Annotated in this window: 51 protein-coding genes (1 of these 51 cut by a window edge); 26 read left to right on the forward strand and 25 right to left on the reverse strand. The window is 63.9% G+C overall.

Annotated elements, in window-relative coordinates:
- From NAV27_RS04760 to NAV27_RS04780, 5 genes are all read right to left on the reverse strand, one after another.
- Positions 1-25, reverse strand: partial view of a CoA transferase subunit A gene (locus NAV27_RS04760; protein ID WP_102827476.1) — the 5' end (the start) only. 827 nt of this gene lie to the left of the window's left edge; 25 of the gene's 852 nt are visible here — the first part of the coding sequence; the start codon lies at positions 23-25; its stop codon lies beyond the left edge, outside the window.
- A gap of 176 nt (positions 26-201) precedes the next feature.
- Entirely contained in the window at positions 202-1,044 is an 843-nt protein-coding gene (gene pcaR, locus NAV27_RS04765; protein ID WP_008566748.1) for a pca regulon transcriptional regulator PcaR, read from the reverse strand.
- A 124-nt stretch (positions 1,045-1,168) separates the two neighbouring features.
- Positions 1,169-1,603, reverse strand: coding sequence for a hypothetical protein (locus NAV27_RS04770; protein WP_102827477.1), 435 nt, complete (start codon positions 1,601-1,603; stop codon positions 1,169-1,171).
- Positions 1,604-1,682: 79 nt separating this feature from the next.
- A complete protein-coding gene (locus NAV27_RS04775) occupies positions 1,683-1,835 on the reverse strand; it encodes a hypothetical protein (RefSeq protein ID WP_008566750.1) in 153 nt (50 codons plus the stop codon).
- Complete coding sequence (locus NAV27_RS04780) at positions 1,836-2,018, reverse strand: hypothetical protein (protein ID WP_008566751.1); 183 nt, start codon at positions 2,016-2,018, stop codon at positions 1,836-1,838.
- A 224-nt stretch (positions 2,019-2,242) separates the two neighbouring features.
- Between NAV27_RS04780 and NAV27_RS04785 the strand changes: the two genes are divergently transcribed.
- Entirely contained in the window at positions 2,243-3,046 is an 804-nt protein-coding gene (locus tag NAV27_RS04785) for a DUF1206 domain-containing protein (RefSeq protein ID WP_102827478.1), read from the forward strand.
- 15 nt (positions 3,047-3,061) lie between these two features.
- On the opposite strand, the gene NAV27_RS04790 is transcribed toward NAV27_RS04785, so the two are convergent.
- Positions 3,062-3,808 (reverse strand): GntR family transcriptional regulator, encoded by a 747-nt coding sequence (locus tag NAV27_RS04790; RefSeq protein WP_102827479.1) that lies wholly within the window; start codon positions 3,806-3,808, stop codon positions 3,062-3,064.
- Positions 3,809-4,245: 437 nt separating this feature from the next.
- On the opposite strand from NAV27_RS04790, the gene NAV27_RS04795 reads away from it, so the two are divergent.
- Both NAV27_RS04795 and NAV27_RS04800 read left to right on the forward strand, forming a co-directional pair.
- Positions 4,246-5,592 carry an NCS2 family permease gene (locus tag NAV27_RS04795; RefSeq protein WP_102827738.1) on the forward strand — a complete coding sequence of 449 codons (1,347 nt, stop codon included), beginning with the start codon at positions 4,246-4,248 and terminating at the stop codon, positions 5,590-5,592.
- Positions 5,593-5,656: 64 nt separating this feature from the next.
- Positions 5,657-6,283 (forward strand): LysE family translocator, encoded by a 627-nt coding sequence (locus NAV27_RS04800; RefSeq protein WP_102827480.1) that lies wholly within the window; start codon positions 5,657-5,659, stop codon positions 6,281-6,283.
- Positions 6,284-7,181: 898 nt separating this feature from the next.
- Here NAV27_RS04800 and uraH read toward each other — a convergent pair.
- A complete protein-coding gene (gene uraH, locus NAV27_RS04805; protein WP_043295961.1) occupies positions 7,182-7,535 on the reverse strand; it encodes a hydroxyisourate hydrolase in 354 nt (117 codons plus the stop codon).
- Positions 7,536-7,824: 289 nt separating this feature from the next.
- Here uraH and puuE point away from each other — a divergent pair, with 289 nt between their 5' ends.
- The 8 genes from puuE (at position 7,825) to NAV27_RS04845 (ending at position 16,563) form a co-directional block, all read left to right on the forward strand.
- On the forward strand, positions 7,825-8,757 hold the full coding sequence (gene puuE, locus NAV27_RS04810; RefSeq protein ID WP_008566758.1) for an allantoinase PuuE: 933 nt from the start codon (positions 7,825-7,827) through the stop codon (positions 8,755-8,757).
- Positions 8,754-9,269, forward strand: a complete 516-nt coding sequence (gene uraD / locus NAV27_RS04815) for a 2-oxo-4-hydroxy-4-carboxy-5-ureidoimidazoline decarboxylase (RefSeq protein WP_102827481.1) — start codon at positions 8,754-8,756, stop codon at positions 9,267-9,269. Before puuE ends, uraD begins: the two co-directional genes overlap by 4 nt.
- 64 nt (positions 9,270-9,333) lie before the next feature.
- The gene (gene alc, locus NAV27_RS04820) at positions 9,334-10,329 is read left to right on the forward strand and encodes an allantoicase (RefSeq protein WP_102827482.1); all 996 of its coding nucleotides are present in this window, start codon (positions 9,334-9,336) and stop codon (positions 10,327-10,329) included.
- Positions 10,330-10,388: 59 nt separating this feature from the next.
- The gene (locus NAV27_RS04825) at positions 10,389-10,892 is read left to right on the forward strand and encodes an ureidoglycolate lyase (protein WP_003287029.1); all 504 of its coding nucleotides are present in this window, start codon (positions 10,389-10,391) and stop codon (positions 10,890-10,892) included.
- A 48-nt stretch (positions 10,893-10,940) separates the two neighbouring features.
- Entirely contained in the window at positions 10,941-12,170 is a 1,230-nt protein-coding gene (locus NAV27_RS04830) for a urate hydroxylase PuuD (protein ID WP_102827483.1), read from the forward strand.
- Between the two features lie 134 nt (positions 12,171-12,304).
- Positions 12,305-13,636: a nucleobase:cation symporter-2 family protein gene (locus NAV27_RS04835; protein WP_102827484.1), complete on the forward strand. Its 1,332-nt coding sequence runs from the start codon at positions 12,305-12,307 to the stop codon at positions 13,634-13,636.
- 140 nt (positions 13,637-13,776) lie between these two features.
- Complete coding sequence (locus NAV27_RS04840) at positions 13,777-15,357, forward strand: cation:proton antiporter domain-containing protein (protein ID WP_102827485.1); 1,581 nt, start codon at positions 13,777-13,779, stop codon at positions 15,355-15,357.
- Between the two features lie 381 nt (positions 15,358-15,738).
- Positions 15,739-16,563 (forward strand): outer membrane protein OmpK, encoded by an 825-nt coding sequence (locus NAV27_RS04845; RefSeq protein WP_102827486.1) that lies wholly within the window; start codon positions 15,739-15,741, stop codon positions 16,561-16,563.
- 173 nt (positions 16,564-16,736) lie between these two features.
- Here NAV27_RS04845 and NAV27_RS04850 read toward each other — a convergent pair whose 3' ends face one another.
- Positions 16,737-18,668: a methyl-accepting chemotaxis protein gene (locus NAV27_RS04850; RefSeq protein WP_102827487.1), complete on the reverse strand. Its 1,932-nt coding sequence runs from the start codon at positions 18,666-18,668 to the stop codon at positions 16,737-16,739.
- Between the two features lie 297 nt (positions 18,669-18,965).
- Between NAV27_RS04850 and NAV27_RS04855 the strand changes: the two genes are divergently transcribed.
- Both NAV27_RS04855 and NAV27_RS04860 read left to right on the forward strand, forming a co-directional pair.
- Complete coding sequence (locus NAV27_RS04855; RefSeq protein WP_102827488.1) at positions 18,966-19,415, forward strand: DMT family transporter; 450 nt, start codon at positions 18,966-18,968, stop codon at positions 19,413-19,415.
- Between the two features lie 276 nt (positions 19,416-19,691).
- On the forward strand, positions 19,692-20,318 hold the full coding sequence (locus NAV27_RS04860; protein ID WP_008566769.1) for a TetR/AcrR family transcriptional regulator: 627 nt from the start codon (positions 19,692-19,694) through the stop codon (positions 20,316-20,318).
- 9 nt (positions 20,319-20,327) lie between these two features.
- Here NAV27_RS04860 and NAV27_RS04865 read toward each other — a convergent pair whose 3' ends face one another.
- Positions 20,328-22,328 carry a TonB-dependent receptor gene (locus tag NAV27_RS04865; protein WP_102827489.1) on the reverse strand — a complete coding sequence of 667 codons (2,001 nt, stop codon included), beginning with the start codon at positions 22,326-22,328 and terminating at the stop codon, positions 20,328-20,330.
- Between the two features lie 226 nt (positions 22,329-22,554).
- Between NAV27_RS04865 and NAV27_RS04870 the strand changes: the two genes are divergently transcribed.
- The 5 genes from NAV27_RS04870 (at position 22,555) to cmoB (ending at position 25,698) form a co-directional block, all read left to right on the forward strand.
- On the forward strand, positions 22,555-22,779 hold the full coding sequence (locus NAV27_RS04870) for a DUF3203 family protein (protein ID WP_008566771.1): 225 nt from the start codon (positions 22,555-22,557) through the stop codon (positions 22,777-22,779).
- 73 nt (positions 22,780-22,852) lie between these two features.
- Positions 22,853-23,257: a protease inhibitor I42 family protein gene (locus tag NAV27_RS04875; RefSeq protein ID WP_102827490.1), complete on the forward strand. Its 405-nt coding sequence runs from the start codon at positions 22,853-22,855 to the stop codon at positions 23,255-23,257.
- Between the two features lie 106 nt (positions 23,258-23,363).
- A complete protein-coding gene (locus NAV27_RS04880; RefSeq protein WP_008566773.1) occupies positions 23,364-23,933 on the forward strand; it encodes a hypothetical protein in 570 nt (189 codons plus the stop codon).
- A gap of 62 nt (positions 23,934-23,995) precedes the next feature.
- Complete coding sequence (gene cmoA / locus NAV27_RS04885; protein ID WP_102827491.1) at positions 23,996-24,739, forward strand: carboxy-S-adenosyl-L-methionine synthase CmoA; 744 nt, start codon at positions 23,996-23,998, stop codon at positions 24,737-24,739.
- Positions 24,736-25,698 (forward strand): tRNA 5-methoxyuridine(34)/uridine 5-oxyacetic acid(34) synthase CmoB, encoded by a 963-nt coding sequence (gene cmoB, locus NAV27_RS04890; protein WP_102827492.1) that lies wholly within the window; start codon positions 24,736-24,738, stop codon positions 25,696-25,698. Before cmoA ends, cmoB begins: the two co-directional genes overlap by 4 nt.
- Before the next feature lie 43 nt (positions 25,699-25,741).
- Here cmoB and pdxJ read toward each other — a convergent pair whose 3' ends face one another.
- From pdxJ to rpoE, 12 genes are all read right to left on the reverse strand, one after another.
- Positions 25,742-26,488: a pyridoxine 5'-phosphate synthase gene (gene pdxJ, locus NAV27_RS04895; protein ID WP_102827493.1), complete on the reverse strand. Its 747-nt coding sequence runs from the start codon at positions 26,486-26,488 to the stop codon at positions 25,742-25,744.
- Entirely contained in the window at positions 26,481-27,182 is a 702-nt protein-coding gene (recO, locus tag NAV27_RS04900) for a DNA repair protein RecO (protein WP_102827494.1), read from the reverse strand. Before recO ends, pdxJ begins: the two co-directional genes overlap by 8 nt.
- 70 nt (positions 27,183-27,252) lie before the next feature.
- Positions 27,253-28,164 carry a GTPase Era gene (era, locus tag NAV27_RS04905; protein ID WP_043295943.1) on the reverse strand — a complete coding sequence of 304 codons (912 nt, stop codon included), beginning with the start codon at positions 28,162-28,164 and terminating at the stop codon, positions 27,253-27,255.
- On the reverse strand, positions 28,157-28,846 hold the full coding sequence (gene rnc, locus NAV27_RS04910) for a ribonuclease III (protein ID WP_043295942.1): 690 nt from the start codon (positions 28,844-28,846) through the stop codon (positions 28,157-28,159). Before rnc ends, era begins: the two co-directional genes overlap by 8 nt.
- Positions 28,843-29,220: a DUF4845 domain-containing protein gene (locus tag NAV27_RS04915; RefSeq protein ID WP_054093690.1), complete on the reverse strand. Its 378-nt coding sequence runs from the start codon at positions 29,218-29,220 to the stop codon at positions 28,843-28,845. The genes rnc and NAV27_RS04915 overlap by 4 nt, the downstream gene beginning before the upstream one ends.
- 90 nt (positions 29,221-29,310) lie before the next feature.
- The gene (gene lepB / locus NAV27_RS04920) at positions 29,311-30,165 is read right to left on the reverse strand and encodes a signal peptidase I (protein ID WP_102827495.1); all 855 of its coding nucleotides are present in this window, start codon (positions 30,163-30,165) and stop codon (positions 29,311-29,313) included.
- Position 30,166: 1 nt separating this feature from the next.
- Positions 30,167-31,966, reverse strand: coding sequence for a translation elongation factor 4 (gene lepA / locus NAV27_RS04925; protein ID WP_043295939.1), 1,800 nt, complete (start codon positions 31,964-31,966; stop codon positions 30,167-30,169).
- 175 nt (positions 31,967-32,141) lie between these two features.
- Positions 32,142-33,551, reverse strand: coding sequence for a DegQ family serine endoprotease (locus NAV27_RS04930; protein ID WP_008566785.1), 1,410 nt, complete (start codon positions 33,549-33,551; stop codon positions 32,142-32,144).
- Between the two features lie 34 nt (positions 33,552-33,585).
- A complete protein-coding gene (locus tag NAV27_RS04935) occupies positions 33,586-34,041 on the reverse strand; it encodes a SoxR reducing system RseC family protein (RefSeq protein WP_037019222.1) in 456 nt (151 codons plus the stop codon).
- On the reverse strand, positions 34,038-34,970 hold the full coding sequence (locus NAV27_RS04940) for a MucB/RseB C-terminal domain-containing protein (RefSeq protein ID WP_008566787.1): 933 nt from the start codon (positions 34,968-34,970) through the stop codon (positions 34,038-34,040). The genes NAV27_RS04935 and NAV27_RS04940 overlap by 4 nt, the downstream gene beginning before the upstream one ends.
- 8 nt (positions 34,971-34,978) lie before the next feature.
- Positions 34,979-35,572 (reverse strand): RseA family anti-sigma factor, encoded by a 594-nt coding sequence (locus tag NAV27_RS04945; protein WP_008566788.1) that lies wholly within the window; start codon positions 35,570-35,572, stop codon positions 34,979-34,981.
- A gap of 31 nt (positions 35,573-35,603) precedes the next feature.
- Positions 35,604-36,185, reverse strand: a complete 582-nt coding sequence (gene rpoE / locus NAV27_RS04950) for an RNA polymerase sigma factor RpoE/AlgU (protein ID WP_008566789.1) — start codon at positions 36,183-36,185, stop codon at positions 35,604-35,606.
- 350 nt (positions 36,186-36,535) lie between these two features.
- Here rpoE and nadB point away from each other — a divergent pair, with 350 nt between their 5' ends.
- Positions 36,536-38,152, forward strand: a complete 1,617-nt coding sequence (gene nadB / locus NAV27_RS04955) for an L-aspartate oxidase (protein WP_102827496.1) — start codon at positions 36,536-36,538, stop codon at positions 38,150-38,152.
- Here nadB and NAV27_RS04960 read toward each other — a convergent pair.
- Positions 38,121-38,576: a protein YgfX gene (locus NAV27_RS04960; RefSeq protein ID WP_102827497.1), complete on the reverse strand. Its 456-nt coding sequence runs from the start codon at positions 38,574-38,576 to the stop codon at positions 38,121-38,123. The two genes, nadB and NAV27_RS04960, sit on opposite strands and share 32 nt — an antisense overlap.
- Positions 38,560-38,814: an FAD assembly factor SdhE gene (locus tag NAV27_RS04965; RefSeq protein WP_003287075.1), complete on the reverse strand. Its 255-nt coding sequence runs from the start codon at positions 38,812-38,814 to the stop codon at positions 38,560-38,562. Before NAV27_RS04965 ends, NAV27_RS04960 begins: the two co-directional genes overlap by 17 nt.
- 158 nt (positions 38,815-38,972) lie before the next feature.
- On the opposite strand from NAV27_RS04965, the gene ygfZ reads away from it, so the two are divergent.
- Positions 38,973-39,920 carry a CAF17-like 4Fe-4S cluster assembly/insertion protein YgfZ gene (ygfZ, locus tag NAV27_RS04970; RefSeq protein ID WP_102827498.1) on the forward strand — a complete coding sequence of 316 codons (948 nt, stop codon included), beginning with the start codon at positions 38,973-38,975 and terminating at the stop codon, positions 39,918-39,920.
- A gap of 79 nt (positions 39,921-39,999) precedes the next feature.
- Positions 40,000-40,836, forward strand: a complete 837-nt coding sequence (locus NAV27_RS04975) for an HDOD domain-containing protein (RefSeq protein ID WP_102827499.1) — start codon at positions 40,000-40,002, stop codon at positions 40,834-40,836.
- Between the two features lie 20 nt (positions 40,837-40,856).
- On the opposite strand, the gene ung is transcribed toward NAV27_RS04975, so the two are convergent.
- The gene (gene ung / locus NAV27_RS04980) at positions 40,857-41,552 is read right to left on the reverse strand and encodes a uracil-DNA glycosylase (RefSeq protein ID WP_102827500.1); all 696 of its coding nucleotides are present in this window, start codon (positions 41,550-41,552) and stop codon (positions 40,857-40,859) included.
- Positions 41,553-41,806: 254 nt separating this feature from the next.
- Between ung and NAV27_RS04985 the strand changes: the two genes are divergently transcribed.
- Both NAV27_RS04985 and NAV27_RS04990 read left to right on the forward strand, forming a co-directional pair.
- Positions 41,807-43,051, forward strand: coding sequence for an ABC transporter substrate-binding protein (locus tag NAV27_RS04985; RefSeq protein WP_008566796.1), 1,245 nt, complete (start codon positions 41,807-41,809; stop codon positions 43,049-43,051).
- A 137-nt stretch (positions 43,052-43,188) separates the two neighbouring features.
- Positions 43,189-44,007: an enoyl-CoA hydratase gene (locus NAV27_RS04990; protein WP_102827740.1), complete on the forward strand. Its 819-nt coding sequence runs from the start codon at positions 43,189-43,191 to the stop codon at positions 44,005-44,007.
- A gap of 15 nt (positions 44,008-44,022) precedes the next feature.
- Here the strand turns inward: NAV27_RS04990 and NAV27_RS04995 are convergent, their stop codons facing one another.
- Entirely contained in the window at positions 44,023-44,385 is a 363-nt protein-coding gene (locus NAV27_RS04995) for a hypothetical protein (protein WP_054093682.1), read from the reverse strand.
- Positions 44,386-44,581: 196 nt separating this feature from the next.
- Here NAV27_RS04995 and rsxA point away from each other — a divergent pair, with 196 nt between their 5' ends.
- From rsxA to rsxC, 3 genes are all read left to right on the forward strand, one after another.
- Positions 44,582-45,166, forward strand: a complete 585-nt coding sequence (rsxA, locus tag NAV27_RS05000) for an electron transport complex subunit RsxA (RefSeq protein WP_003287086.1) — start codon at positions 44,582-44,584, stop codon at positions 45,164-45,166.
- The gene (rsxB, locus tag NAV27_RS05005) at positions 45,163-45,738 is read left to right on the forward strand and encodes an electron transport complex subunit RsxB (RefSeq protein ID WP_008566801.1); all 576 of its coding nucleotides are present in this window, start codon (positions 45,163-45,165) and stop codon (positions 45,736-45,738) included. The genes rsxA and rsxB overlap by 4 nt, the downstream gene beginning before the upstream one ends.
- Positions 45,739-45,743: 5 nt before the next feature.
- On the forward strand, positions 45,744-47,564 hold a 1,821-nt coding region (gene rsxC, locus NAV27_RS05010), incomplete at its 3' end, for an electron transport complex subunit RsxC (protein ID WP_256055290.1).

Consider the following 47,564-nt stretch of genomic DNA (forward strand, 5'->3'; position numbering starts at 1 on the left):
CGCGGAGCGAGAGGAGTTCAGCCATGAGTCGGATCTCGTGTGGTTTTCATTACGCCGGATGCGTTGGAGAAAACGGTAACGGTCCAACTCACGCCTAACAATCCGATAATCGACATACTGTTCGATTATCGAACCGATTAGCACCTTCACACCAAAGCACACGACGCCGCGCACCGGCCGCGGGGCCTGATCGGTGCTGCATCAATGAAACAGCCGCGTGCTCAGTTCACGACTGGCTTCGAGCAACACCGGCAGGAAACGCGTCTCCAGTTCCTGACGCGAGACACGTCCGGCATGGGTGCCGACGTTCAGCGCGGCAAGCACCTGGCCGGCGGAATCCTTGAGCGGAACCGCCAGCGAGCGCAGGCCCACTTCTAGCTCCTGGTCAACGATGACCCAGCCCTGATGGCGGATTTCCGCGATGTTCGCCCGCAGTGCCTCGGGCGTGTGCAGGGTGCGGCTGGTCTTGACCTGCAGGTCGGCGCGTTCGAGATACTCGTCGAGCGCCGTGTCGTCCAGCGCCGCCAGCAGGATGCGGCCCATCGAAGTGCAGTACGCCGGCAGTCGGCTGCCCACCGACAGGTCTACCGAAATCAGCCGCTGTGGCGTGGCCGAGCGCGCGACGTAGAGCACCTCGTCACCTTCCAGCGTGGCCATTGAGCAGGCTTCGTGCAGCTGCTCGCTGAGCCGGTCGAGGATCGGTTGCGCGCTCAGCGCCAGCGGCGTGGAAGACAGGTAGGCATGCCCCAACGTCAGTACCTTGGGTAGCAGCGAATAGGTGCGCCCGTCGGTGGTGACGTAGCCGAGCTTCATCAGCGTGTGCAGACAGCGACGCACGGCGGCACGGGGGATTTCGGTGCGGTGGCTGATCTGCGCGATGGTCAGGTGGCGCTTGCGTTCCTGAAAGGCGTGAATCACCGCCAGACCACGGGCCAGCGACGTCATGAAGTTGGGGTCGCCGGTCAGCGCTTCGATACGCTTGGCCGGCGAGGCGACGATGGGTGGCGCCATCGCGGCGGGATGGAAGCGCGTGTCGTCGGTCATGGCGAGGCTCCGGGAGGCGGCTGGCAGTCGGGCGATTATCGACAGCTTGCTCGATAATCGCCACTCCACTCGCCCTGAGTCGCGCGAAGTTCAGACCCGCAACGCGGTCCGCTCCAGCATGGCTTCAGTGTTCGCGTCGGCCGTCGCGCTGATGTTCACGCCAGCGGCCCTGCGGCTGCGCTTTGTACAAGCCCGCACGATGCGTCGGTTTACCCTGCGGCCGGGGCTCCGGCGCGCGGCTGTAGGATCTGGTCGGGTGCCGTCTGTCGCCGTCGAAACGCCGGTCGTGCCGGTCGTAGCGATAGTCACCGCGGTCATGGCGGCCGTCGTAACGACGGTCGTAGTCGCGCGCGTGACGGTCGTAGTAGCGAACCGACGGTGCGTAGCGGCGAGAGTCGTGGCGGTCGTAGTAGTAGTAACGCGTCGGATAGCTCGAGTGACGATGTTCCTGGTAACCGCCGTAGTAATACGGCCGGTGATAGTCATGATCGCCGTGACCGTAAACCGTACAGCCACCGAGCAGGCTCAACACGAGAAGCAACAGGGGGAGTCGGGGCATGATTGCCTCCTGAGAAACAAGGCCGGCGTAGCGACCCTGTCAGAGCGGAACGTGGCGGGCGATGCGCCCGCCATCCAGATCAGCAGTTGCCCTTCTTCGCCTGCCCTGGCGGACAATGCGGCGGGCCGCCATGCCCCACATCGCCGATATCGATACCGATACCCGGTAGACGCAGGCTGCAGCCGGACATCAACAGGGCCGCCAGTGCAACAGCAAGCACGCGCGCGATCATTTAGCAGCTCCCCTTCATGCGATGGCCTGGCGGGCAGAAGCCACCACCGCCGTGACCATGACCACCGATATCCAGATGCACCGCGTCGGCATCGCCGATACGCGCATGCACACCCGGCGCGCTGAAACTGCAACCCGTCAGCCCCAGCGCTGCACTGAGCAATACCACTGTCCAGATTCTCATCGAGATACTCCTTGGATTCTCCGCAGGCCTATCGCCTCCTGTGCCCAAGCGTCCGAAGACGCAACTGGACGATGAATAGGACCATGCGCTTTTCGTCCCGTTCCGCTCGGGTATTAATTCTTTTTCCGATGGCCGATTTCGCGGGCGGCACGAACCGAACCGGCAGAGCCGCGTCCCACTTAGAGAAGCCGCGCGTCATCCGCGGCCCCGACGGAGCCAAAGACATGACCGTGAATCGAGGAGTGATCTGGCTTGCCCGCAGCGGCTACGCTGCGCGGGGAGCCGTCTATGCCATCGTCGCCCTCTTTGCCGTGCTCGCCGCGCTGGGCGCCGGGCAGACCGTGGATACGAAGGGCGCGATTCAGCGACTGCTCGCCCAGCCGTTCGGCGCCGCGCTGCTCTGGCTGGTGGTCATCGGGCTTATGGCCCACGTTGCCTGGCGGCTCACCCAGGCTATCGGCGATACCGATCGCCACGGCAGCGATGCCAAGGGCTTGCTGATCCGCGCCGGTCTGCTCGGCAGCGCGACGGTCAATCTGCTGCTGGCCCTATTCACTCTCAGCCTGGTCAGCGGCCTGGATTCGGTCGGCGCGAGCGGAGGCAGCGGCAGCAGCGATTCGCTGCAGCGATTGCTCGGCCTGCAGCACTCGAATCTGCTGATCTGGATCGTGGCGCTGGTGCCTTTGGGGGTTGGCGTCGCGCATCTGGTCAAAGCCTGGCGCGCGCATTTCGAGCGCTACTTCCAGTGCGATGCGCAGACCATGCGCATGGTGCGCCCGGTTTCGCGCACCGGCCTGGCGGCGCGCGGCTGCGCCTTTCTGATCATTGCCGGCCTGCTTTTCATGGGCGGCGGCCGCTACGAACCCACTGATCCGCCCGGACTCAAGGAGGCGCTGGAAGCCCTGCAGTCATTGCCGGCGGGCGGCTGGCTGTTGCTGGCGATCGGCGTGGGGCTGTTCGCCTTCGCGCTGTACAGCTTCGCCGAAGCGTTATGGCGTCGCATCGATCTCAGCGAGGTGGTCGACTGACGCGGCTGGCCGGCCTCAGCGCCTGGGCTTCTTGCGCGCCACGATGTGCGAAAACACCGCGTGCAGATCGCCCGAGGCGCTGTCTTCTTCGAGGTTGAGCTTGCTGTCGATGTGATCCATGTGATGCAGCATCAGGCGCACCGCCAGATCGGTATCGCGGGCGGCGATGGCATCGATCAGCTCGTTGTGCTCGTCGTAGGAGCAGTGCGAGCGGCTTCCGCTTTCGTACTGCGCGATGATCAGCGAAGTCTGCGAGATCAGGCTGCGCTGGAAGCTGATCAGCGGGGCGTTCTTCGCCGCCTCGGCCAGCTTGAGGTGAAACTCACCGGACAGCCGGATGCCGGCGCCGCGGTCGCCGCGGGCAAAGCAGTCGCGTTCGTCGCTCACCATCTGTCGCAACTCGGCCAGCTGGGCGTCGCTGGCGTGCTGTACCGCGAGCTCGGTGATCGCACGCTCGACCAGCCGGCGGGCGAAGAAGATCTGCCGCGCCTCGTCGACACTCGGGCTGGCCACCACCGCGCCGCGATTGGGTCGCAGCAGCACCACACCCTCATGGGCCAGGCGCGACAGTGCACGGCGAATGATGGTACGGCTGACGCCGAAGATTTCCCCCAGCGCTTCTTCGCTGAGCTTGGTACCGGGGGCCAGCCGCTGTTCGAGGATGGCGTCGAATATGTGCGCGTAGACGATATCGTCCTGGGTTCCGGTCCGGCCCTTGCCCGCGCGGGTTGGTTTCTTCAGCGGCTGCAGTTGTTCGTTCATCGAGAGTTCGCATCCTGGTGTCGGCAGCGCAACTTTACTGTGTTCCGCGAGCCGCTGGCAGTTCGCCGAAGCAGATTGGCGAAAATGACGCACCCCACGATTGTGCACAATCCATCGCGTGAAATGCTCTAGAACGTGCATCGCGGTTCTTTGGCCACTCGCTTGGCGAGGGGTCGAAACCGCCGCACGGTCCGGGTATCAGTATCGTACCGTCGCGCTTCGCCCGAATATTCCACCTTTGGTTAGATGCGATCAACGACATCCGGCGCGGATTTTATAACCAATCCGCGTTTGCTTTTTTTGTATACAACATCATAATCGCGACACGCCTTTCTGACCTCTCAGTCAACTTGAGACAGATCGAGCGCACCCATCACCCGCCCTCGGGAGCACTCAGGCTCTGGGTGATCGACAACAAGAACGATGAGGAACACCCAGTGGAAAACATCACGCAGGAACAGCGGGCCACCCCGGCGCAGCACCGGGCCCCCGGCCGACTCGATCGCTTCTTCAGGCTCAGCGAACACCGCACCAGCGTGCGTACCGAGCTGCTCGCAGGCCTGACCACGTTCGTCACCATGGCCTACATCATCTTCGTCAACCCGAACATCATGGCCGAAGCCGGCGTGGACCACGGCGCCGCCTTCGTCGCCACCTGCATCGGTGCGGCGCTGGGCTGCTTCCTCATGGGGCTGTATGCCAACTGGCCGGTCGGACTGGCGCCGGGCATGGGCCTCAACGCGTTCTTCACCTACACAGTGGTCGGCGAGATGGGCTACAGCTGGCAGATCGCGCTGGGTGCAGTGTTCATCTCCGGCGTGCTGTTCGTCTTCATGAGCCTGTCGAAGATCCGCGAATGGCTACTCAACAGCATCCCGATGAGCCTGCGCTTCGCCATGGGCGCCGGCGTCGGCCTGTTCCTCGGGTTGATCGGTCTGAAGACTGCCGGCATCGTGGTGGACAGCCCCGCCACGCTGCTGACACTGGGTTCGTTCGGCGAGCCTTCGGCGCTGCTGGCGGGCATCTGCTTCCTGCTGATCGCCGTACTCAGCCATCGCAACGTGTTCGGCGCGATCCTGATCGCCATGCTGGCCGTCACCGCCATCGGTTGGGGCCTCGGTCTGGTGGAATATCGCGGCCTGGTGTCGATGCCGCCGAGCCTGGCGCCGACCTGGCTGGCGATGGATATCCTCGGTGCGCTGGACGTGGCGATGATCAGCGTGATTCTCGCCTTCCTCTTCGTGAACATGTTCGACACCGCCGGCACGCTCATGGGCGTCGCGCATCGCGCCAACCTGGTGGATGACGAGGGCCGCATCAAGGACCTGTCGCGCGCGCTGAAGGCCGACAGCACCTCCAGCGTGGTCGGCGCGTTCGTCGGCTGCCCGCCAGTGACCAGCTACGTGGAAAGTGCCTCGGGCGTCGCCGCCGGCGGCCGCACCGGACTTACCGCGATCACGGTCGGGGTACTGTTTCTCGCCGCCATGTTCCTCGCCCCGCTGGCCGGCATGATTCCGGCCTACGCCACCGCCGGTGCACTGATCTATGTGGCCATGCTGATGATGAGTGGCATGGCGCACATCGACTGGAAAGATCACACCGACACCATCCCGGCCATCGTGACCGTGGTGATGATGCCGCTGACCTTTTCCATCGCCAACGGCATCGCGCTGGGTTTTCTCACCTACGCCACGCTGAAGCTGTTGACCGGCCAGCGCGATAAGGTGTCGATCAGCCTGTACGTGCTGTGCGTGATCTTCATCGCCAAATTCGCGTTCCTCTGAGCGGGGTACGCACCATCGCCCCGTCGCATCGCGGCGGGGCTTTTGCATTTGTCAGGAGGAAGTGATGAGTCTGGAAACCTGGTTGTTGTATGCGAGTACGGCGCTGGTGGTGATTCTGATCCCCGGTCCGCTGTCGCTGCTGATGATCAGCAACAGCCTGAACTATGGCGTGCGCCGTTCGTGGCCGGCGTTTCTCGGCGGGGTCACGGCCTCGATCCTCCTGCTCAGCGCCTCGGCACTGGGGCTCGGCGCGATCCTGCTGGCGTCGGAGCGACTGTTCAGCACGCTGAAGCTGATCGGTGCGCTGTACCTGTTCTATCTCGCCTGGCAGAGCTGGCAGGAGGCACGCCAGGCCCCCGCCGCGCGATCAATCGAAACCCCGGCACTGGCACCACGCTTCGGCCGGCTGTTCGGGCGGGCGTTCATGCTGGGCGGCAGCAACCCCAAGGACATACTGTTCTTCGCCGCCTTCCTGCCGCAGTTCCTCAGCGCCGGACAGCCGCTGCTGCCGCAGTTGCTGGTGATGATCGCGACCTGGGCGGTGCTCGATCTGTGCTGCAAGCTGGCCTATGGGCTGGGCGCGCAAGGCGCGGCGCGGTACCTGCGCACCGGACGCGGGCATGTGTGGTTCAACCGCACCAGCGCGGCGCTGTTTGGGGGGGCGGGGGCGGCGTCTCTGATGAGTCGGTGACCTGGCTGGCCGCGTAGCGGCGGCTCAGGCCGCGACGCATAGCAACGCCTCAAGTTCTCTCGGCTGGCCAGAGGGGTCGCAGGGTGGAAAACCATGCAGCGTTTTCCACCTTGGTGGGTTTCGGCGCGTGTCTCGGTGTGTATGACGTCGCGCTTTCCTCGGCTCGGGCTACAGGTTGCGCCTCGCACGGCGCCTCACTTTTCTTTGCACGCGCAAAGAAAAGTAAGCAAAAGAAAGCGCGCCCCTTCATCCGGGTCCGGGAGCTGTGCTCCCAGACTTCCCTCCTTCCGCCAGCACTCCGGGGACCGGCGTACAAGGGCCATCCCTGGCCCTTTACGCCTCTCGCGGCATCCATGCCGCTCGCTCCCCGTGCTGGCTCCACTCGGCCTGCTGCAAGGGGAAAGAGGTGTCGCCTGCCGGGCTGTGCAGGGAAAAGCGAAGCCGGCTTTCGATCCTTCAGGCGACCCGGACTCCCTTCCCCTTCAGGAGGCCGAACGCAGGCGTTACGCAGGGGGACGCGAGGCATGGACGCCGAGCGAGGAACGAAGGACGGGGCCGCCCAGGCGGGATGCCCCTTCGTGACGTGCCCCTGGAGCAATGCCGGAGTGAGGGAAGTCTGGTCGCGCAGCGGCCAGACCCGGATGTAGGAGTCGCGTTCTCTTTGGTTACTTTCTCTTGGCGAGACAAGAGAAAGTGACGCGCCGTGCAAGGCGCAACCTGTAGTCCGAGCCGAGGAAAGCGCCACGCCAGACACAAGCGTGCGTGCCGCCCCTGGAGCCAAACGCTGCGCGGCTTTCCACCCTATGGTTTTTCTCGGCGACATAACTCCCCCATAAAAAACCCGCCACAAGGGCGGGTAAAAAGGGACTCAGGGAGAGTCATTGCACGGCAAACGGAATCAGCTACCCCGATAGGTGGAATAGCTATACGGCGAAATCAGCAGCGGCACGTGATAGTGATCCTGCCCGGCATCGATGCCGAACCGGAGCACCACTTCATCGAGAAACGCCGGCGCGCCCAGCGTCACACCGCGGCGCCGGTAGTAATCGCCCGCCTGGAAATGCAGCTGGTAGACGCCCGAGCGATAGTCGTCCCCTTCCAGCAAGGGGCTGTCGCAGCGGCCGTCAGCATTGGTTTCGCGGGTGGCGACCAGCTCCAGGCCCTGCCCCTCGACGCGAAACAGCGTCACCTTGATGCCGCTGCCCGGACAACCGTGCGCCGCATCCAGTACGTGTGTGGTCAAACGTCCCACGAGCACCTCCGCTTGTTTGAAAGTGGGTTGAGGATAGCCAAGTCGGCGTAAAATATTCAAGACAATATTCGTATACTTTGTATACATAAAAGACACGCCACGCTTTCCACCCTCCGCCCTATCACCCATCGCATCGGCAGCGCTTAAGCCAGCGGCATATAGCAGACTGCCATAAGGCGGCAGGCGGCACGCTCGGTGATTTTTTATGGTTTACATTGGGTAATCGGTTTTGTATACAATCAGACCATCCGGTCGCACTGCTGCGACCCGCCATACAGGACCCATCGCCGTGAGCGCCGACTACCCCCGCGACCTAATCGGTTACGCCAGCAACCCGCCCCACCCCCAATGGCCAGGCGAGGCCCGCATCGCCCTGTCCTTCGTACTCAATTACGAGGAAGGCGGCGAACGCTGCGTGCTGCATGGCGACAAGGAATCCGAGGCCTTTCTCTCCGAGATGGTCGCCGCGCAGCCGTTGCAGGGCGTGCGCCACATGAGCATGGAATCGCTCTATGAATACGGCAGCCGCGCCGGCGTCTGGCGTTTGCTCCGGCTGTTCAAGCGCCACGACATTCCGCTGACCATCTTCGCCGTCGCGATGGCCGCCCAGCGTCATCCAGAGGTGATCAAGGCGATGGTCGCCGACGGTCACGAGATCTGCAGCCACGGCTACCGCTGGATCGACTACCAGTACATGGACGAGGCCGAGGAGCGCGAGCACATGCTCGAGGCGATCCGCATCCTCACCGAACTGACCGGAGAACGCCCGCTGGGCTGGTACACCGGCCGCACCAGCCCCAACACCCGGCGCCTGGTACGCGAGGAAGGCGGCTTCCTCTATGACTCCGACACCTACGACGACGACCTGCCCTACTGGGACCCCGATTCGGCGCCGGTCAAACCGCATCTGGTGATTCCCTACACGCTGGACACCAACGACATGCGCTTCACCCAGGTGCAGGGCTTCAACAGCGGCGACGACTTCTTCAATTACCTAAAGGATGCCTTCGACGTGCTCTATGCCGAAGGCTGCGAAGGCGCGCCGAAGATGCTGACCATCGGCATGCACTGCCGCCTGCTCGGGCGCCCGGCGCGCATGGCCGCGCTGGCCCGCTTCATCGACTACGTGAAGGGCCATGAGAAGGTCTGGTTCGCCCGCCGCGTCGATATCGCCCGCCACTGGCACGCCACTCACCCCATGACTGCGGAGCGCAACGCATGAGCGCGTTCAAGACCATCAAGCCTTCGACTCTCGACCGCGACGCCTTCGTCGCCACCTTTGCCGATGTCTACGAGCACTCACCGTGGGTCGCCGAAACCGTCTTCGACGCCGGCGTCGACGCCACGCTGGACGACGTCGAGGTCATGCACCGCCGCCTGTCGCAGGTGATGCTCGCCGCCGACCACGCCACCCAACTGGCGCTGGTCAACGCTCACCCGGACCTCGCCGGCAAGGCCGCGATTCGCGGCGAGCTGACCGCCGCCAGCACCAGCGAGCAGGCCGGCGCCGGCATCCACGAATGCACCGCCGAGGAGTTCGCCCGCTTCACCGAACTCAACGATGCCTACAAGGCCCGCTTCGGCTTCCCGTTCATCATGGCGGTCAAGGGCAGCGACCGGCACCAGATCCTCGCTGCGTTCGAGGAGCGTATCCACAACAGCCCCGAGCAGGAATTCGCCCGGGCGCTGGCGGAAATCAACAAGATCGCCCGGTTCCGGCTGGAGGCGATGTAACAGGCAACACCGCAACACAGGCAACAAAGGCAGAAACCGCTCAATTCCAATCAGGGCAGATGACATGAAAGCTTACGCCGCACCCTTCGAAAAATACGTCAACCTGGCCGACGCCCGTCTGGGCACCCGTGCCATTTCCGTCACCGATGACTGGTTCGCCGATGTCAACCGGATGTTCCAGTCCGGTCCGGCCGTATGGAAGGAGGGCGTGTTCGATGACAACGGCAAGTGGATGGACGGCTGGGAGTCGCGCCGCAAGCGCTTCGAGGGCTATGACCACGCGGTGATCCGCCTTGGTGTGCCGGGCTGGATCAAGGGTGTGGACATCGACACCAGCTTCTTCCGCGGCAACGTGCCGCCGTCGGCCTCGCTGGAAGCCTGCTTCGTCGCCGAGGGTGACCCGCGCGAAGACACGGTCTGGACGGAGATCCTTCCGGCGGTGGACCTCAAGGGCGACAGCCACCACTACCACGAGATCGCCTGCGAGCAGCCGGTCAGCCACCTGCGTTTCAATATCTACCCGGACGGCGGTGTGGCGCGTCTGCGCGTGCACGGCATCCCCTATCGCGACTGGAGCAGCATCGGCGACAACGAGCAGGTCGACCTGGCTGCCGCGCTCAACGGCGGCCGCGCGCTGGCCTGCTCCGACGAGCACTTCGGCCGCATGAGCAACATCCTCAACCCGAACCGCGGCGAGAACATGGGTGACGGCTGGGAAACCGCCCGCCGCCGCACGCCGGGCAATGACTGGGTGATCGTCGCCCTCGGCCATCCGGGCGAGATCGAGCGCATCGTCGTCGACACCCTGCACTTCAAGGGCAACTACCCGGACAGCTGCACCATCCAGGCGGCCTACGTGAAGGGCGGCACCGACAGCCAGATCGAGACCCAGAGCCTGTTCTGGCGCGAACTGCTGCCGAGCCAGAAGCTCTCCATGCACGCCGAGCACGAGTTCGTCGAGCAGATCGCCAAGCTCGGCCCGGTGACCCACGTGCGCCTGAACATCTTCCCGGACGGCGGCGTCAGCCGGCTGCGCCTGTTCGGCAAGGTGGCGCGCTGAGTCACGGGCAGGGCGGCGCACGTCGCCCTGCCTCCCACCCCATTAATAACGAGATTGCCATGCGTACGCTGACCATCGAACCGCTGACCAAGGAAGCCTTCGCCCCCTTCGGCGACGTCATCGAGACCGAGGGCAGCGACTATTTCATGATCAACAACGGCTCCACCCGCCGCTATCACAAGCTGGCAACGGTGGAGACCGCACAGCCGGACGACCGCGCCATCATCAGCATCTTCGCCGCCGAAGCGCTCGAGATGCCGCTGGTCATCCGCATGCTGGAACGTCATCCGCTGGGCAGTCAGGCCTTCGTGCCACTGCACGGCAACCCCTTTCTGGTCGTGGTCGCGCCACTTGGCGATGCACCTGTACCGGGCCACGTCCGCGCATTCGCCAGCAATGGCAGGCAGGGCGTCAATTACCACCGCGGCGTCTGGCACCACCCGGTGCTGACGATCGAAAAGCGGGATGAATTCCTGGTGGTCGATCGCAGCGGTTCTGGCAACAACTGCGACGAGTACTTCTTCACGGAGGACCAGCAACTCCTCCTCGACCCCCAACCCTAATAAGAAAGCCCGGCCCTCTCTGCGAAGGTCGGGAAGAGGTACGTAAAAATGGATGCTCATCTGACCGAATGGCTAAACTTGGGAATCCGCTGGATTCACATGATCGTCGGCATCGCCTGGATCGGTGCTTCGTTCTATTTCGTCTGGCTGGAGAACAACCTCAACCGCAGCAACCCGCGCGAAGGGCTATCGGGTGACCTCTGGGCCATCCACGGCGGCGGTATCTACCATCTGGAGAAATACAAGCTGGCTCCCCCGCAGATGCCGGAGAACCTGCACTGGTTCAAGTGGGAGGCCTACACCACCTGGCTGTCGGGCGTCGCCCTGCTGCTGGTGGTCTACTACCTCAACCCGAGCCTGTACCTGATCGCACCGGGCGTCGAGCTGTCCCCCGCCGCTGCGGTGGCCATCGGCTTCGGTTCGCTGATCGTCGGCTGGTTCATCTATGACCTGCTCTGCGATTCGCCGTTGGGCAAGACCCCGGCACTGCTCGGCCTGGTGCTGTTCGTGCTGGTGATCACCGCCTGCTGGGGCTACACGCAGATCTTCAGCGGCCGCGCGGCCTACATCCACACCGGCGCGCTGCTCGGCACCATCATGGTCGGCAACGTGTTCCGCATCATCATGCCGGCGCAGCGCGCATTGGTCGCCGCCATCGAGCAGAACCGCACGCCCGACCCGGTGCTGCCGGCCAAGGGCCTGCTGCGCTCGCGGCACAACAACTACTTCACCCTGCCGGTGCTGTTCATCATGATCAGCAACCACTTCCCGAGCACCTACGGCAGTCAGTACAACTGGCTGATCCTCGCCGGTCTGGCAGCACTCTCGGTCCTGGTGCGGCACTTCTTCAACACCCGCCACGACAGCAACCGTTTCGCCTGGGCACTGCCGGCAGCAGCCGTCGGCATGGTCTGCCTGGCCTTCGTCACCACGCCGAATCGCCAGCCGACCGCGCCGAACCTCGCTGCCACCCCGGCCGAACGCGCCAGCGCAGCGGCCGCCGCCCATGCGCAGGGCTCGATGTTCGAGGAGGTCAACGAGGTGATCCACGAGCGCTGCACCGTCTGCCATTCGGCCAATCCGAGCAGTCCGATGTTCAGTGCGGCGCCGGCTGGCGTGATGTTCGATACCCCTGAGCAGATCCGTCAGCAGGCCGCGCGCATCCATGCGCAGAGCGTCGCCAGCCAGATCATGCCGCTGGGCAACATCACTCAGATGACCCAGGACGAGCGAGACCTGCTTGCCAGCTGGATCGCCCAGGGCGCCAGCATCGAGTGACACCCCCGGGCCGTACCTCTTCGGGTACGGCCCGATCATTCCTATAAAAGCCAACGCTGCACGACGAAATACCCGGCCCCTTCTCGAGGGCGCTATCGCGAAAGCCAACAACAAGAATCGCCCGAGGTGTTTTGATGAACGACCAGAATCCGCCCGCCGAGCGGCGGTTGCCGCCCCTGCAACTGCTGCTGGTGAGCCTGCAGCACGTGCTGCTGATGTACGGCGGCGCCGTTGCCGTGCCGCTGATCATCGGCCAGGCGGCCGGCCTGTCGCGCGAGGAGATCGCCCTGCTGATCAATGCCGATCTGCTGGTGGCGGGCATCGCCACGCTGGTGCAGTCGCTGGGGATCGGCCCGGCCGGCATCCGCATGCCGGTGATGATGGGCGCCAGCTTCGCCGCGGTGAGCAGCATGGTGGTGATGGCCGGCATGCCCGGCGTCGGTCTCACCGGCATCTTCGGCGCGACCATCGCGGCCGGCCTGTTCGGCCTGCTGATCGCCCCCTTCGTCTGCAAGATCGTGCGCTTCTTCCCGCCGCTGGTAACCGGCACGGTGATCACCTCGATCGGCCTCTCGCTGTTCCCGGTGGCGGTCAACTGGGCCGGCGGCGGCAGCGGCGCGACGCAGTTCGGCGCGCTGCACTACTTGGGCGTGGCGACTGCGGTGCTGGTCACGATCCTGCTGATCAACCAGTTCATGCGCGGCTTCTGGGTCAATGTCTCGGTGCTGATCGGCATGGCGCTGGGCTACGTGCTGGCCGGCATGCTGGGGATGGTCGATCTGTCCGGCCTGGCGCAGACGCCGGGGCTGCAGGTGGTGACGCCGAACCACTTCGGCGCGCCGACCTTCTCGCTCGCGCCGATCCTGTCGATGTGCCTGGTGGTGGTGATCATCTTCGTCGAGTCGGCGGGCATGTTCCTCGCGCTCGGGAAGATCACCGGCGAAACCGTCGATCCGCAACGCCTGCGCCGCGGGCTGCTGTGCGACGCCGGCGCAACCTTCTTCGCCGGCTTCATGAACACCTTCACCCACTCCTCGTTCGCGCAGAACATCGGCCTGGTGCAGATGACCGGCGTGCGCAGCCGCTATGTCACCGCGCTGGCCGGAGTCATCCTGATCAGCCTCAGCCTGCTGCCCAAGGCGGCGTTTCTGGTTGCCTCGATTCCGGCCGCCGTGCTCGGCGGCGCCGGCATCGCCATGTTCGGCATGGTTGCCGCCACCGGTATCAAGATTCTCCAGGAAGCCGACATCGCCGACCGGCGCAACCAGCTGCTGGTGGCCGTGAGCATCGGCCTGGGCATGGTGCCGGTGATCCGTCCGGAGTTCTTCGCCCATCTGCCGCAGTGGATGGAGCCGATCACCCATAGCGGCATCGCCGTGGCGACCATCAGCGCGGTGACGCTCAACCTGCTGTTCAACGTGCTCGGCGGCACCGAGCGCAGCCTGCTCACCGGCGCGAGCCACTGAGTACCCCGCCCGTCGATCACGAGGCCCGCCATTGGCGGGCTTCGTGCTTTTCGCGAAAACGAATTGCGATCGATCATCCACGGATTCGCCGGCTTGGCTAAAATGCGCGCCCCGCCATCGCCGCCGGACACCTTCCCCCGATGATTGAAGCCAGCTGGATCGCCTTCGCCTTCACCCTGGGCCTGATCGCCCGCGCCATCGGCCTGCCGCCGCTGATCGGCTACCTGGGCGCCGGCTTCGCCCTGGCGGCAGTGGGCGATCACGTCGGCGTCGGCCGCCAGGATGGCGTGATCCTGCAGCATCTGGCGCACCTCGGCGTGCTCCTGCTGCTGTTCACCGTCGGCCTCAAGCTCAAGTTGAGCAACCTGGTGCGCCGCGAGGTGATCGGCGGCAGCCTGCTGCACTTCGCCATTTCCAGCGTGCTGGTGTTGCCGGCCATCGTGCTGGTGTTCGACGCCAGCTGGCGCGACAGCCTGTTGCTGGCCATCGCGCTGTCATTCTCCAGCACCGTGCTGGCGGCCAAGGTGCTGGAAGGCAAGCGCGAACTGAAGGCCTTCCACGGCCGGGTGGCGATCGGCGTGCTGATCATCCAGGACCTCATCGCGCTGGTGGTCATGAGCCTGGCGGCCGGCCAGGTGCCGTCGCCGTGGGCGCTGCTGGTGTTCCTGCTGCCGCTGCTGCGCCCGGTGCTGTTCCGCCTGCTCGACCACAGCGGCCATGAGGAGCTGATGGTCCTGCTCGGCCTGATGCTGGCACTGGTGGTCGGCGGCATGGGATTCGAGGCGGTCGGGCTGAGTTCGGAACTCGGTGCGCTGGCCTTCGGTGCCATGCTCGCCAAGCACAAGCGCGCCACCGAACTTTCCAACTCGCTGTGGGCGATCAAGGAAGTGTTCCTGGTCGGCTTCTTCCTGCAGATCGGCATCGGCGGCCTGCCGGATACCAACGCGATGATCTTCGCCACGGTCGTGGCACTGCTGCTGCCGCTCAAGGGCATGCTGTTCTTCTTCCTGTTCCTCAGCTTCCGCCTGCGCGCACGCAGTGCGTTCCTCAGCGCCTCGAGCCTGACCAACTACAGCGAATTCGGCCTGATTGTCGCCAGCGTGGTGCTGCCGCAATGGCTGACGCCGCTGGCGATCAGCGTGGCGCTGTCGTTCGTGGTCTCCGCACAGCTCAACCGCTTCGCCCACCCGGCCTACGAACGCTTGGCCAAATGGCTGATCCCGCTGGAACGCAATACCCGCCATCCCGACGAGCAGCCGGTGTCGCTGGGCGATGCGCAAATTCTGGTGATGGGCATGGGCCGGACCGGGCGCGCCGCCTACGATCACCTGCTGCGCAAAGGGTTTCGCCTGGCCAGCCTGGACTCTGACCCGGTGATGGTCGAGCGCAACGTCGCCGAAGGGCGCAACGTGTTCTTCGCCGACGCCGAGGACCAGATGTTCTGGCAGAACCTGCAGATGAACGACGTGAAGGCCGTGGTGCTGGCGATGAACGATGCCGAGGCGAAGATCATCTCCACCACCAAGCTGCGCTCGATCGGCTTCAAGGGGCTGATCGTCTCCCACGCGCTGTACGAAGACATCGCCGAGCGCATCCAGGCGGCCGGCGCCGATCACACCTACCTGACCATGACCGAAGCCGGCACCGGCCTCGCCGAGAACGTCGCGCGGGAACTGCTGCCCGAAGAGGTGCGGCCCGCCGCCGAACGATTGGTCGGATGAACGGCAGAAATAATTGTGCACAATCCGTGCATCTTGTTGTTTAAAACACTGTGCACAGGTTGTTATAGTCTGCCCATCCCGCGTTCCTTCTCGCCGTGCGGCGCGCGGGTGTCGGAGGCGCCGTGAAGCCTCTCAAGCCGAACAACAACAAATAAGGCAGGCTTAACCATGACCGCAATCCGCAGCGCTGCCGCTCGCCATCGCCGTACCGGCCGAGCAGCCCATGCCCACCCGCCCGATTTAGTCCACGCATCCTCGTCTTCCGACGATGCGTTCGCGGCGCCATCGCTTTGCGCCCTTGCACCGCCCGGCGCATCACCGACAATACGCGCCGCTCACTGCCCGGCTTCACGCACGAAGATTTCCACAGGGACCACCACCATGCATTTCAAGACCGCCCCGCTCTGCCTCGCCCTCGCCGGCAGCCTTCTCGCCGCCCCCGCGATGGCCGGTGATGCGCTGCTCTGGCAGGACAACAGCCTGACCTATCTGTACGGCAAGGATTACAAGATCGACCCGGACACCCAACAGACCGTCACCTTCGAGCACGCCAGCGGCTGGACCTGGGGTGACATGTTCCTGTTCGTCGACAACATCTGGTACAACGGCCCCAACGGCAACGACGGCCACACCTACTACGGCGAGTTCAGCCCGCGCCTGTCGCTGGGCAAGATCAGCGGCCAGGACCTGTCGTTCGGCCCGATCAAGGACGTGCTGATCGCCGCCACCTACGAGCGCGGCGAAAGCCAGGCCGACGGCACACCGAACCAGAACTACCTGCTCGGCCCGGCGGTGGACCTCAACGTACCCGGCTTCGACCGCCTGGCCCTGAACCTCTACTACCGCAAGCCCGACGGCAGCACCGGCAAACCCTCCGGCCAGTGGCAGCTGACTCCGACCTGGGCGATGACCTTCCCGGTGGGCAAGTCGGACATCCTCTTCGACGGTTTCATCGACTGGGTGATCAACGACGCCGGTTCCGAACGGCGCGGCGACTTCATCTCGCGGAACCTGCACATCGTGCCGCAGATCAAGTACGACCTGGGCAAAGCACTGGACTACACCCCCGGACGGCTCTATGTCGGTATCGAGTACGATTACTGGTCGGACAAGTACGGCATCGAGGACGGCGGCTACGTCAGCCGCAACTTCGTCGGCAAGACCGATCAGAGCACCTTCAGCGCCATCGTCAAGGCGCATTTCTAAGGTCTGCTACGGGCCTGATACGGCAAAGAAAAAGGCGACCTGCGGGTCGCCTTTTTCTTGGTTCGGCCAGTGTTGTCGTAGCCCGCGATTACCGAGCGCACTCGGTAATCAGCGTGCGGCAAAGCAGTCTCGCCGCGCCGGCAATCCCGGCCCTACCAGCCCAAGCAACCCCTTTACAGCCGGAAACTTCCCATCTGCCGCCCGAGGTCCTTGGCCAGTTGCGACAGCGCCTGGCAGTCGCTGCGGCAGGCCTGCACATCGCGCGCCGTGGCCTGGGCCAGGTCAGCGATACCCTGCACGTTACGGGTGATCTCCTCGGTGACGCTGCTCTGCTCCTCGGTTGCCGCGGCAACCTGGGTGTTCATGTCGCTGATGGCCTCGACCTGCTCGGTGATCGCGCCCAGCGACTGACCGGTGCGCTGGCTGGCCTGCACGCCGGTGCCGGTGGCCGCCTGCCCGGCGTGCATCGAGGCAACGGCATTGTCGGCACCGCTCTTGAGCCGCTGGATCATCTGCTGGATCTCGTCGGTCGAGCCCTGCGTGCGGCTGGCCAGCGTGCGCACCTCGTCGGCGACCACGGCGAAACCACGGCCCATCTCGCCCGCCCGTGCCGCCTCGATGGCCGCGTTCAGCGCCAGCAGGTTGGTCTGCTCGGAAATGCCCCGGATGACCGCCAGCACCTGATCGATCGACGCCACCTGCTGCGCCAGTTCGGTCACCGAGCCGGCCGCCTCGCCGATCTCGCCGGACATCTTCTCGATATGCGCGATCGACTCACCGACCACCCGACGCGCCTGCACGGCCTCGTCACGCGCGCCTTGCGAAGCCTGCGCCGCGCTGCTGGCATTACGCGCGATCTCCTGCACGGTCAGCCCCATTTCGTGCACGGCGGTGGCCACCATGTCGGTCATCTCGTGCTGGCGGCCGGCGCGCGCGGCAGTGTTGTCGACCACCTGCGCGACCTGGCCGACGGCGTTACGCAGCCGCTCGCTGGTGGTAAGCACATCGCCGATCAGTTCACGCAGGCTGCCGAGGAAGCGGTTGAAGCCGCGCGCCAGGTCGCCCAACTCATCGGCGCGGCTTTCATCGAGACGCCGCGTCAGGTCACCACCACCGCCGCCAATCTCCACCAGCGCCGCAGTTACCTGGCGGATCGGTCGCACCAGCCCGCGCGCCAGCAGCACGATCACGCCGAGGAACGCCAGGCCGACGGCCGCGCCGATCAGGCTGGTGATCCACAGCGTGCGCCGTGCTTCGCCGAAGATCTCGGCTTCGGGCACCTCGCTGACCAGCCACCAGCCGAGCGCTTCCAGCGGCTGCGCCATCGCCAGGAATGCCTCGCCGTCGCGCGCGAAGCGCACGATCTTGCCGCCGCCGCTGCGCAGTTCGCCGGCCGCCGTATCGCCGGTCAGCTCGGCCAGCGCCACGCGGTCGTTGTTCTCGTTGCGCGGATGCACCTTGACCCGGCCGTCGGCACCGACCAGATACACCTCGCCACGCTCGCCGAAGCGGAAATTGGCCACCAGCTCGGACATGCTGCTCAGGCTGTAGCCCAATCCGGCGACGCCGAGGGTGCGGCCATTGGCGCTGATGCGCTGGTTGATGAACAGCGTCGGCTGGCGGGTAGTCTTGTCGATGTCGATCTCGAAGCGTTTATCCACGCCGCTGTCGATCAGGCTGTAGAACCAGGCGTCGCCGGCCGCTGCGCGCGACAACGTGCGGCTCAGGCCGGTCTCGGAATAGTAGTTGCCGCTGTCGAGCACCGCGATCGAGGTCGTCAGTGCGTTCTGCTGCGTCTTCACGCCCTGCAGGTAGCGGCCGATGGCCTGCGCCTCGCTCGCGTCCTCGCCCGCCGTGAGCCAGTCATGCACCAGCGTATTGCCGGCAATCCCGGCTGTTGCGGTAACCGGCCCGCTGAGCGTGCGCTCGATGTCGTTGCGGATGGCGGTGATGTTGGCTGGCAGAGCTTCGCCGATCAGGTAGCGCTCGGCGAGCCGGTCGACGGCCGAGGCATACACCAGGATCACGATCAACAGGCTGGCCAACAGGGCCGCGCCCATGCTGACAGTCAGCTGCCATTGGATACTGCGTTGCATGAAGCGCATGGCGTGACTCCGTCTTTTTATTGGTATTAATGATTATTCTGTGGACAATCTTGTATACCGATAGCACGGCTCGGTAAGTCGCTATCGGCCTGCGCAAGCGGTTACTTGAGACCGCTCGTCCATTACCGAACCCCCATGCGATCAAGGACTGAAGAGGCGTATTCGTTGCGCGCGGAACACCTCCAATGGGATAGCGCGCTCGTCACGACGCTACCTGCGGAAGCGTTGCCCGATGAATGGAACCTCTCAGCGATATTAATGTATACAATCTTAATAAACTTTGTCTGGAGAATTTCGATGCCCATGCCTGCCTGGTGGCTACTCGCCCTTCCCCTGATCGCGGGTGCGCTGTTGCCGCTGCAGGCCGGGATGAATGGCGAGGTGGCACGCCAGCTCTCCAGCGTGATGAACGCCGCGCTGGTGTCGTTCGCGGTCGGCACGCTGGCGCTGCTGTGCATCGTGCTGTTCCAGCGCGATCCGCCCACGCTGCAGGGGTTGCGCGGAATCACTTGGTGGCACTGGAGCAGCGGCCTGCTCGGTGTCTTTCTCATCGCCACGGCGGCGTACGCCGCGCCACGCGTGGGCGCCTCGCTGTTCATGGCGTTGCTCCTGGCCGGGCAATTGCTGATGGCGCTGCTGCTCGACCAGTTCGGCTGGGCCGGCTATCGCCAGGCGCCGATCAGCCTGAGCAAGGTGGGCGGCATGCTGCTGGTGTTCACCGGCGTCTGGCTGATCCGGCGCGGATGACCGGACGACTCCGTATCAAGCACCTGCGTGCCGCGCAGGTATGCCGGTGCGCAACGCAGCGCATTGCCGGTCGCGCGAGGGTTCGTATCGCAGTGATCGATGAGCGAAAAAAGCTGTACACCTGACTGAGCGCACTCGGGTGCCGAATCGTCCCTGCAGTTCGCCCTTGTTGGAACCGCCTCGCTGCAGCAGAATTTCCGCACTTTTGCCCAGCGCTCGTCATTGAGCAGTCCCGGGTCGGTATCGACCGGCCCCGCCGCGGAAATCGAACAATCCATGTCCAGTATCCGAGAGCGCAACAAAGAACTGATCCTGCGTGCCGCCAGCGAGGAGTTCGCCGAGAAGGGCTTCGCCGCCACCAAGACCAGCGACATCGCCGCGCGCGCCGGGCTGCCCAAGCCCAACGTCTACTACTACTTCAAGTCGAAGGAAAACCTCTACCGGGAGGTGCTGGAGAGCATCGTCGAGCCGTTGCTGGAGGCCTCGGCGCCGTTCAACCAGCCGGGCCACCCGGCGGATGTGCTGCGCGCCTACATCCGCACCAAGATCCGCATCTCGCGCGACCACGCCTGCGCCTCGAAGGTGTTCGCCAGCGAGATCATGCATGGCGCGCCGCACCTGTCGCCGGAGCGCACCGCCCAGCTCAATGCGCAGGCGGCGCACAACATCGCCTGCATCCAGCGCTGGATCGATCAGGGCCTGATGACCCGGATCGACCCTCATCACCTGCTGTTCAGCATCTGGGCGGCGACGCAGACCTATGCCGATTTCGACTGGCAGATCAGCACCGTCACCGGCAAGGCGCAGCTCGACGACGCCGACTATGACGCCGCCGCCGAAACCATCATCCGCCTGGTCCTAAAAGGCTGCGAAATCACCGAGCCAGCCGCGCCGTCTGCGTGAACGTCGGAGTCAGAACGCCAGGCGCACGCCCACGGTCAGGTTGCGGCCCGGTAGCAGCACCTCGTCCTTGATGAAGGAGGTGTGCTGACGCGCCTTCTCGTCGAGCAGGTTGTTGGCTTTCAGATAGAGCAGGTAGTCGGTCTGCTCCAGCGAGCCGCTGTAACCCAGGCTGGCGCCGAGCATGTTGTAGCCGCCGGTTTCGCTTTCGTAGTCGGCCAGTTCGTCCTGACGCTGCACGCGGTAGAACTCCAGCTGGCCGTTGAGCACCGGGGTGAAGCTCTGCTCGACCCGCACGCCCAGGCGGTCGGCCGGAATGCGCGGCAGGTCGCCGCCGCCATCACGCAATTTGCCGCGCACATGGTCGCCGAACAGGGTGAAGGCGGTGGCGTCGGTGGCCTGGAAACGTACCTCGCCTTCCGCGCCGGTCAGCACCGCATCCTGCTGGCGGTATTCGATTTCGCGGTAGCCGCCGCCGATGTCGTGGCCAGTGTCGGCGGCATAGATGAAATCATCCACCTGATTGCGGAACAGGCTGAAGCTGAACGTGGTGCGCCCGGCGAACTTGCGCAAGGTCAGCTCGGCGTTGTGCGAGGTTTCTTCTTCCAGATCGAGATTGCCCAGCTCGACGGTACGCGTGGCGGCATGCGGACCGTTGGCGTACAGCTCCTCGGCGCTGGGCAGACGCTGCGAGCGCGACAGCGAGAAGCCCAGCGAGTACTGCGGGGCGAACGTCCACACCGCGCCGGCGGACAGCGAGGTGCCGCTGTGATCGGTATCCGGGCGGCCGTCGGCGTCGATGTCCTGCCATTCGTGCCGCAAGCCAAGCTCGTAGCTCCAGGCCCCGGCGGTGTACTCCTCGAGCAGGAACAGGCCGTGGTTGCGCGTCAGCGTCTGCGGTATGTAGGCCTCTTCGCCGAGCGCCTCGAAGTCACGTCGCAGGGTCTGCGCACCGAGTACACCGCGCCAGCCGAACAGCGGCTGGTGCGTGAGTTCCAGACGCGCATCGGTGGCGTCGTTGGTGAAACGGGTGCCGACTTCACCGCCTTCAATCTCCTCGTGCTGGTAGTTGCTGTGGCCGACGCGCAGGCGTGCCAGTGCGAAGCCCGGTAGCGGGTCGCTGAGTTCGCCGCGCAGGTCCCAGCGCTTCTGCCGCATGTCGACGTACGGCACCGCGCCTTCGTGATCATGGTCGTGCTCGTCGTCATGATCGTCATGGCCGCCGCAGTGCCAATCGCTGCCGTGGGTGTGGCAGTCGGCATGTTCGTGAGCCAGCAGCCCGTAGCGGTTGTTCTGTTCGCCGTAGGCCGCGCCCAGGTAGCCGCGCTCGCCGATGTAGCTGGCGCCCAGGGTGAAGCTGTCGGTGTCGTTGTAGGAGCCGGCCTGCTTGTTCGGCGAACCCGGGATCTCGTACGCGTCGGCCTGGCGCTTGGTGCCTTCGGCGCGCACGGCGAAGTTGCCGCTGCCGGCAGTGATGCCGAACACACCGGCACCTTCGTTCGCCACACTGTTGGCACGTAGCTCGAGCTCGCCTTCGTAGCCCTTCTCCGGGATGTAGGTGGGGATCTTCCGGTCTATCACGTTGACCACGCCGCCATACAGCAACGCCGCCGGCCCTTTGAGCACCTCGATGCGCTCGGCCAGCAGCGGCTCGCTGGTCACCGCATGGTCGGGGCTCATCGTCGATGCATCGAGCAGCTCCACACCATCGCTCAGTACCTTGACCCGCGCGCCATCCAGCCCGCGAATCACCGGCCGGCCCACACCGGCGCCGAAACTGCTGGAACGCACCCCGGGCAGGCTTTCCAGCGTTTCACCGAGGGTCGCCTCGCGGCGCAGCACCAGTTCGTCACCCTCCATGACCGCAGCCGGCGTGGTCATCTCGTGGCTCTGTCTATCCAGCCCGCTGGCGCTCACCACCACCGGTTGCAGTTCGAGCGGATCGGCACCCCAGACGGACGCCGGCAGCGCAAGACCGATGGCCCAGGCCAGGGGGTGAAGCTTCGATTTCATGTGACTCTCCAGACTGTGACGGTTGCTCGCAGAACCGCGCCAAGGCAGCGCGCCAGCTCTTCCAGGAGGCAGGCGCGGTGGCGCGGGGTGGAGAATCTAGCATGTTATATCGTAACAATTAAGAATCTTTTTCCCTCTGCGCGTACAACCCGGCGCGGGTATCGACGGTCCGAAGAGAAACAGCTACGGCCCATGCGCTTCATCGACCACCCGAGGAGACACCGACATGAGCGTTCAAATCGACACCACCAGCGGCACTTGCACCGCCGTGATCGCCGGCCACACGCACCGCTGCGCCGTCGCCGATACCCGCGTCAGCACCGATCCGCAGGCGCGCATGTCGGTCCTGCACATAGACGGCGCGAGCATCCATGTGCCCGAAGAACAGGCCGAACACCTGATCGCCGCGGGCGCCAAGGACGACCGCGCCAACCTGATCGTCGACGACTGACCCAGCAGTCGGGGCTTGGGGCCGCATCAGCAGGACGGCTATCCTTGGCACTCCCCTGCAACCGGTGCCGTCCATGTCCCTTCTCCGCCGTGCGTTCGTTCCCACCGCCGCGCTGCTGCTCAGCGCCTGTGCGCAGCAAGCACCCAGCACGTTGACGCTGGAGAACCATCCGAGCCATTGCCAGCCGCTGCGGTTGAGCGCCGGCCAGGAGTTCAACCTGCGCCTGCCGAGCAACCCCACCACCGGCTTTCGCTGGACGCTGCGCGCTGACGGCGCGCCGCAGCTGAAACTGCTCGGTCCCGAGGTGTACACGGTGCCCGAGGAAGCAGGCCTGGTGGGCAGCGCCGGCGTATCGACCTGGCGCTTCCGCGCCGTGGCGCCCGGAGAAGCCCTGCTTGCCCTCGATTACGCCCGCCCGTGGGAAATCGGTGTCGCTCCGGCCCAATCGCTGAACTGCCGCATCCGCGTCGATCAGTAGCCTGCCAAGCCAAACCACTCACAACCGCCCCCGCTTCCGCCCGGCAGAAACCCGGAAAATCACCTATACCAAACACAGGGATCGTCAGCTGTTGGGGGAAAGGGAAATGGACGGCTTCAGAGCGTACCCACTGTGCTGCGCGCTGGCCCTGCTGGCCGGTTGCGGCAACCTGCTACCCAGCGAGCGAGCGGAAGTCAGTTCGACTTTCCGCGATTATCTGGACGCCGAAACCAGCTTCGAGCGCGCCATTCCCGGTCGCACCACGCGCAGCGAGCTGTTCACCCTCGGCTTCGATCCGCAGCAAGGTGGCAATGGCCGGATCCTCTCGTTCCTCGACGTGCGCATGCTGTTCGTGCAACCGAACATTCCCATCGATTACCTGCCGGACAGCCTGGTCCGCTGCCTGGAGGCCAAGGAACGCTGCAACGGCTACGCCTTCGAGTTCACCCAGACCGACAGCCAGCGCGTCGGCAGCTTCTGGGCGGACGTGCTGAACTTCCGCAAGAATCGCCAGGTGCAGGGCTGGAACCTGCGCGCCGTGTTCGTCCTGGTGGACGACGTGCTAGTGCACAAGGTCAGCAACGGCGAGCCGCAGATTCGTCGTTATCAGGTCCAGCGCAACCCGTTGGGGCCGCTGCAGGGTGCCGGCGAGTTTCTTTCCGATCAGCTGAAATGAGCGAACGGGCGCTGCACTTGGGCTAAAATGCGCGCCTTTTTTGCTTAGCCCGGAATGCAGCCGTGACGCAACTCCCCGACCGCATCTACGCCACCCCTCAGGCGCGGGTCGCCGATTTCGTGTTCAACGAGGACGTGGTGCGCGTCTTCCCGGACATGATCAAGCGCTCGGTACCTGGCTATCCGGCGATCGTCGAGAACATCGGCGTGATCGCCGCGCAGTTCGCCCAGCCAAACACCTGTCTGTACGACCTGGGCTGTTCGCTGGGCGCGGTGACCCAGGCGTTGCGCCGCCATGTGAAGGCCGACAACTGCCGGGTGCTGGCCGTGGACAACTCCGCGGCCATGGTCGAGCGCTGCCGCGAGTACCTGCATGCACAGGATTCCATGTTCCAGGAGCTGCTGTCGGTCGAGGTGATCGAGCGCGACATCCTCGCGCTGGAATTTCAGCCGAGTTCGCTGGTTGCGCTGAATTTCACCCTGCAGTTCATCGCCCCCGAGCAACGTCCCGCGCTACTCGGCGCCATTCGCCGGGCACTGGTGCCGGGCGGTGCGCTGATCCTCTCGGAGAAGCTGCGTTTCGCCGATGAAGGCGAACAGCAGCTGCTCACCGACCTGCATATTGCCTTCAAACGCGCCAACGGCTACAGCGAGCTGGAAATCGCGCAGAAGCGAAGTGCCATCGAGAACGTGATGAAGCCGGACAGCCTGGAAGTCCATCGCCAGCGCCTGTTGGATGCCGGTTTCTCCAAGGTTGTGCCCTGGTTCCAGTGCCTGAACTTCGCCTCGCTGATCGCCCTGCCATGAATCTCGACCTGACTCCCCTCGCCTGGCGCCTGGCCGGCACTCCGCTGGCCGCCTGGGCCAATGGCGTGCAGCAGCAACTGAACGCCAAGCTGGAAATCGGCCACGGTGACTTGCCACGCTGGCGACGCGCCGTCGACGCGCTGCCCGCGCTGACGCCTGCGGCAATCGAACTGCGTGACGGCTTTCGTCTGGAGGCCGGTTGCGACGACGCGACCCGCCAGGCGACCCGCGAAGCCCTGATGGGACTCTCGCCCTGGCGCAAGGGACCGTTCGAGGTGTTCGGCGTGCATGTGGATACCGAGTGGCGCTCGGACTGGAAGTGGCAGCGGGTCGCACCGCATCTGGATCTGGTCGGCAAGCGCATCCTCGACGTCGGCTGCGGCAACGGCTACTACATGTGGCGCATGCTCGGCGCCGGCGCCGACAGCGTGGTGGGCGTCGATCCCAACTGGCTGTTCTTCTGCCAATTCCATGCGATGAAGCGTTACCTGCCGGAGCTGCCGGTGTGGCACCTGCCCTTCGCGCTGGAAGAGTTACCCGCGAAGCTCGAAGGCTTCGAGACCGTATTCTCCATGGGTGTGCTCTACCACCGCCGCTCGCCCATCGACCACCTGCTCGACCTGAAAGACTGTCTGATCCGGGGCGGCGAACTGGTGCTGGAGACACTGGTGGTCGACGGCGACGAAAACACCGCGCTGGTGCCCGAGGACCGTTACGCGCAGATGCGCAACGTCTGGTTCCTGCCTTCGGTGTCCGCACTGGAACGCTGGCTGCGCCGGGCTGGCTTCGTCGACGTGCGCTGCGTGGATGTCAGCGTGACCCGCGTCGAAGAACAGCGCAGCACCGAATGGATGCGCTACCAGTCGCTTCCCGACTTTCTCGATCCGCAGGACCATAGCAGGACCGTGGAGGGCCTGCCGGCGCCCATGCGCGCCGTGTTACTGGCGCGCAAGCCGTAGGCGAAAAACGCGCGAAGCTCTTTTTCCGCCGCTGCGCACCGGCTCAACCCCGCGCGGCGGCCGCGAGTATCAACTGCTTCATTTCCGCTACCGCCTGCTTGAACCCGACGAACAGCGCATGCGCAACAATGGCGTGGCCGATGTTCAGCTCGTTGATTCCGCGGATCGCGGCGATCGCCTCGGTGTTGTGGTAATGCAGCCCGTGCCCGGCATTGACGATCAGTCCGTGACTGAGCCCGGCCTCGACCCCCTCACGGATGCGTGCCAGCTCGCAGGCACGCTCGGCTGCACTGTGCGCGTCGGCATAGCGGCCGGTGTGCAACTCGATGGCTGGCGCCCCGATGCGCGCCGCCGCATCGATCTGTCTCGGGTCGGCATCGATGAACAGCGAAACCTCCGCGCCGCAAGCATGCAGGCGCTCGACCGCAGCGCGGATGCGCGCTTCCTGGCCGGCTACATCCAACCCACCTTCGGTGGTCAGTTCCTGACGGGTTTCCGGCACCAGACAGACATGCTCCGGGCGCAGGTGCTCGGCAAAGGTGAGCATGGCCTCGGTGACGCCCATCTCGAAGTTCATCCGCGTCTGCAGAACGTCCTTCATCAGCAACACGTCACGTTCCTGGATATGCCGACGGTCCTCGCGCAGATGCACGGTGATGCCGTCTGCCCCGGCTTCTTCGGCATCCAGCGCCGCCTTGACCGGGTCCGGGTAACGCGTGCCACGCGCTTGGCGCAGCGTAGCAATATGATCGACGTTGACGCCGAGCAGAATTCGATTGGCTTCAGCCACGCGGGGCCTCCTTCAGATTCATGAACAGTTCGCGGCTGACCAACGGTCGACCGCCCAGATGCGGTGCCAGCGCCTGGCGCATCAGTCGCTTGGCGGCCGCGAGCGCACCGGACACCTGCCAATCGGCCTCGGCCATCGCCAGCAACTCGGCTCCGCTGAACAACCCTGGCTGGAACGACTCGACCGGTTCGAGCCCGGCGTCGGGCAGCAGCCGGTAGAGACGCTGCGGCTCGATCGGCCGGCCAGCGATATCGGTCTCGAGGGCGAAACCATAGCCCAGCTCGCCGAGCAGACGCCATTCGAACGCTCGCAGCAACGGTTCCAGCGGCCGGTGCGCCGCCAGCGCCGGCAGCGTGGCCACGTAATGCTGGAACAGGGCCGGATGGGCATCTTCGACTGGCAGCAAGCGGATCAGCAATTCGTTGAGGTACAGCCCGCCGAACAGCGCCTGGCCATCGAGCCAGTGCGCCGGCCCGGCCCCTTCGAGGCGAGCGATGGTCTTGAGGTCGGATTTGCCGCGCAGTTCCACCTCCAGCGAGACGAACGGGCGAATCAGGCTGCCGGCCTTGCCACGGGCCGCGCGCATGACCGCGCGCAGCCTTCCCTGGGGCGTGAGCAGATCGACCAGCGCGCTGCTTTCCTTGTAGGGACGGCTGTGCAGAACGAAGGCAGGTTGGGGAGAGGTGAAATCCATCGGTCGGTGACGCTCGAGTCGAGCCGGCAGCGGGCGCGCCTGCCGCTGGCGGAGGCTGGTCGCTACGGCGTCAGTTATAACCCAGCGAATGCAGCGCGCGCTCGTCGTCGGACCAGCCGCCTTTCACCTTGACCCACAGGTTGAGCATGACCTTGGAGTCGAACAGCACCTCCATGTCCTTGCGCGCTTCCTGGCCGATGCGTTTGATGCGCTCGCCCTTGTCGCCGATGATGATCTTCTTCTGTCCGTCGCGCTCCACCAGAATGAGCGCATGGATGTGCAGTACGGGACCTTCCTGCTTGAAGTCCTCGATCTCCACGGTGATCTGGTACGGCACCTCGGCGCCGAGCTGACGCATGATCTTCTCGCGCACCAGTTCAGCGGCAAGGAAGCGGCTGCTGCGATCGGTGATCTGATCTTCCGGGAAAAAGTGCTCGCTCTCCGGTAGACGCTCGGCTACGAGTTGCTCCAGCGTTTCAAGGTTCTGTCCGTGCTGTGCGGAAATCGGCACGATCTCGGCGTTCGGCAGCTGCTCGGCGAGCCAGCGCAGGTGCGGCAGCAGCTCGGCCTTGTCCTCGATACGGTCGGTCTTGTTCACTGCGACGATCAGCGGCCCGGTGACGTACTGTACCCGCTCGAGCACAGCCTGATCCTCGTCGGTCCAGCGCGTGCGGTCGACAACGAAGATGACCACGTCGACATCCTTCAGCGCCGAGGCGGCAGTACGGTTCATGTAGCGATTGAGCGCCGTCTCACCGTTCTTGTGCAGACCGGGGGTATCAACGTAGACCGCCTGCACGGCACCCTCCGTCTTGATCCCGAGCATGTTGTGGCGGGTGGTCTGCGGCTTGCGCGAAGTGATCGCCAATTTCTGCCCGAGGATGTGGTTCAGCAGCGTCGACTTGCCGACGTTCGGCCGCCCGACAATGGCTACATAACCACAACGACTGACATCTTCCGATTGCAGCTGCTGGTCAGTCATTTCCGTTCTCCACGCCGAGGGCGATCAGTGCGGCTGCCGCGGCAACCTGTTCAGCGATGCGGCGACTGGCGCCCTGTCCGCGCGTCTTGTCCACCAGCAGCGCCACCTGGCATTCCACGTAAAACGTTCGGCAGTGCGGCTCTCCCTGGATATCCACCACCTCGTAGCGCGGCAGCTCGCAGGCGCGGGATTGCAGGAACTCCTGCAGTCGCGTTTTCGGATCCTTGTTGGTATCGACCAAGGTTAGACCCTGCAACTCGTTGGCCAGCCAGGCGAGAACGCGCTCGCGCGCGGCCTCCATGCCGGCATCCAGGTAGATGGCACCGATCAGTGCTTCGAGCGTATCGGCAAGAATGGATTCACGGCGAAAACCACCGCTCTTGAGCTCGCCAGAGCCCAGCCTGAGGTGGTCGCCGAGCTCGAAACCACGCGCCAGCACCGCCAGGGTCTCGCCTTTCACCAGTCGCGCCCGCAGGCGCGATAGCTGGCCTTCCCGCGCCTGGGTGAAGTGATGAAACAGCGCTTCGCCAGCGATGAAGTTGAGGATCGCATCACCAAGAAACTCCAGGCGCTCGTTATTGCGCCCGGCGTAGCTGCGATGGGTCAGCGCCAGGAGCATCAGCTCCTGATCCTTGAATTGGTAGCCGAGCTTGCGCTCGAGGCGGGCTAGCGAAGTGCTCACGGCATCCTTAGGCGATAGTGTTTGTCGAAGTTGGCCACCAGATCGAGATTGCGGATCAGCGGCTCGCGTTTTTCGTACTTCAGGTGCGCTCGGAATTCGTTTTCCTGGATCTCGACCTTGAGCACTTCTTTCAGATTGACGTCCTGAATACCGTTGACCTGCATGCCCTTGCTGACATGAGTATAGAACTCGCCCACGCTGCGGACTTCCGCTGCCGTATCGGTTTCCACGGACTGGATGATCTTGTCCATGGACATGTAGTCAAAGTAGTGAGGAAGCATCTTGAATGCCGTGCTGGCCAGAAATGCTACCAGCGCCAGCACCATGATCCAGCTGAGCATGGACAGCCCTTTTTGCGAATGCGCAAAGCTCATGTCGACCTCTATGTCGTTGCGATACCCACCGATCGGGGCAGCGCCACTATAAACAGCCATGCTGCTGGCGCGGAGGCCATAATTCACAGCTTAGTGAATCAGCCCCACGCGGGAGAAATGCGGCAGGTTGCTGAACTTTGGATCCGGCCAGCTCATCCACACCGCGAATGCCTTACCGACGATATTGCGATCCGGCACCATTCCGGCCAATGTCGTGGGGATCGCATCATCCTGCCAATAGCGACTGTCATTCGAATTATCGCGATTGTCGCCCATCATGAAGTAATGGCCTTGCGGGACCGTCCATTGGCGGCTGGGCTCCATCCGATATCGCCCCATTTCCTTACGGATCAGATGCTCTACCTCGCCCAGTTTCTCGCGATACAGGCGCGCACTGCCCAGACTGCCCGGCTCGTCGCCAATCAATGTCTCGGCCACGAGCTGATCGTTGACGTACAGCCGACGTTCACTGCTGTAGCGAATCACGTCGCCCGGCAAGCCGACCACCCGCTTGATGTAGTTGACGTTCGGATCGCTCGGATAGCGGAACACCATGACGTCGCCACGCTGCGGGTCGCTTACCTCGACGATCTTGGTATCAACCACCGGAAGGCGAATGCCATAGGCAAACTTGTTGACCAGAATGAAATCGCCCACTTCCAGCGTCGGCTTCATCGATCCCGAGGGAATCTGAAACGGCTCGACCAGAAACGAGCGCAGCACCAACACGATCGCCAGCACGGGGAAAAACGATTTGCCGTACTCGATCAGTACCGGCTCGCGGCTGAGCGCTTCGAGCGTAGCCGAATCGATCGCACCATTGCGCCCCTCATAACTGGCGATGGCGGCGCGACGCCTGGGCGCGAAGAACAGCAGGTCGCTCAGCGACAGCAGCCCACAGACAATGACCGCAAGGACCAGCACCAGCGGGAAATTGATCGACATATCAGCTATCTACCTTCAGTACCGCGAGGAACGCCTCTTGTGGAATCTCCACGCTGCCGACCTGCTTCATACGCTTCTTGCCCGCCTTCTGCTTCTCCAGCAGCTTGCGCTTGCGGCTGACGTCACCGCCATAGCACTTGGCGAGGACGTTCTTCCGAAGCGCCTTGACCGTCGAGCGCGCGATCACCTGCCCGCCGATGGCCGCCTGAATCGCCACGTCGAACATCTGCCGTGGGATCAGTTCCTTCATCTTCTCCACCAGCTGGCGCCCCTTGTACGCCGCGTTGTCGCGGTGGACGATCAGCGCCAGCGCATCGACTCGCTCGCCGTTGATGAGTACGTCCAGACGCACCAGATTGGCCGGCTGGAAGCGGTCGAAACCGTAATCCAGCGAGGCATAGCCGCGGCTGGCCGACTTCAGGCGGTCGAAGAAATCCATCACCACCTCGTTCATCGGCAGGTCATAGCTGACCTGCACCTGGCTGCCGAGGAAATGCATGTCGCGCTGCACGCCGCGCTTCTCGATGCACAGGGTGATCACACTGCCCAGGTGATCCTGCGGCACGAGGATGTTGGCGCGGCAGATCGGCTCGCGCATCTCGGCAATCGAGGCCAGATCAGGCAGCTTGGAAGGGTTGTCGACGTAGACGGTGTCGCCGTTCTTCAGCACCACCTCGAACACTACCGTCGGTGCGGTGGTGATCAGATCCAGGTCGTACTCGCGCTCCAGGCGCTCCTGAATGATCTCCATATGCAGCATGCCAAGGAAACCAATACGGAAGCCGAAACCCAGCGCGTCGGAGCTTTCCGGCTCGTACTGCAGCGCGGCGTCGTTGAGCGTCAGTTTCTCCAAGGCGTCGCGAAAGTCTTCGAAATCATCCGAGCTGACGGGGAACAGGCCGGCATAGACCTGTGGCTTGACCCGCTTGAAACCCGGCAGCACCTCGACATCCGGGGTCGTGGACAGGGTCAGGGTGTCGCCCACCGGGGCGCCCTGGATGTCCTTGATGCCGGCGATGATGAAGCCCACCTCGCCAGCCTTGAGATCGGCGGTAGCAGTGTGCTTCGGAGTAAAGACGCCAACACTGTCGACCTGATGGATCTTGCCGGTCGACTTGACGAGGATCTTGTCGCCTTTCTTCACTCGCCCGTGGCGCACGCGGACCAGGGACACTACGCCGAGATAGTTGTCGAACCAGGAGTCGATGATCAGTGCCTGCAATGGCGCCTCGATATCTCCCTCGGGCGGCGGGATGATCTGCACAAGGCGCTCCAGCACATCCTCCACCCCCATGCCGCTCTTGGCGCTGCAGGCCACGGCGTCGGTGGCGTCAATACCAATGACGTGTTCGATCTCTTCCTTGACCCGCTCCGGCTCGGCCTGGGGCAAGTCCATCTTGTTCAGCACCGGCATGACCTCGAGGCCTTGCTCGATGGCTGTGTAGCAGTTGGCCACCGACTGCGCCTCGACGCCCTGACCAGCGTCCACCACGAGCAGCGCGCCCTCACAGGCCGCCAGCGAGCGGCTGACTTCATAGGTGAAGTCGACGTGACCAGGGGTGTCGATGAAGTTCAGCTGGTAGGTTTTGCCGTCCTGCGCTTTGTAGTGCAGGGTCACGCTGTGCGCCTTGATCGTGATGCCGCGCTCGCGCTCGAGATCCATGGAATCGAGGACCTGAGCCTCCATCTCGCGTTCGGACAGGCCGCCGCAGATCTGAATGAACCGATCGGCCAGGGTCGACTTGCCATGGTCGATGTGGGCGATGATGGAGAAGTTGCGGATATGACTCAGGTCACTCACAGCTGAACACTCGAAAAATGCCGCAGGCCGATTGCCCGCCGAAAATAGCCGCGAAGTTTAACTGATCAGCCCCGCGAGCGCCACGCGCCCAACCGGGTCGACACTCACTTGCATAACGCGGACACAAGAAAAAGGGCGGCCATCGCCGCCCTTTTCCTTCAACATGACGCCCGCGTCATTCCGCCAATTTGAAGGTGATGAAGCTCGCGCGTCCCTGACGCAACACCCGCATCGATACCGAACGATTCTTAGGCAATTGGGCGGCCACCCGACCGAAAGTCTTGGCTGAATCGATGGCCTGGTTGTTCAGATGCGTGATCACATCACCCGGACGCAGACCGATCATCGCAGCCGGACCATTTAGAATTTCGGTGATAACCACCCCGCCCTGCAGATCCAAGCTGGCGCGCTGCTCCGCAGTCAACTCGGAAACCTTGACCCCCAGGCGGTTGTCGCTCTGCTCCGGCCCGGCGCCCGCCGCGGCGATTTCGTCGCCCTCTTCCGGCAGCGCACCGATCTGGACATTGACCTCGCGCCGCTCACCTTCGCGCACGACTTCCATTCGAGCGGTACTTCCCGGCTTGAGCGCACCGACGAGGTGCGGCAGATCGGCCGACATGATGATGGGCTTGCCATTCATGCTCAGAATCACGTCACCCACGCGCAACCCACCGCGGGCAGCCGGGCCACCATCCATGACCTGGGCTACCAGCGCCCCGGCCGGACGTTCGAGGCCGAACGACTCCGCCAGATCCTTGTTCACCTCCTGAATGACCACGCCCAGCCATCCGCGACTGACCTTGCCCTCTGTACGCAGCTGATTGGCGACGTCCATTGCCACGTCGATCGGGATGGCGAAGGACAAGCCCATGAAGCCGCCGGATCGGGTGAATATCTGCGAATTTATTCCGACGACTTCACCTGCGAGATTGAACAGCGGACCACCGGAGTTGCCTGGATTGATCGCAACATCAGTCTGAATGAACGGCACATAGCTCTCATTGGGCAGACTGCGACCGGTTGCACTGACAATACCTGCGGTCACGGTGTGATCGAAGCCGAACGGCGAGCCAATCGCCAAAACCCATTCGCCAACCTTGAGCGCACTGGAATCACCAAGCTTGACGGTCGGCAGCCCCTTGCCCTCGACCTTCAACACGGCAACATCGGTCCGCGGATCGGCACCGACCAGCTTGGCTTCCAACTCACTGCGATCGGGCAGACGGACAATGATTTCGTCGGCATCTGCAACGACATGATTGTTGGTCAGAACATAGCCATCAGCGGAAATGATGAAGCCCGAACCCAGTGATTGGGCCTCGCGCTGCTGGCCGCGACCGTCGGGTAACTGAGGGATACTGCGCTCGAAGAACTCCCGAAAGATCGGGGGCAAGCCCTCCAGATCTGGAATCTGCGCTGACGCGCCACGTGTCGGGAGTTTCTGCTTGGTGCTGATATTGACGACTGCCGGGGATGCGCTCTCTACCAGCGGCGTGAAATCCGGCAGCGCCGCTTGCGCAATAACCGCCTGCCCCAGCAACGCCAGCCCCGCCAAAAAGGCGAAGCAGCTGTTTCGATTGAACATGAACTAGCCCCCACTGACGAACGAACGGAAAAACTCACTGCATGCCAGACGAACCGGCGAGCATGGCCCGCAGTACCACGGGTTGCAGGCTCGGGTCGTTCGCCGCGCGCTGACTGCGCAGGCGCACGATACCCCAGGCGATAACGAATCCACCCAACCCTGCCGCGATGATCCAAGGCTCGCTAGCCGACCACTGCGCCACCACTGAGGCGGCAACCAGCAACATGAGCAGGGGAAAAAGATAGACAAGGAGCGCCCCACGCAGCAATACGCGCTCCTCAATACCCAGCACGACGGCGTCACCGACCTGCAGCTGCAGCGTCGATACCGCGCGGATCAACCCGCTTCGCTCGCGCACGTCCAGGCGTTCCATCAGTCCCTGCCCGCAGCCGTTTTTTGCAACGCATCCTGAACAAGTGCTGCGACGCTGCGTCTGGACCCAGACAGCCCCGGACTCCACAGCGACAACGCGCCCCTGTTCTTCGATCATTGCGAGGCCGCGCGCATCGAAAGTGCCACGCGCTCAGCAGTTCCGAGCGGAATCTCACCCACGACAGTGACCATCACATCGCCTTCTGGCGTGCTTATGCGCTTTGCAACTGACGCAGTCGGGCCCATCTGACTGCGAGCGTCGCTGACCGTCGCGTCGCCCAGTGGCTCGAGAAACACCGAAAAGCTCGTCAGCCCGTCACCGTAGGAAAGCCAGGACACCGATTCGCTGGAAACTGGACTCGGCCGCACATCCGCACCCTGCAGCACAAAACCAGGCGGTAACCAGTCGGAACGCCAAGCCGTATCGACCTTGCGCGGGGCATCTTTGAGCGAGACGCTTTCACAGGCCGCCCCCTGACGCACTGACTGCGCATCGGCCGCGTCGGGTTCGAAACGGGTAAATTGAAACCGCTCAAGCAGCTGGCCCTTGTCGCTCAGCATGAGCGACTTGAGCGGCAGAGCCGTTTCGCGGTCGAGATGAAGCTCGAAGCTGTAACGATGCTGGTCTTTAGCCAGCACCCCCAGCGCAACCGCAGGACGGCCGGCGACCCGGGATTCGCCCATCAGACGAAACTCGTACCACTCCGAGAGCGCCTTTACATCAAGGTGTCGTTCATCCCAAGTGCCCTGGCGGTCAACCTGGGTCGTCAACCCGTCAGTGGCGCATTGCACCTGACCGTCACGCCGTACAACCTCTATCGCCGGCCCGTCGAGCTGGAGCATGCGTTCCTGCAGATGCCCTTCTTCGACCCGTCGCCAGATCGCATGGCTGGAAAAACTGCCATTGCGCTCGTAGACGAACGTGCCCGCATAGTTCTGAGTCCGTTCCGCCTGGGCAAGCTTGCTCATCCACGTTCCGGCATCAACAGCGAAGGCCGGCATCGATAGCCAGCCTCCGAACATCACACACAGCGGTAAGACGCGCATGCTTCTCCCTAACGTTCTTCCATACTCGCGGCGCGCGCATACGGCAGTGCACCCTCGGCACCACTACCAAATGCCGCCTGCTGTGCGTGTTGACGCACATAGGACGGCAGCCGCTCTTCGTGCCAGCGCTCCACCGGAGCCGTCTGAGCTGCCGCCTGCGCCGGCGCCTCAACCTGTCCTTCGCTGTAGCCAGCCAGAACCGCCGGTCCCTGCCCAACCTGCGGGACGGCAAGGGCGGGCTGAGCGGCCTGCTGCGCCATCTGCGGACCGTCAACTTCGCTCTGATTGTACAGACGAACACCCGCCAGAACGGCCACGGTAACCGAAGCCGCTACTGCCAGACGTCCAAGACCACGCCAAGGCGAGCCTTGCGGCTTGACCGGCACGGCCTCGTCGGCCAGCGCTGCGGACACGGCGGCTGCAATATCCAGACGCGGCTCGAGCAACTCCTTGTGCATGGCAGCACGGGCAATCTGGTAGCGCGACCAGGTCGACCGCATCTCACCGTCATCACCTGCGGCGAGTACACGACGTAATTCCAACTCGTCCGCTTCGTTATCCATCACCGCGGACAGCGATTCATGCAGGGCTTCACGACTCATGGCGGTTCCTCTCTTGGCTGTCGCCGCTGTCTCAGGACTCATGCAACAAGGGTTGCAACGCTTTATCTATGGCTTCGCGCGCTCGGAATATCCGAGAGCGCACCGTTCCTACGGGACACTGCATCACGCTCGCAATGTCCTCGTAACTAAGACCATCAAATTCACGCAACGTTAGAGCGGTACGCAAATCTTCGGGAAGCAACTGAATGGTCCGATGTACCGTATCTTCGATTTCGTCCCGAAGCAGCGAGCGCTCGGGAGACTCGATATCCTTCAGGGCGTGATCGCCCTCGTAAAACTCGGCATCTTCGGAACTCACATCGCTGTCCGGAGGACGCCTGCCACGCGCCACCAGATGGTTCTTCGCCGTGTTGATGGCGATGCGGTACAGCCACGTATAAAACGCACTGTCGCCGCGAAAATTTGCGAGTGCGCGATAGGCTTTGATGAAAGCCTCTTGCGCCACATCCTGGGCCTCATGAGAGTCATGTACAAAACGCACGATCAGACCAAGAATCTTGTGCTGGTATTTCAGCACAAGGAGATCGAACGCTCGCTTGTCGCCCCGCTGCACTCGCTCAACCAGCTGCTGGTCCTGCTCCTGGGTCAGCATGTAAACGCCTCCGTTCTGCCGAAGGGGTACCGCTCACACCAGCAAACCGACCTGCCAGAATAGACACGGGCTCTACGCAAAAGTTCTCCCCCTACTAGCAAGCTATCCTGCAATACCTGACAGCGATTGCACCCTGGTGTCGCAATCGAAATTCGCGGTCTATGCCGCCCTGGTGTCCCTGGCAAACCGGACTGTCGTGCACCAAGAGCCCGGTCTGCATCCACAACTATTTATTGAGCGAATCCGGACCGAAAAAGTTCCATTGGCTCAGCAACATATAATTCCGGCCACTGTCTCGTCGCAGGCCTCGCTCTATATACTACGAAACGATTTCTCCGCGGAACTCGCTCATGAGCCACCATCATCGGTACGACGTATTAGTCATCGGTAGCGGGGCCGCCGGCCTGACGCTGGCGCTGAACCTGCCAAGCCATCTGCGCATCGCCGTGCTCAGCAAGGGCGAGCTCGCCAACGGCTCGACCTACTGGGCCCAAGGCGGAGTCGCCGCCGTACTGGATGACACCGACACGGTGGAATCCCACGTCGCCGATACCCTGGTGGCAGGCGGAGGACTGTGTCGCGAAGAAGCAGTGCGCTTCACCGTCGAGCACAGCCGCGATGCCATCAAGTGGCTCATCGAACAAGGCGTACCCTTTACTCGCGACGATGCACCGGACCGCGAGGATGGCGGCTTCGAGTTTCACCTGACACGCGAAGGTGGCCACAGCCATCGGCGCATCATCCACGCCGCGGATGCCACTGGCGCAGCCATCTTCAATACCCTGCTGACTCGCGCCCAGGCCCGAAGCAATATCGAACTGCTGCAGCAGCGCGTCGCGGTGGACCTGATCACCGAGCGCAAACTGGGCCTTGCCGGCAAACGCTGCCTCGGCGCCTACGTGCTGAACCGCAACAGCGGTGAAGTGGAAACCTTCCAGGCCCGCTTCGTCGCGCTGGCCACCGGCGGCGCCGCGAAGGTCTATCTGTATACCAGCAACCCAGACAGCGCCTGTGGCGATGGCGTCGCCATGGCCTGGCGCGCCGGTTGCCGGGTGGGCAATCTGGAGTTCAACCAGTTCCATCCGACCTGCCTGTACCACCCGCAGGCCAAGAGCTTCCTGATCACCGAAGCCCTGCGCGGCGAGGGGGCGCTGCTCAAGCTACCCAACGGCGAACGCTTTATGCCGCGCTTCGATCCACGCGAGGAACTGGCACCACGCGATATCGTGGCCCGCGCGATAGATCATGAGATGAAACGCCTCGGCATCGACTGCGTTTACCTGGACATCAGCCACAAGCCGGCCGACTTCATCCGCGGCCACTTCCCGACGGTCTACGAACGCTGCCTGACGTACGGCATCGACATCACCCGCCAAGCCATCCCGGTAGTTCCCGCTGCGCACTACACCTGCGGCGGCGTGGTGGTCGACCAGCATGGCCGTACCGACATTCCGGGCCTGTACGCGATAGGCGAAACCAGCTTCACCGGCCTGCACGGGGCGAATCGTATGGCGAGCAACTCGCTGCTCGAATGCTTCGTCTATGGCCGCGCAGCTGCCGAGGACATGCTTCGCCAATTACCGGAAATAGAGTTGACGGGCGACCTGCCAGCCTGGGACGCCAGCCAGGTAACTGACTCCGACGAAGATGTGATCATCGCGCATAACTGGGACGAGCTGCGGCGTTTCATGTGGGACTACGTCGGCATCGTGCGCACCAACAAGCGCCTGATGCGCGCACAGCATCGGGTCAAGCTGCTGCTGGATGAAATCGACGAGTTCTACTCCAATTACAAGGTCAGTCGTGACCTTCTGGAGCTACGCAACCTCGCGCTGGTCGCCAACCTGATGATTCGCTCGGCGATGCAGCGCAAAGAAAGCCGCGGCCTGCACTTCACCCTCGATTACCCCGAGCAACTGCCGGTGGCGGTCGATACTATTCTGCAACCGCCCACCTATTGCGACTGAACTTCAGCCGCACCCGCAAACGCCGGTGTTCCCCCGCCGGCAGCGCGTCGCGCGCAATGCAAATCCCACGAGTGAGGCGCTGCCCCGGCAGACGAAAACGCAGCACTACCGCAGCGGGCAACGCCAGGCTGTCGGGATGCAACTGGATCGGCTGCCAGCCGGTGCGTTTCGACCACAGGCTCCAGCCGTCATCATCGTGGCGCAGACCGCGCCAGGCGGCAGGACTGCTTAACAGAATGGACCTTGGCAGGACCCACGCCGCATGCGCGACGCCGAACATCCACAACGGAACCTTGAGCGACAGCGGCGCCGCGGACAGCCCGATACCGGCCAGCGCCAGCCCCTGCACCAACAGATAGAGCCCCAGCAGCAGGCGCGACGCCTGCCAGTGGCACTCGAAGGGTGGATTACTGCGGCTGGACACGATCGAGGATCATGCGAACCATGCGGCGCAGGTCCTCATCCTCGGGTTCGCCCCGCTGCATGAACCAGCCGAACAGATCCTGATCCTCGCAGCTCAACAGCTTGCGATAGCGCTGCTGATCCGCCTCATCCAGCCCCGGATAGACTTCCTTGACGAACGGCACCAGCAGCACGTCCAGCTCCAGCATGCCGCGGCGGCTCTGCCAGAACAGGCGGTTGAGTTCAGATTGATCGACCATGCGACGGCTCCTTCGAAGGGGGCCGGCATTATAGCGACAGCCGCCGGCAAGCGGCACGCCGACGGCGTTCTATTCGTACATCGCAGCCAGTGCAGGGCGGCTGCCTTTTCGCGGCCGCCTGCTATGATGGCCGCCCGGATTTCTCACGGCGACCGACCATGACCGACACAGCCTATTTTTGCGTCCTGTCGCATGAAGGCGTCCTTGCCGTACGCGGCCCAGACGCCAGCAAGTTTTTGCAGGGTCAGCTGACCTGCAACCTCAACTATCTCGATCACCACACCTCCAGCCTCGGCGCCCGCTGCACCCCGAAGGGGCGGATGCAGTCCAGCTTTCGCATTCTGACCGAAGGTGACGGCCTGCTGCTGGCGATGGCCAGCGAGCTGCTGCAGCCGCAGCTCGCCGATCTCGGCAAGTACGCAGTATTTTCCAAGTCGCAGCTCAGCAATGAAAGCGCGCTCTGGTGTCGCTTCGGTCTGAGCCAGGGAGACGGCGCCCTGGTCAGCCTCGGGCTCGAACTGCCGCAGGACGCCAATCAGGTGGTACGTGGCAATGGTCTGATCGCGCTGCGTCTGGCCGACGGACGCGCCGAGCTGTGGTGCAAGGCACAGGAGGCCGAGCAGGTCCGCCTGCGCTTGGGGGCCCAGCTTGCCGAAGCCCCGCTTCAGCGCTGGCTGCTCGACCAGATTCGCGCCGGCGTGGGCCAGGTCTTTGGGACCACGCGCGAGCTGTTCATTCCGCAGATGATCAATCTGCAGGCGCTGGGCGGGGTCAGCTTCAAGAAAGGCTGTTACACCGGGCAGGAAATCGTCGCGAGGATGCAATACCTCGGCAAGCTCAAGCGCAGACTGTACCGCCTCGCCGCCGATGGCGCGCAGAGCGAACTGCCGGCCGCGGGCGTCGAACTGTTCTCGCCGGTGCACGGCTCGAGCGTGGGCGAAGTCGTGCTGGCGGCAACCAGCGGAAACGGCATGGAACTGCTGGCCGTGGTCCAGGAAGACGCCGTCGCCGACGGTCGCATCTTCCTCGGTTCGCCCGATGGCATACCGCTGAGCCTGCTCGACCTTCCCTATACCTTGAACGCCGACCAGGAAATCCAGCGCTGAAGCCCGTATAAACGGCAGTCACGGCCGGCAGCGCACCGCGGCTGGCCATGACGCAGCACTCCACCACTGAAGGAATCGCATGAGCACCCTCGCCGACAAGGTTCAACGCGAACTGACCCGCGCCATCGAGAACGACGAACTGATTCTTCCAACGCTGCCCGAGGTGGCGCTGCAGGTGCGCGAAGCCGCAGAAGACCCGGACGTCAGCATCCTCGCGCTGAGCAAGGTGATCGGCAACGACGCCGCGCTGACCGCTCGCATCATCAAGGTGGTCAACAGCCCACTGCTGCGCACCAATCGCGAGATCACCGATCTGCAGATGGCGATCAGCCGCCTGGGCATCAATTACACTTGCAACCTCGCCACCGGCCTGGCAATGGAACAGATGTTCCAGGCCACGACCGATGTGGTCGACCGCAAGATGCGGGAGGTCTGGAACAAGAGCACGGAGGTGGCAGCCATCAGTCACGTGCTGTGCCGGCACTACACGCGCCTGCTGCCCGACCAGGCGACGCTGGCAGGCCTGGTGCACCAGATCGGCATTTTGCCCATCCTCACCTATGCCGAGGAGCACGGCGAGCTGATGGCCGATTCCATCAGCCTCAATCATGTGATCGACCGTATCCACCCGCTGCTTGGCGAAAAGATCCTGCGCGCCTGGGACTTTCGCGAGCCGATCGCGATCGTGCCCGGCCAATACAGCGATTTCACCCGAAACTCGCCGACGGTCGACTATGTCGACATCGTGCAAGTCGCCACGCTGCAAAGCTACCTTGGCACCAATCACCCCTATACGCAGCTGGACTGGAGCCGGATCCCGGCGTTCGCCAAGCTCGGTCTGGACCCAAGCACTCTGCTCCAGGAAGACGAGGACCTCTCGGCCGCGATGGACGCGGCGATGAGTATGCTCCAGTAAGCGGAACCGACCTGCCCGCGCTAGACCTGCGCGGGTAGCTGCCAGTCGATCGGCTGCATACCGTGCTGCCGGAGAAACTGGTTGGTGCGGCTGAAATGGCCATTGCCCAGAAAGCCGCGGTGGGCCGAGAGCGGCGAAGGGTGCGCCGACTTGAGAATGAGATGGCGGGTAGGATCGATCAGCCGCGCCTTGCTCTGCGCATGCGCCCCCCAGAGCAGGAACACCAGATGCGGCCGCCGCTCGCTGACCACCTCGATGATCCGATCGGTGAAGCGCTGCCAGCCAGCGCCTGCATGCGAGCCGGCATTGCCCTGCTCCACCGTCAGCGAGGTATTGAGCATCAGCACGCCCTGATCCGCCCAATGCTGCAGATAGCCGTGGCCCAGCGGATCGATGTTCAGATCGCGCTTGAGCTCCTTGAAAATGTTCTGCAACGACGGTGGTGGCGCAACGCCCGGCTGCACCGAGAAGCACAGCCCGTGAGCCTGGCCGGGGCCGTGGTAGGGGTCCTGCCCGAGAATGACCACCTCAACCCGTTCCAGCGGCGTCGAATTCAGCGCATTGAAGATCAGCGGCCCGGGTGGATAGATGACTTTGCCGGCGGCTTTCTCACGACGCAGGAAAGCAGACAGCTCGTGCATGTAAGGCTGATCGAACTCCTCACGCAGCGCATCCCGCCAGCTCGGTTCGAGCTTGATTCGATCATCCTGGGTCATCGGTTCACCTTTGCTTACGACGGAGCTGCCGCACCCTAGAAAAGCCGCGGCGCGCTGTCAACGCAAACCCCAACGCCACCTCGAACCGATGCGTTGCCCCGGGTCAACAAGGCGAAAGTCTAAACGCGATCAAAATGCTGCCGCAGTCACATTGGCGCCGCGAAGCATCCCCCGAGGTAATGACGCCCGTTCAGCGTCGGAGTAAAAAGCGGCAATTGCCAACAACCATAACAAGTAAGCAAGGAACTCCCGCGATGAAACGGACTACCCTCCTGGCGCTCATGCTGAGCTGCTGCGCTGCGGTCCAGGCAGCCGATCCCATCAAACTAGGCCTGAACTACCCCCGCACCGGCAGCTATAAGGAAGAGGGCCTCGCCCAGATGCGTGGCGCGCTGCTGGCCATCGACGAAATCAATGCCCGCGGCGGCGTGCTTGGCCGTCCGCTGGAGTTGATCAGCCGCAACAGCGCCTCGCGCCCGGAAAAGGCGGTCGCCAACGTCGACAAGATGACCGACGAAGGCGCAGCGATGCTCTTCGGCGGGGTTTCCAGCGCCGTTGCGATCGCTGCCAGTAAGCGCGCCAAGGAACATGGCCTGCTGTACTTCGGCACCCTGACCTACTCGAACGACACGACCGGCAAGGACGGCCATCGCTACATGTTCCGCGAGTGCAACAATGCCTGGATGAGCGCCCAGGTGCTGGGGCAATACCTCAACCAGAATCTGCCGGGGAAACGCTACTTCTACGTCACCTCCGACTACACCTGGGGCCACACCAGCGAAAGTTCGCTGCGCCAGGCCACCGGCACCACCGACCAGACCAAGCACCCCGGAGTGAAGACCGCCTTCCCCGGCGCCCGGCTGTCCGACTATCGCAAGGCCCTGCAGCAGGCAGCCAACAGCGACACCGAAGTGCTGGTGCTCGTGCTGTTCGGCGAGGATCTGGTACGCGCCATGCGCATCGCCGATGAACTCGGCCTGAACACCAAGATGCAGATCGCTGTGCCCAACCTGACCCAGAGCATGGTCGAGCTTGCCGGTCCGGACATCATGCGCGGCGTTCTCGGCACCGAGCCCTGGACCTGGCGCGTGCCCGAACTGGAAGGTTCCGAACGCGGGCAGGCTTTCGTGCGCAATTTCGACGAGCGCTACCAGACCCATCCGTCCAGCTCCGCTGCCTCGGCGTACAGCATCGTGCATCAATGGGCCGACGCCGCCACACGCGCTCGCAGCATCGCCAGCGAGTCGGTGATCGCCGCGCTGGAAAACCATCGCTACAAACTGCTCAAGGATGAGCAGCACTGGCGCAGCTTCGATCACCAGAACGTGCAGACGGTGTATGCCGTACGCGTCAAGCCGCGTGAGGACGTGCTCAGGGACCGCTTCAAGCAGGACTACTTCGAAATCGTTCATCGCCTCGATGGCGACCAGGCAGCGCCTACACTTGCCCAATGGCAGGAAGAGCGGCGCAGCGCCGGACAGGCCAACGCCTTGCAGTAAACCCCTCGGAAACGGGCCGCCAGCACAGGCGGCCCGCCTTCGCGGATTGGGGTGATCCCCCGACGACTCGCGTTCCTCGCTGCCTTGATAGAGACGCCCCGCTGCGCATGCTGGCGGGCATCGCCGAGGACGACCACATGAGCACCGCACTCGAACCGTATCAGTCCGGGGTCTTCGATCTGACCCACAAGCTGACCGTGGAAAAGCACGGTCACACCGCCCTCATCACCATCAACCATCCGCCGACCAACACCTGGGATCGCGAATCGCTGATCGGCCTCAAGCTGCTGATCGAGCATCTCGACCATGACGACGACATCTATGCGCTGGTGATCACCGGCAGGGGCGCCGAATTCTTCAGCGCCGGTGCCGATCTGCAGCTGCTCGCCGATGGCGACCGCCTGCGCGCACGGGAAATGGCGCGCCGCTTCGGCGAAGCCTTCGAAGCGCTGCGTGACTTTCGCGGCGTCACCATCGCGGCGATCAACGGCTACGCGCTCGGCGCCGGACTGGAGTGCGCGCTGGCCTGCGATCTGCGCATCGCCGAACAACATGCGCAGCTCGGCCTGCCGGACGCGGCAGTCGGCCTGCTGCCCTGCGCCGGTGGCACCCAGGCACTGGCGTGGCTGGTCGGCGAAGGCTGGGCCAAGCGGATGATTCTTTGCGGGGAACGCATCACCGCCGAAACGGCACTGCGCATCGGTCTGGTCGAACAGCTCGCAGAGTCGGGCGAATCACGTGGGCATGCCCTGCTGCTGGCGGCTCGCATCGCCCGTCAGAGCCCGGTGGCAATCCGCGCGATCAAACCGTTGATCAATGGCGCGCGCCAGCGTCTGCCCGATACCTTCGCCGCCGCCGAGCGTGAAGCCTTCGTCGAACTGTTCGAGGCCGAGGACACGCTGGAGGGCATTAACGCGTACCTGGAAGAACGCGAGCCTCGCTGGCGCAATCGCTAACACCACGCGGCGCGTTCAGTAACGCTCATAGCGGTGGCGATAGTCGTAGCGGCGCTGCTGCAGCGAGCGATAGTCGCGCCCGTCGCGTATCAACGGCGGCCGCTGCTGGTAATGCCGATCCTGCCAGTAGTACGGCCGCCCCGTTTCCCAATGCCGCTGGTAATAGCGTGGCGGCAACTGCCCCTGATAGCGCGGGGGCAAATTGGGCTGATGACGCGGGTAATACGGATACGGATTGCGCGGATCGTAGCGATACGGCGGCACATCACCGCGATGGATTGGCGGGTTCGCTGGCGCCCACACGCGATTGTCACGATCGGCCTGCGCTGGCGCCAGCCACACCAGACTGCACAGGAGCAACACGACACGAATGTTCATCTGCCACCTCCGAAGCGCAAGGCACCCATCTGTCGGTTTGACCGCGGCCGGCGGCATCCGAATGCGGACGGGCAAAACGTTGCAATGGGCGCGTTCGCCACCGCGACGGCCAGCCGCAGCTTGTTTGCCTGCGGTGGCTTCCCGATAATAGCGGCCCTTCAGCCTCATGGCTCCGCAGCGCGCGACGGAATTTCTGATGACCGAACTCGCCCTGATCATGGTTAGCGCCATCCTGGTCAACAATTTCGTACTGGTACAGTTCCTCGGCCTATGCCCGTTCATGGGCGTCTCGAAGAAGATCGAGACGGCCATCGGCCTGTCCCTGGCGACCACCTTCGTGCTCACGCTGGCGGCGATGTGCAGCTACCTCGTGCAGCAGTATGTACTCAAGCCGCTGGACCTGGAGTTCCTGCGCACCATCAGCTTCATTCTGGTGATCGCGGTAGTGGTGCAGTTCACCGAGATGGTGGTCAACAAGACCAGCCCGCTGCTCTATCGCGTGCTGGGAATCTTCCTGCCGCTGATCACCACCAATTGCATCGTGCTCGGCGTCGCCCTGCTCAACGCCAACAAGAGCGAGTTCACTTTCCTGACCGCCACCGCCAACGGGTTCGCTGCCGGACTCGGCTTCTCGCTGGTGCTGGTGCTGTTCGCCGCCATGCGCGAGCGCATTGCCATCGCCGACGTGCCCCGGTCGTTCCAGGGCGCCTCCATCGGCCTGATCACCGCCGGTCTGATGTCGCTGGCGTTCATGGGCTTCACCGGGCTGATCAAGCTATGAGCCTGGTGCTCGTGGCGGTTCTCGCCCTGCTGGTGCTCTGCCTGGTGTGCGGTGCGATTCTCGGCTTCGCCGCGGTGCGCTTTCGCGTCGAGGGTGACCCCATCGCCGAACAGATCAACGCCCTGTTGCCACAGACCCAGTGCGGCCAGTGCGGCTATCCCGGCTGCAAGCCCTACGCCGAGGCGATTGCTGCCGGCGACAAGATCAACAAGTGCCCACCCGGCGGCGAAGCGACCATCCAGGCGCTGGCCGACCTGTTGGATGTCGAAGCCGAGCCGCTGGATGCCGAAGGCGGCGAGAAACCGCAGATGGTTGCCTATATCCGCGAGGCCGAATGCATCGGCTGCACCAAGTGCATCCAGGCCTGCCCGGTGGACGCCATCGTCGGCGCGGCGCGGCAGATGCATACGGTGATCGTCAGCGAATGCACCGGATGCGACCTCTGCGTCGAGCCCTGTCCGGTGGATTGCATCGACATGATCGAACTGGGCAGCAACCTGCAGAGCTGGAAATGGGATCAACCGCTGGCGCCCGGCCAGTTGATCGGCACGGATCGGGAGCAGGCCGCATGAGTGTCATGTCGAAGAGCGACGTCGGCGTAGCGCGCACAAGCCATGCGGACGCCACGAAAGTCTGGGACATTCCCGGTGGCATTCACCCGGCCGAGCACAAGGCGCTGTCCAACCGCACGCCGATCCAGCCGGCGCCGCTGCCCAAACGGCTGATCGTGCCGCTGGCGCAACACCTGGGCGCACCGGCCGAGCCGTGCGTGCAGCTTGGCGAGCGCGTGCTCAAAGGGCAGAAGATTGCCGATGCGGCAGGCCTGATCAGCGCGCCGGTGCATGCACCGACTTCGGGCGTGGTCAGCTTCATCGGCCCGCAGCCTTACCCGCACGTATCCGGCCTGCCCGGCACCGCGATCGTCATCGACAGCGACGGCCTGGAGCAGTGGACCGAACTGCATCCGCAGCCGCATTACCGCTCGGTCGAGCCCGCCGCGTTGCTCGAAATCATCCGCCAGGCCGGCATCAGCGGTCTTGGTGGCGCGGGCTTTCCCGCCGCGGTCAAGCTGGGCGCACGCACCACGCAGAAGATTCATACCCTGATCATCAACGGCACCGAATGCGAGCCGTACATCACCGCCGACGACCTGCTGATGCGCGAGCAGGCCGAACAACTGGTGGCCGGTATCGAGATTCTTGCCTATCTGCTCGAACCTGAAGCGATCCTCATCGGCCTTGAGGACAACAAACCCGAAGCCATCGCCGCCGTGCGCGCGGCGGTCGGCGAGCGACCATTCACTATCAAGGTGTTCCCGACCAAGTATCCGTCGGGCGGCGAGAAACAGCTGATCCAGATCCTCACCGGCGAGGAGGTGCCCAGCGGCGGCCTGCCGGCGGACATCGGCATGCTCTGCCAGAACGTCGGGACCTGCGTGGCCATCCACGACGCGGTGCTGCTCGGCAAACCGCTGATCTCACGTATCACCACGCTCACCGGCGAAGCCCTGGCACACCCGATGAACGTCAAGGCGCTGATCGGCACGCCGGTGCGCGAACTGCTGGAATTCGCCGGACTCGACCCGGCCCGCCTCGATCGCCTGCTCATGGGCGGCCCGATGATGGGTTTCACCCTACCCAGCCTCGACGTGCCGCTGATCAAGACCACCAATTGCCTGCTGGCCGTCACCGCCGCCGAGCTGCCGCCCCCCCCACCGGCGCTGCCATGCATTCGTTGTGGCGAATGTGCCGAAGCCTGTCCCGCCAGCCTGCTGCCACAGCAGCTGCACTTCTTCGCACTCGGCCACGAGCATGCGCAGTTGCGCGCGCACAACCTGTTCGACTGCATCGAATGCGGCGCCTGCGCCTACGTCTGCCCATCGAGCATTCCCTTGGTGCAGTACTACCGGGCGGCCAAGGCGCAAATCCGCGAACTGGAACTCAAGCAGCAGAAGGCCGAACACTCCAAGCAGCGCTTCGAGCTGCGTCAGGAACGCCTGCGCCGCGCGGAGGAGCACAAGGAAGCCGAGCGCAAGTCCCGCGCCGAGAAAGCCGCACGCGCCAAGGCAGCGCAGACACCGTCCGCCGGAGCGCCGGCACAGGGCGATGCTGTCGCCGGCACGAGCAGCACGTTGAGCGACGAGCAGAAGCGCCTGAAGATCGAGGCCAGTCTGGCCCAGGTCGCGCTGAAGAAGGCCGAAAAACAGCTGGCGGCCCACGCCACTGAGGAACTGCAGGCGCAGGTAGCTGAACTGCGGCAAGCCGCCGAAGCCGCACAACGGGCGCTGGCCGCTGCCGTAGCGCCGGCTGCGCCCCAGCCCGCGGGGGACGAAGCGCTGAAAAAAGCCAAGATCGAGGCCGCGATGCTCCGCGCTCAGATCCGTAAGCTCGAAAAAACC

Source organism: Stutzerimonas degradans (assembly GCF_024448505.1).
Classification (GTDB): domain Bacteria; phylum Pseudomonadota; class Gammaproteobacteria; order Pseudomonadales; family Pseudomonadaceae; genus Stutzerimonas; species Stutzerimonas degradans.

Excerpts from the sequence above, each read along its gene's own strand:
- NAV27_RS04840 (WP_102827485.1), top strand. The coding sequence starts at position 13,777 with ATGATTGAAGCCAGCTGGATCGCCTTCGCCTTCACCCTGGGCCTGATC.
- NAV27_RS04860 (WP_008566769.1), top strand. The coding sequence starts at position 19,692 with ATGTCCAGTATCCGAGAGCGCAACAAAGAACTGATCCTGCGTGCCGCC.
- NAV27_RS04975 (WP_102827499.1), top strand. The coding sequence starts at position 40,000 with ATGAGCACCCTCGCCGACAAGGTTCAACGCGAACTGACCCGCGCCATC.
- pcaR (WP_008566748.1), bottom strand. The coding sequence starts at position 1,044 with ATGACCGACGACACGCGCTTCCATCCCGCCGCGATGGCGCCACCCATC.
- cmoB (WP_102827492.1), top strand. The coding sequence starts at position 24,736 with ATGAATCTCGACCTGACTCCCCTCGCCTGGCGCCTGGCCGGCACTCCG.
- NAV27_RS04780 (WP_008566751.1), bottom strand. The coding sequence starts at position 2,018 with ATGAGAATCTGGACAGTGGTATTGCTCAGTGCAGCGCTGGGGCTGACG.
- era (WP_043295943.1), bottom strand. The coding sequence starts at position 28,164 with ATGACTGACCAGCAGCTGCAATCGGAAGATGTCAGTCGTTGTGGTTAT.
- NAV27_RS04945 (WP_008566788.1), bottom strand. The coding sequence starts at position 35,572 with ATGAGTCGTGAAGCCCTGCATGAATCGCTGTCCGCGGTGATGGATAAC.
- NAV27_RS04995 (WP_054093682.1), bottom strand. The coding sequence starts at position 44,385 with ATGAACATTCGTGTCGTGTTGCTCCTGTGCAGTCTGGTGTGGCTGGCG.
- rsxA (WP_003287086.1), top strand. The coding sequence starts at position 44,582 with ATGACCGAACTCGCCCTGATCATGGTTAGCGCCATCCTGGTCAACAAT.
- uraD (WP_102827481.1), top strand. The coding sequence starts at position 8,754 with ATGAGCGCGTTCAAGACCATCAAGCCTTCGACTCTCGACCGCGACGCC.
- ung (WP_102827500.1), bottom strand. The coding sequence starts at position 41,552 with ATGACCCAGGATGATCGAATCAAGCTCGAACCGAGCTGGCGGGATGCG.
- NAV27_RS04855 (WP_102827488.1), top strand. The coding sequence starts at position 18,966 with ATGCCCATGCCTGCCTGGTGGCTACTCGCCCTTCCCCTGATCGCGGGT.
- NAV27_RS04965 (WP_003287075.1), bottom strand. The coding sequence starts at position 38,814 with ATGGTCGATCAATCTGAACTCAACCGCCTGTTCTGGCAGAGCCGCCGC.
- NAV27_RS04790 (WP_102827479.1), bottom strand. The coding sequence starts at position 3,808 with ATGAACGAACAACTGCAGCCGCTGAAGAAACCAACCCGCGCGGGCAAG.
- NAV27_RS04830 (WP_102827483.1), top strand. The coding sequence starts at position 10,941 with ATGGATGCTCATCTGACCGAATGGCTAAACTTGGGAATCCGCTGGATT.
- NAV27_RS04845 (WP_102827486.1), top strand. The coding sequence starts at position 15,739 with ATGCATTTCAAGACCGCCCCGCTCTGCCTCGCCCTCGCCGGCAGCCTT.
- NAV27_RS04865 (WP_102827489.1), bottom strand. The coding sequence starts at position 22,328 with ATGAAATCGAAGCTTCACCCCCTGGCCTGGGCCATCGGTCTTGCGCTG.
- lepB (WP_102827495.1), bottom strand. The coding sequence starts at position 30,165 with ATGTCGATCAATTTCCCGCTGGTGCTGGTCCTTGCGGTCATTGTCTGT.
- NAV27_RS04800 (WP_102827480.1), top strand. The coding sequence starts at position 5,657 with ATGAGTCTGGAAACCTGGTTGTTGTATGCGAGTACGGCGCTGGTGGTG.
- rsxB (WP_008566801.1), top strand. The coding sequence starts at position 45,163 with ATGAGCCTGGTGCTCGTGGCGGTTCTCGCCCTGCTGGTGCTCTGCCTG.
- NAV27_RS04785 (WP_102827478.1), top strand. The coding sequence starts at position 2,243 with ATGACCGTGAATCGAGGAGTGATCTGGCTTGCCCGCAGCGGCTACGCT.
- NAV27_RS04835 (WP_102827484.1), top strand. The coding sequence starts at position 12,305 with ATGAACGACCAGAATCCGCCCGCCGAGCGGCGGTTGCCGCCCCTGCAA.
- nadB (WP_102827496.1), top strand. The coding sequence starts at position 36,536 with ATGAGCCACCATCATCGGTACGACGTATTAGTCATCGGTAGCGGGGCC.
- ygfZ (WP_102827498.1), top strand. The coding sequence starts at position 38,973 with ATGACCGACACAGCCTATTTTTGCGTCCTGTCGCATGAAGGCGTCCTT.
- NAV27_RS04880 (WP_008566773.1), top strand. The coding sequence starts at position 23,364 with ATGGACGGCTTCAGAGCGTACCCACTGTGCTGCGCGCTGGCCCTGCTG.
- NAV27_RS04985 (WP_008566796.1), top strand. The coding sequence starts at position 41,807 with ATGAAACGGACTACCCTCCTGGCGCTCATGCTGAGCTGCTGCGCTGCG.
- NAV27_RS04990 (WP_102827740.1), top strand. The coding sequence starts at position 43,189 with ATGAGCACCGCACTCGAACCGTATCAGTCCGGGGTCTTCGATCTGACC.
- NAV27_RS04825 (WP_003287029.1), top strand. The coding sequence starts at position 10,389 with ATGCGTACGCTGACCATCGAACCGCTGACCAAGGAAGCCTTCGCCCCC.
- NAV27_RS04940 (WP_008566787.1), bottom strand. The coding sequence starts at position 34,970 with ATGCGCGTCTTACCGCTGTGTGTGATGTTCGGAGGCTGGCTATCGATG.
- alc (WP_102827482.1), top strand. The coding sequence starts at position 9,334 with ATGAAAGCTTACGCCGCACCCTTCGAAAAATACGTCAACCTGGCCGAC.
- NAV27_RS04915 (WP_054093690.1), bottom strand. The coding sequence starts at position 29,220 with ATGAGCTTTGCGCATTCGCAAAAAGGGCTGTCCATGCTCAGCTGGATC.
- NAV27_RS04775 (WP_008566750.1), bottom strand. The coding sequence starts at position 1,835 with ATGATCGCGCGCGTGCTTGCTGTTGCACTGGCGGCCCTGTTGATGTCC.
- NAV27_RS04870 (WP_008566771.1), top strand. The coding sequence starts at position 22,555 with ATGAGCGTTCAAATCGACACCACCAGCGGCACTTGCACCGCCGTGATC.
- NAV27_RS04875 (WP_102827490.1), top strand. The coding sequence starts at position 22,853 with ATGTCCCTTCTCCGCCGTGCGTTCGTTCCCACCGCCGCGCTGCTGCTC.
- rpoE (WP_008566789.1), bottom strand. The coding sequence starts at position 36,185 with ATGCTGACCCAGGAGCAGGACCAGCAGCTGGTTGAGCGAGTGCAGCGG.
- recO (WP_102827494.1), bottom strand. The coding sequence starts at position 27,182 with ATGGATTTCACCTCTCCCCAACCTGCCTTCGTTCTGCACAGCCGTCCC.
- NAV27_RS04935 (WP_037019222.1), bottom strand. The coding sequence starts at position 34,041 with ATGATCGAAGAACAGGGGCGCGTTGTCGCTGTGGAGTCCGGGGCTGTC.
- NAV27_RS04770 (WP_102827477.1), bottom strand. The coding sequence starts at position 1,603 with ATGCCCCGACTCCCCCTGTTGCTTCTCGTGTTGAGCCTGCTCGGTGGC.
- NAV27_RS04850 (WP_102827487.1), bottom strand. The coding sequence starts at position 18,668 with ATGCGCTTCATGCAACGCAGTATCCAATGGCAGCTGACTGTCAGCATG.
- NAV27_RS04930 (WP_008566785.1), bottom strand. The coding sequence starts at position 33,551 with ATGTTCAATCGAAACAGCTGCTTCGCCTTTTTGGCGGGGCTGGCGTTG.